The following is a 42,610-nucleotide window of genomic DNA, read 5'->3' as shown; positions in this document are numbered from 1 at the left end:
ATCGAACCGAGCGAGGCCATCAGCTTGTCGGCGATGTCGCGCGCGCCTGGCAGGTTGTGGTCGTCTTTCTCAGGCAATACGGTGCCGAGCACCGACACGCCGGTGCGCATCACGTCCATCGGGTGAGCGGCGGCCGGAATCCATTCCAGCGCGGCTTTGACGTTCGCGGGCAGGCCGCGCAGCGCCTTGAGTTTGGTCTTGTAGGCGGTCAGCTCGGCTTGCGTCGGCAGCTTTTCGTGGACCAGCAGATACGCGATTTCTTCGAATTCACACGCACCGGCGATGTCGAGAATGTCGTAGCCGCGGTAGTGCAGATCGTTGCCGGTCTTGCCGACCGTGCACAGCGCGGTGTTACCAGCCGTCACGCCGGACAGCGCGACGGATTTCTTCGGTTTGAAGCCGCTATTAGGTTCGTTCCCGCCTTGTGCACCGGCGGTTTGCGTCGTCTCGCTCATCTCCCGCAATCTCCTTTGTGCCTGCTTATTGCTTCTGGTTGAACCGTGGCTTGAAACGCACATTCTGCGCCCGCCTGACGCTGCCGCAGGTGCCGCCCGACGTCATTGCGCGGTGGCGCGTCTGAGGGCCGTCCAGCGCGACAACGCCGGCTGCTGCATTGACCATCGTGTTCATGATGCCGCTTGCCCGTTAGCATCCACTTTCGTGAAGAGCGGCGCGGCGTCTTGCGGGACGGCGCGGCCAGTGGATTGCGCGCGACGCAGCACCGACCAGTAATAGCGATAGCTCGCCCGGTCGTGCAGCGTGTCGTGATGGCGCGTCGGTCCCCATTGCGCGGACTGGGCGGCCAGTAGAATTTCGGTAGCGGTGACGATTTCTTCGTCGCGCGGTGCGAACGCGGCCACGATCGCTTCGATCTGCGCCGGATGGATGCTCCACATGCGCGTGTAGCCGAACTCGTTGCGGGCGCGGGCGGCGTCGCTCGCGACCACGCTCATGTCGCGCACTTCCGTGCTGACGTTATGTGACGGCACCTTGCCATACGCATGGCAGGCCGCCGAAATCTCGAGCTTCGCGCGCCGCACCAGCGGATGATCGAACTGACCGGGCGAACGCATGGCGGTATCGGGAATCGCGCCGTCGTGCGCGGAAACGAAGTCCATCAGGCCGAAGCTCAGCGCCTCGACGCCGGGGAGCGCGGCCAGATCGAACACGCGCGTCAACGCGCCATGGGTTTCGACCAGGAGTTGCACCGGCACTGGTTGCGCAATGCCGAGTTCGCGCCGCGTCGCCTCGATGAACGCGACCATTTCGGCGGCATCGGGGACGTTGCGGATCTTCGGGAGGGTGATGTAAGCAGGCGCTCGCTTTGCGGCGCGCAGAATGAGACGGACGTCGTCACGCCAGTGCGCGTGATCGAAGTCGTGAATCCGCACGCCGACGCGACCGAAGCGGTCATGCTCGCTGCCCAGCAGCGACGCGACCAGTTCCGCGTGTTCGGCTTCGCGGCCGACCTGCGCGCCGTCTTCACAATCGAGCGTGACGTCGAACACCGGGCCGAGCTGTTGCTGCAATGCCAGCGATTTCAGCATCAGCTTCTCGCTGCCGGCGTAGTGATCGCAGGCAGGCAGCACAGCGGGCGGCACTTCGCCGTCAAACAGCACTTCGGCGGGTGTGAGGGCGCGCATCTTCGGCGTCAGGATTCTGGATGGTCGGGTGGGTAAATCGGATTCGGACGCGTTCTGCTCGGCGATCAGCACGCCGTGATGCAAAGCGCGTTCGAATCAGAGGCGAATACTGGCACGACAAATTGCTGAATGAATCGCAAAGTGGAGCGCCGTGCCTGCATTCGCACGTAAAAAACCGGAACCCGCCGCGGTGACGCTTCGGAGTTCCGGTTCGTCTGCATCGGGGCTTAGCCGAGCAGGTGTTGAACGCCTTCGCGCTCTTCGAGCAACTCGTTCAGCGTGCCGTCCATCTTTTCGCGCGAGAACGCGTCGATTTCCAGACCTTCAACGCGCTTGTACTCGCCGTTTTCGCACGTAACCGGTACACCGTAGATGATGTCTTCCGGAATGCCATACGAACCGTCCGACGGGATACCCATCGTGACCCACTTGCCGTTCGTGCCGAGCACCCAGTCACGCACGTGGTCGATTGCAGCGTTAGCTGCCGACGCTGCCGACGACAGGCCGCGCGCTTCGATGATCGCCGCGCCGCGCTTGCCGACGGTCGGGATGAACGTGTTGCGGTTCCATTCTTCGTCGTTGATCAGCTTGGTCAGGTCTTGACCTTCTGCCGTTGCAACGCGGAAGTCCGGGTACATGGTCGGCGAGTGGTTGCCCCACACAGCCAGCTTTTCGATCGAAGCGACCGGCTTGCCCGACTTGGCGGCCAGTTGCGACAGCGCGCGGTTGTGGTCCAGACGCAGCATGGCGGTGAAGTTCTTCTTCGGCAGATCCGGCGCCGACTTCATGGCGATGTAGGCATTCGTGTTGGCCGGGTTGCCGACCACCAGCACCTTCACGTCGCGGCTGGCGACTTCGTTCAGCGCCTTGCCCTGAACCGTGAAGATTTCTGCGTTTGCCGACAGCAGGTCTTTACGCTCCATGCCTTTCGAACGCGGACGTGCGCCGACCAGCAGGGCAACGTCTGCATCCTTGAATGCAACCTTCGGGTCGTCAGTGATCACGACGCCCGACAGCAGCGGGAATGCGCAATCATCCAGTTCCATCACGACGCCTTTGACGGCGCCTTGAGCTTGCGGGAGGTCGAGCAGTTGCAGGATAACCGGCTGATCCTTGCCGAGCAGATCGCCATTGGCGATGCGGAACAGCAGGGAGTAAGCGATTTGACCTGCGGCGCCGGTGACGGCAACGCGCTTTGCGGGCTTAGCCATTGAGAAATCTCCAGGACGATGCGTTAGACGCTAGGGAAAACGCCATTCTATATGCGCGTTCAGCGAAGCGTTGTGAAACACGGCGGAATTCACTGTTCGCGTACGGCCTCGGAATGTACCGGGGCTGTGCGGCGCGCTGCGGCAAGACCGCCATGCCGGAAACTTGTACTGCTGGGCGGGGAGCGGGGCATGTTGGTACCGGGTCGCCGCTGCACGGTGCGGGCTCCTGCAAACAGCGCGTTTCGGCAAGCGTCTGACCAACGAATGGCGGCGGATCGAAACCTGGACTGCGTGGGAACAGCATGGTGCAGAGTGGCTGCCGGTGCGCTACGGCGTCGCATTGCACAGTGCAAAACAACTGCCGAAAAACCCGCAAACCCTTGCTCGACAGGGAGTGTAGGAGTCGTCAGGCACAAAGTCAACATTATCTTATGTCTTATATAAGACATATCTGTTGAGGGGAAAACCCTAGACGCGGCACGGCCCTTTATGATGAAATGCGCGGATGACTTCGAACCAGGTGAACACCGCGAATCCGAACGGCCATGGGGCCGCGGGCGAGGGTGTATCCGCTGCCACGCCCGCTACGTCGCCCACTTTCAGCCCCTTGTATCAGCAGATCAAGGGCTTGATTACGCAGAGCCTCGAAAGCGGCGAGTGGAAACCTGGCGAGATCATTCCTAGTGAAGTCGAATTGGCGGCCAGATTCAAGGTCAGTCAGGGAACAGTGCGCAAAGCGATCGACGAGCTTGCTGCCGACAACCTGCTGGTGCGCCGCCAGGGCAAGGGTACTTTTGTTGCAACGCACAATGAAGACCGCGCCCAGTTTCGCTTCCTCAGATTACTGGCTGATGACGGCGCGGAACACCCGCACGTCAGCCGCCTGCTTGAATGCCGGCGCTTGCGCGCTTCGGCGGACATCGCCCGGCAACTCGATCTCAAGCCCGCCGATCCGGTGGTGCTGATCAAGCGCTTGCTGCAGTTCGACGGCGAAGTCACCGTGCTCGACGAAATCTGGTTGCCCGGCGCGGTGTTCCGCGGGCTCACGCTCGAGCGGCTGTCGGAGTATAAAGGTCCCCTCTACGCGATGTTCGAGACTGAATTCGGCACACGCATGATCCGCGCAACGGAGAAGATCCGCGCGGTTGCGGCCGAGCCTTCAGTGGCTGATCTGCTGCATGTGCCGGCGGGTTTTCCGCTGCTTTCGGTCGAGCGCGTGTCCTATACATATGGTGACCGGCCGGTTGAGGTGCGCCGTGGTTGGTATGTCACAACCGGGTATTACTATCAGAACGATCTGAGCTGAATCGGGATGAAAAGGGCGCCGTGTCCCACGCGCGCGCCTGTTTGAAGGCGCCTTTATCGCGCACGCTGTAACGGACCTGTCGTGGTTTTCGCTGCAGCGCGATATAAAAAGGCGCTAAAATTGCGGATTAGTGTGACTACATAGTAGGGGTCTAGCATGGCTGAAGCCGTAAAAAAACCGAGGCCGGAATTCCGGAACATCGGTATCGGGCAGATTTTGACGGCATACCGTCTACCGCTAGCGGGGCGAGTGTCGATCTTGCACCGCTTGAGCGGTGGTCTGCTTTTTGTTTTTCTTCCGTTCCTGCTGTACCTCTTTGATCAGAGCCTGACTTCCGAACTCAGTTTCGAAGTGTTCAAGGGCTTCCTCTCCAACATCATCGTCAAGCTCATCACGCTCGTTCTCGCGTGGGCCTTCCTGTTTCACTTCTGCGCTGGTGTCCGTCACCTGTTCATGGACACAAGCCACGGCCTCACGACCAAAGAGAAGGGCAAGCAAACCTCCATCGTGGTGCTGGTCGTTTCGTCGCTTCTGACGATTGCTTTTGCGCTCAAACTTTTCGGAGCATTCTAAAAAAATGGCAGCTAATAACCGAATCGGTCCGAAGCGTCTCGTCGTCGGCGCACATTACGGTCTGCGCGACTGGCTCGCCCAGCGCATTACCGCCTGCATCATGGCCGTCTACACGGTGATCCTGCTCGCATGGTTCTTCGGCGCGCGCGATTTCTCGTATGACGGTTGGGCCTCGATCTTTGCAACGCAATGGATGAAGCTCGCCACGTTTGTCACGCTGCTGTCGCTGTTCTATCACGCGTGGGTTGGTATCCGCGACATCTGGATGGACTATGTGAAGCCCGTTGGCACGCGCCTGTTTCTTCAAGCGCTGACGATCGTCTGGCTGCTCGCATGTGCGGGCTACGCTGCGCAGATTCTCTGGAGAGTGTAAAAGAATGGCTGCAATCAAGAATTCTCTGCCGCGTCGCAAGTTTGACGTGGTTATCGTCGGCGCAGGCGGCTCGGGGATGCGCGCTTCGCTGCAACTCGCGCGCGCCGGCCTGTCGGTTTGCGTGCTGTCCAAGGTGTTCCCGACGCGTTCGCACACGGTCGCTGCCCAGGGCGGCATCGGCGCTTCGCTCGGCAACATGAGCGAAGACAATTGGCACTATCACTTCTACGACACGATCAAGGGTTCCGACTGGCTCGGCGACCAGGACGCGATCGAGTTCATGTGCCGTGAAGCACCGAACGCCGTGTATGAGCTCGAACACTTCGGCATGCCGTTCGACCGCAACGCTGACGGCACGATTTACCAACGCCCGTTCGGCGGCCATACCGCCAACTACGGCGAAAAGCCGGTGCAACGCGCTTGCGCGGCGGCTGACCGTACCGGTCACGCGCTGCTGCACACGCTGTACCAGCAAAACGTGGCTGCCAAGACGCAATTCTTCGTCGAATGGATGGCGCTGGATCTGATCCGCGACGCCGACGGCGACGTGCTCGGCGTGACCGCGCTGGAAATGGAGACCGGCGACGTTTATATCCTCGAAGGCAAGACCACGCTGTTCGCTACGGGCGGCGCGGGCCGGATCTTCGCAGCATCCACGAACGCGTTCATCAACACCGGTGACGGCCTCGGCATGGCTGCGCGTTCGGGCATCGCATTGCAAGACATGGAATTCTGGCAATTCCACCCCACCGGCGTGGCCGGCGCGGGCGTGCTGATTACCGAAGGCGTGCGTGGTGAAGGTGGCATTCTGCGTAACTCGAACGGCGAGCGTTTTATGGAACGCTATGCACCGACGCTGAAGGACTTGGCGCCGCGCGACTTCGTTTCGCGTTCGATGGACCAGGAAATCAAGGAAGGCCGTGGCGTGGGTCCGAACAAGGATCACGTGCTGCTCGACCTGTCGCACATCGGCGCCGAGACGATCATGAAGCGTCTGCCGTCGATCCGCGAAATCGCCATGAAGTTCGCGAACGTCGATTGTATTAAAGAGCCGATTCCGGTTGTGCCGACCATCCACTATCAGATGGGTGGTATCCCGACGAACATCAACGGCCAGGTCGTTGGTACGTCGAGGGATCATAAGGAAGTCGTCAACGGTTTCTACGCAGTGGGCGAATGCTCGTGCGTATCGGTGCACGGCGCAAACCGTCTCGGCACGAACTCGCTGCTCGACCTGGTGGTATTCGGCCGCGCGGCCGGCAACCACATTGTCAAGCACGTGAAGGACATCAAGGAGCACAAGCCGCTGCCGGCCGACGCTGCTGATTTCTCGCTGGCTCGTCTGAACAAGCTGGACAAATCCACGTCGGGCGAATACTCGCAAACCGTCGCTAACGACATCCGTGCCACGATGCAGGCGCACGCCGGCGTGTTCCGCACGTCGAAGCTGCTGGCCGAAGGCGTCGAGCGGATTCGCGAAGTAGCTGACCGTGTCGACAACATCTACCTGAAAGACAAGTCGAAGGTGTTCAACACGGCACGTATTGAAGCGCTGGAAGTGGAGAACCTGATTGAAGTGGCGCGCGCCACGATGGTTTCCGCCGAAGCGCGCAAGGAAAGCCGCGGCGCACACGCGCAAGACGACTTCGAACATCGCGACGACGAAAACTGGCTGCGCCATACGCTGTGGTTCAGCGAAGGCGATCGCCTCGACTACAAGCCGGTTCAGATGCAACCGCTGACCGTCGAATCCGTGCCGCCGAAAGCGCGTACCTTCTAAGGCACAAGTCAAAGGAATTCAGAAATGGCTAAGCGTACATTTGAAATTTACCGCTACGACCCGGATAAGGACGCGGCACCGCGCATGCAAACGTACGAGATCGAAATCGACTCGCACGAACGCATGCTGCTCGACGCGCTGCTCAAGCTGAAGGCGATGGACGAAACCTTGTCGTTCCGCCGTTCGTGCCGGGAAGGCGTGTGCGGTTCGGACGCGATGAACATCAACGGCAAGAACGGTCTGGCCTGCTTGCAGAACATGAACGACCTGCCGCAGAAGATAGTGCTGCGTCCGTTGCCGGGCCTGCCCGTCGTGCGCGACCTGATCTGCGACTTCACGCAGTTCTTCAACCAGTATCACTCGATCAAGCCGTACCTGATCAACGATACGCCGCCGCCGGAAAAGGAACGTCTGCAGTCGCCGGAAGAACGCGACGAGCTCGACGGCCTGTACGAATGTATTCTGTGTGCTAGCTGCTCCACGTCGTGCCCGAGCTTCTGGTGGAATCCGGACAAGTTCGTCGGCCCGGCTGGTTTGTTGCAAGCCTATCGTTTCATCGCGGATAGCCGCGACGAAGCGACGGGTGAACGCCTCGACAACCTGGAAGATCCGTACCGTCTGTTCCGTTGCCATACGATCATGAATTGCGTCGACGTCTGCCCGAAGGGCCTGAACCCGACCAAGGCGATTGGCAAGATCAAGGAATTGATGGTTCGCCGCGCAGTTTGATATGAACAGCCTCACGCTCCCTATCGTTCGCTGCCCCCCGAGGGGGCGGTCAGTACGCTTGGGGGCGGCCCGGCACGTACTGACATGAACACCGAAACATCGCATCAGTCCGACCCTCTTCGCCGCGCGCGCCTTCGCTGGCGCGCGCGGCGCGGCTTGCTGGAAAACGATCTGATCTTTGAACGTTTTTTCAGCCGATATGAGCATGACCTCAGCGATGCGGATGTAGGCGCTCTCACGCGCCTGCTCGAGCTGAGCGATAACGACCTGATGGACTTGCTGCTGGTCCGCAAGGAACCGGAAGGCGACCTTGCCGACCCGGATGTGATCCGGGTGCTGGAGTTGCTGCGCAACGCCTGAGCGCCGCTAATGTCTTGAGCGCCGCTTGTCCGTTGTTCCCAGGCGTGCAAATTATCGAAACCCTGTTTCCATACTTCGATTGAGGATGTGCTATGACCCCGTCAGATGTTAAAGCCACGCTATCGTTCAGCGACAATTCGCCGAGCGTTGAAATGCCGATTTACAAGGGCACTCTCGGCCCGGACGTGATCGACATCCGCAAACTGTACGGCCAGACTGGCAAGTTCACGTACGACCCTGGCTTCATGTCGACGGCGGCGTGCAATTCGGCGATCACCTACATCGACGGCGACAAGGGCGAGCTGCTGTACCGCGGCTACCCGATCGACAACCTCGCGGAAAACGCTGACTTCCTCGAAACCTGCTACCTGCTGCTGAAGGGTGAACTGCCGAACGAGCAGCAGAAGGACGAGTTCGTCAACACCGTCACGAAGCACACGATGGTGCATGAGCAAATGCACTTCTTCTTCCGCGGTTTCCGTCGCGACGCGCACCCGATGGCGATTCTGGTCGCTGCGGTCGGCGCACTGTCGGCGTTCTATCACGACTCGCTCGACATCAACAATCCGCGTCACCGTGAAGTGTCGGCCATTCGCATGATCGCGAAGCTTCCGACGCTGGTCGCCATGGCGTACAAGTACAGCATCGGCCAGCCGTTTGCGTACCCGAAGAACGACCTGTCGTACAGCGCGAACTTCATGCACATGATGTTCTCGAACCCGTGCGAAGAGTACAAGGTCAACGACGTGCTGGTGCGCGCGCTCGACCGTATCCTGATCCTGCACGCTGACCACGAACAGAATGCGTCGACCTCGACGGTTCGTCTGGCGGGTTCGTCGGGCGCTAACCCGTTCGCGTGTATCGCGGCCGGTATCGCTTGTCTGTGGGGCCCGGCGCACGGTGGTGCGAACGAAGCCGCACTGAACATGCTGGAAGAAATCGGCTCGGTCGACAACATTCCTGAGTTCATCAAGCAGGTGAAGGACAAGAACTCGGGCGTGAAGCTGATGGGCTTCGGTCACCGCGTCTACAAGAACTACGATCCGCGTGCGAAGCTGATGCGCGAAACCTGCCACGAAGTGCTGGAAGAGCTGGGCCTGCACGACGACCCGCTGTTCAAGCTGGCCATGGCGCTGGAAAAGATCGCGCTGGAAGACGAATACTTCGTGTCGCGCAAGCTGTACCCGAACGTCGACTTCTACTCGGGCATCGTGCAACGCGCGCTGGGCATCCCGACGTCGATGTTCACGTGTATCTTCGCAATGGCACGTACGGTCGGTTGGATCGCACAGTGGAACGAAATGATTGCCGATCCGGAACAGAAAATTGGCCGTCCGCGTCAGCTGTTCGTTGGCGATACGCCGCGTGAAGCGAAGCCGATTGCGCAACGTTGATCGGGTTTGAGTCTGCGTGGTTCGTAGTGTTGTGATTGCTGCGAACCGGTGCGGAATCAGCTGATAAGAAACGCCCCAACGGGTTCACCGTTGGGGCGTTTTGTTTTGTGGCGCGGTGTACCGGGCGGGACTTTGCGCCGTGCTTCGTGTCGTGGCGTGGCCCAGTTCGTGGCACGGGCCCCGGTTCCATGCCATATCGTGCCGTCAAGCCGGCGCGCGTGCCTGGCGTCGCCGGGTTCGATCGAGCGAAGGCGGACGTATTTCGAGGTTGGCCGGCGTCGCGCCGGCATCCTTCGGCGCGTGCCCGTTGGTTTCGAAAAAACGCCGATACGCGCTTGGCGTCATGCCGCGCGCCGACAGGAACTGTCGATTGAAATTGGCGAGATTCGGGAACCCGGATTTTGTGGCGATTAGCGCGATCGGCCAGTCTGTGCCGGTCAGTTGCCGCGTGGCATAGCCGATGCGCAGCCGGTTCAGATAGCGCCCGACACTTTCGCCCACATGCCGCACGAAGTAGCGGTGTAGTGAGCGTTCCGAGAGGTTTGCCACCTCGCATAGTTCGGCGATGCGCAACGGTTCGTGGAAACGCCGATCAAGCAGGTCGAGTACGCGATTCAACCGCTCCGCTTCCGACGCGCTACCGCCTGGCGCGGCAGTGGGCGCGACGCCGGCCTTATGCATGGCTTGCACCGTTTGCATCGCTTGCCCGCTTTGAGCGCCAGGAGCGCGTTCTTGCCGCGTGCCCCGTGCGTGAGCATGCGCAGCCGGCGACGCCAACGGCTCCGATTCCGCTTCAGACAGGCAAGCGAGCACTTCCAGCACCGCGCCCAGCCGCACACGCGGCGACTCATTCAGCAAGGCGCCCACCTGCCCGCGCATCAACGCCACGGCATCAGGCGCAAACCGCAGCCCCGGCGCACCGCGCCTCAACAGCGTCCGCAACGAAGCAAACTCCGGGCAGCAATCCGCCATCCGCCGCACCCAATCGCCGCTGAACCAGACCACGATCGCCACCTGCGGCTCGCGCGCATCGATCGGCTCTGTCGACGCCCACGTGTGCGGCATATCCGGCGGCACCAGCACGAGATCGTCGCCGCTGTAATCGGCGATATGGTCGCCGATGAAGCGCCGGCCACGGCTATTCATTGTCAGCGTGAGTTCATATTCAGGGTGGTGGTGCCACTCGAACGGGATCTGCGCGAGCTGCCGATGGTAGACGCGAATCGAGCAGCCGTCGGGGATGGTGACGCGTTCGTATTGGGGTTTCACGGTACGCAACCTGGCCGCGAGAAGGAACGGCGGCGAATGTCTGAATTGTATCGGTAATTGGCCGGACAGGATGCATGCCGGATGCCAAAGGTCCCTAATCTGGACGTACTGCAGCCCCACACAAAACCGATGTCAGGAGACAAACCATGCCGCTCGTGATCGACAATCTTCCGGAAGCGATCCGTACCACGAAACGCGCGCTGCGCGCCGCGTTGCCGAACTATGCGCAGGTGTTCAACGAAGTCGAAGGCGCGATCCGGCAGCAGGTCGACGCCATCCGCCGCGACCGTGAGCAGGGGCGCGAAGCGATTCCCGTGTTCGATTACGCGAGTATCGTTTCCGGCGACGTCGACCCCGCCACGATCGCCCGGATCAAGACGCGCGGCGCATGCGTGGTGCGCGGTGTTTTCACTCGCCAGCAAGCCAGCGACTGGAACGATGAAATCGCGCAATACGTCGAGCGCAATAACCTCGACGAGAAGCTCACGCACCGCGCAGAGGACAAATACTTCGGCAATCTCTCGTCGAGCAAACCGCAGATTTACGGCGTGTATTGGTCGAACCCGCAAACGGCGGCGCGGCAGTCCGAGCAGTTGACGAACACGCGCGTGTTCCTCAATCGTTTGTGGACGTCGGAGAGCGAAGGGAAGCAGCACTTCGATCCGGAGCGCGTGCCGGTCTACGCGGATCGTATCCGCCGCCGGCCGCCCGGCTCGGAATCGCTGGGTTTGTCACCGCACGTCGACGGCGGATCGGTCGAACGCTGGCTCGATCCGAATTTTCAGCAGGTCTACCGGCACGTGCTGTCAGGCAACTGGCGCGCGTACGACCCGTTTGACGCCGCCTTCCGTCCCGATGTGCAGGAGATCCCGTCGCCAGCCGTATGCTCGATGTTCCGCACCTTCCAGGGCTGGACCGCGCTGACGCCACAAGGACCGGGTGACGGTACGCTGCAATTGATCCCAATCGCCAACGCGATGGCGTACGTCGTCCTCCGTGCGCTGCAGGACGATGTTCCCGACGACGAACTCTGCGGCGCACAACCGGCGCGTGCACTCTCGATCAAACCTGAATGGCACAGCCTGCTGCTCGAAGCGGTCACGCCGATTCCGCACATGCAGGCTGGCGACGCTGTGTTCTGGCACAGCGACGTCGTGCATTCGGTCGAAGACGCGCATAAAGGCAGCGGCTACAGCAACGTGATGTACATCTCGTCCGCGCCATGGTGCGCGAAAAACGAGGCCTATCTGAAGCGCCAACTGCCGAGTTTCCTGCGCGGCGAGAGCCCACCGGATTTCCCCGCCGATCATTTCGAAACCGACTTTATCGGCCGTGTACAGGAAAGCGATTTGACGCCGTTGGGGCGCGCGCAACTGGGGTTCGATCTCGAGCGCTGAGCCAGAACGTGCGTAGCCGCGTGTGTTGGCGCATGAAGTGCCATGCCGCGCTAACCCCTGAGCTTGCGTGGCGTTGCATCGCGCACGCCACGCAATCCCGTGCCGGGTAACGCCCATACAGGTATCGTCACTACCACCCAACTCACTGTTTTTTATCGGTTTTTCCCTTGATTCATAGGCCCTAAGCGGGGTTCTGCGTGGCATAATCGACCGACACAGTCAGCCCGCAGTCATTACTACTCCGCATACCATGGCACAGACTCTCTACGACAAATTGTGGAACACACACGTGATCCACACGGAAGAAGACGGTACGACGATTCTCTATATCGACCGTCACCTGCTGCACGAAGTCACCAGCCCTCAGGCGTTCGAAGGCCTGAAGCTGGCTGAGCGTCCGGTGTGGCGTATCAGCGCGAACCTGGCGGTGTCGGACCACAACGTCCCCACCACGGATCGCAGCCACGGCATCGCTGATCCGGTCTCCAAGCTGCAAGTCGATACGCTCGATTCGAACTGCGACGCCTTCGGCATCACGCAGTTCAAGATGAACGACCTGCGCCAAGGCATCGTGCACATCATCGGGCCGGAGCAGGGCGCTACGCTGCCGGGCATGACGATCGTCTGCGGCGATTCGCACACGTCCACGCACGGCGCGTTCGGCGCGCTTGCGCACGGCATCGGCACCTCGGAAGTCGAACACGTGCTGGCCACGCAAACGCTCTTGCAAAAGAAGAGCAAGAACATGCTGGTGAAGGTCGAAGGCCCGTTGCCGCGCGGCTGCACCGCGAAAGACATCGTGCTCGCGATCATCGGCAAGATCGGCACGGCAGGCGGCACCGGCTACGCAATCGAATTCGGCGGTTCGACGATTCGCGCGCTGTCCATGGAAGGCCGTATGACGGTCTGCAACATGGCGATCGAAGCAGGCGCGCGCGCCGGCATGGTTGCTGTGGACGACACCACCATCGACTACCTGAAAGGCCGCCCGTTCTCGCCGGCAGGCGTCGAGTGGGATCACGCGGTTGAGTACTGGAAGCAGTTCAAGACGGATGACGGCGCGCAATTCGATCGCGTGGTCGAACTGAGCGCTGCGGAAATCGTGCCGCAAGTCACGTGGGGCACGTCGCCGGAAATGGTCACGGCTGTGGACGGCCGCGTGCCGGATCCGGAACGCGAAAAAGACCCGGTCAAGCGCGACGCAATGGAACGCGCGCTGAAGTACATGGCGCTCGAACCGAACGCGCCGATCGAATCCATCAAGCCGGATAAAATCTTCATCGGGTCGTGCACTAACGCGCGCATTGAAGACATTCGCGCCGCGGCTTATGTCGTGAAGAAGCTCGGCCGTCGCGTCGCGCCGAACATCCGTCTGGCCATGGTCGTGCCGGGTTCGGGTCTGGTGAAGGCGCAAGCGGAACGCGAAGGCCTCGACAAGGTCTTTACCGATGCCGGTTTCGAGTGGCGAGAGCCCGGTTGCTCGATGTGTCTCGCGATGAACGCCGACCGGTTGGATCCGGGCGAGCGTTGCGCATCCACGTCGAATCGTAATTTCGAAGGTCGTCAGGGCGCCGGTGGCCGTACCCACCTCGTGAGCCCCGCGATGGCTGCCGCTGCGGCTATCGAAGGGCATTTCGTCGATATTCGCAAGCTTGGATAAATCGCATGATGAAGAACATGAATCGCACCACTCTATTGCGCCGCTTCGCACTCGGTACCCTGGCCGGGCTATTGCTCGGTCTGGCCGGCTGCAACACGGTGCACGGATTCGGCGAGGACATGTCACACCTCGGCAATTCGATTAGCAACCACGCTAATTAATGAGCGGTTTTTGATTTTTGCCGGCGACGCGCCGGGCGGCTTTCCGGCCGCCACGCGCATCGCCCGGTCTTGAAACAGGCGCAAGCGTCATGGATAAATTCATCGTACACACCGGCGTCGTGGCGCCGCTCGATCGCGAGAACGTCGACACGGACGCGATCATTCCGAAGCAATTCCTGAAGTCGATCAAGCGCACGGGCTTCGGTCCGAACGCGTTCGACGAATGGCGTTATCTCGACCACGGCGAGCCGGGTCAGGACAACTCGAAGCGTCCGCTGAATCCGGACTTCGTGCTGAATCAGCCGCGCTATCAGGGCGCATCGGTGCTGTTGGCGCGCAAGAACTTCGGTTGCGGCAGTTCGCGTGAGCATGCTCCGTGGGCGCTGGAGCAGTATGGTTTCCGCGCGATCATTGCGCCGAGCTTCGCCGATATCTTCTACAACAACTGTTTCAAGAACGGCCTGCTGCCGATCGTGCTGACCGAACAGCAAGTCGATCACCTGTTCAACGAAACCTACGCGTTCAACGGCTTCAAGCTGACCGTCGACCTGGAAGCGCAAGTCGTGCGCACGTCGGACGGTGGCGCCGAATATCCGTTCGAAGTGGCTGCGTTCCGCAAGTACTGCCTGCTGAATGGCTTCGACGATATCGGCCTCACGCTGCGTCACGCTGACAAGATTCGCCAGTTCGAAGCCGAGCGGATCGCGAAGCAGCCTTGGCTAAATCACCGCATCGTCGGATAAACGAAAAAATCATCAAGGAAACTCGCATGAAGATCGCAGTCTTGCCGGGCGACGGCATCGGTCCCGAAATCGTTAAGGAGGCCGTCAAGGTCCTGAACGTGCTCGGCGAAAAGTTCGAACTCGAAGAAGCGCCGGTTGGCGGCGCGGGCTACGAAGCAAAGGGCCATCCGCTGCCCGATTCGACGCTGGCGCTGGCGAAAGAAGCTGACGCGATCCTGTTCGGCGCCGTTGGCGACTGGAAGTACGACTCGCTCGAACGCGCGCTGCGTCCGGAGCAGGCGATTCTCGGTCTGCGCAAGCACCTGCAGCTGTTCGCGAACTTCCGCCCGGCAATCTGCTATCCGCAACTCACGGGCGCTTCGTCGTTGAAGGAAGAAATCGTTTCGGGTCTGGACATCCTGATCGTGCGCGAACTGAATGGCGACATCTACTTCGGCGCGCCGCGCGGCGTGCGTTCGTCGCCGGATGGGCTGTTCGAAGGCTCGAAGGAAGGCTTCGACACGATGCGTTATTCGGAACCCGAAGTGCGCCGCATTGCGCACGTCGCGTTTCAGGCCGCGCAAAAGCGCCAGAAGAAGCTGACGAGCGTGGACAAGGCCAATGTGCTTGAAACGTCGCAGTTCTGGCGCGACGTGATGATCGACGTGTCGAAGGAATACGCGGATGTCGAACTGTCGCACATGTATGTCGACAACGCGGCCATGCAGTTGGTGAAGGCGCCCAAAGCGTTCGACGTGGTCGTCACAGGCAACATGTTTGGCGACATTCTCTCCGACGAAGCCGCGATGCTGACGGGTTCGATCGGCATGCTGCCGTCGGCCTCGCTCGACAAGAACAACAAGGGCTTGTACGAACCGTCGCACGGTTCGGCGCCGGATATCGCCGGCAAGGGCGTGGCGAATCCGCTGGCAACGATCCTGTCGGCCGCGATGATGCTGCGCTATTCGCTGAACAAGGCGGAACAGGCGGATCGCATCGAAACCGCGGTGAAGAAGGTGCTGGAACAGGGCTATCGCACGGGCGACATTTTGACGCCGGGTTGCAAGCAGGTCGGCACCGTGGCGATGGGCGATGCAGTGGTCGCCGCGCTGTAAGGTGCTTTGAAGTAGGTAGTAGGCGCAGGTAGTCATTAGGTCGCTAAACAGTCTTCAAAGCGGCCTTTAAAGCGCGAATTGGCCTCGAAACAGGTCGATTCGCGCGTAATACGGACGATAGCGGCGAATGACGTCGCCGGATTCCGGTTTTCGTGTATATTGTAGCGATGGCGCACACAGCTCAAATCTCCCTGATTTCGAAACTCCACGGCAAAACTGCCCGTGTGGTTGAGCTCGCCATTACCACCACCAAAACGATTACCCCGAAAACGATCACGAAACGCTGATCGTTTGTCGTGCCCGCTCATCTTCCCCGCGCGGTCACTGCGGGCAAAGATGCGGGGAAGTTTCCACTCGAAGGGTATGAAGTCATGAACGTAGGTCTCGTAGGTTGGCGCGGTATGGTCGGCAGCGTCCTGATGCAGCGTATGCAGCAGGAAGGCGATTTCGACTTGATCGAACCGGTGTTTTTCAGCACCAGCAACGCGGGCGGCAACGCGCCGTCGTTCGCCAAAAACGAGACCAAGCTCAAAGATGCGACAAGCATTGAAGACCTGAAGAAGTGCGAAGCGATCATCTCGTGCCAAGGCGGCGATTACACGAATGAAGTGTTCCCGAAGCTACGCGCAGCGGGCTGGAACGGCTACTGGATCGACGCGGCTTCGTCGCTGCGCATGAAGGATGACGCGGTCATCATTCTCGATCCGGTCAACCTCGACGTGATCAAGAACGCGCTGGTCAAGGGCCAGAAGAATTTCATCGGTGGCAACTGCACGGTCAGCCTGATGCTGATGGCGCTGGGCGGTCTGTTCCGCGAAAACCTCGTCGACTGGATGACGGCCATGACGTATCAGGCCGCTTCGGGCGCGGGCGCGCAAAACATGCGCGAACTGCTGCAACAAATGGGCACGCTGTATGGTGCGGCCAAGGAAGACCTGGCTGATCCGTCGTCGGCGATTCTCGACATCGACCGCCGCGTGCTGAGCGCGATGAACAGCGACCGTATGCCGACCGACAACTTCGGCGTGCCGCTCGCCGGCTCGTTGATTCCGTGGATCGACAAGGATCTCGGCAACGGCATGTCGAAGGAAGAGTGGAAGGGCGGCGCGGAAACCAACAAGATCCTCGGTAAGCCTGCCATGGGCACGCCGGGTTCGATCCCGGTGGATGGTCTCTGCGTGCGGATCGGCGCAATGCGCTGCCACTCGCAGGCGCTGACCATCAAGCTGAACAAGGATGTGCCGCTGGACGAAGTGAACAGCATCCTCGCGTCGGGCAATGACTGGGTCAAGGTCGTGCCGAACGAACGCGAGGCGTCGATACGCGATCTGTCCCCGGCGGTGGTGACGGGCACGTTGACCGTGCCGGTCGGCCGTGTGCGCAAGCTGGCGATGGGCGGCGAATATCTGTCGGCCTTCACGGTCGGCGACCAACTGCTGTGGGGCGCGGCAGAACCGCTGCGTCGCATGCTTCGCATTGTGCTCGACAAGTAAAGTAAACTACGCGCTCACGACGCGTAGAAAACTCAAGAAGCGTCGCGCTTGCGCGGCGCTTTTTTCATTGTGTGCTCCGATTATCTTGTCTCTTTCCAACCGCAAAAAAGGGCTGCGCGCTGACGCGCCAGGAGTCCCGATGAACCTTCGACTCTCATCCCTTCGGGCTATGTTTATGCATCAAGGTACGGGCCGACTGACGGCCGTGGCCGCTTTGGCGCTCGCGCTGGCTGGCGCCGGCGTGGGTAGCGCAGTGGCAGCGCCGGGCGACGCCGCGAGCGCGCCGGAGGGCGCCTCCGTTTCTTACGCCGCCGGGAGTCAATATACGGTGCGGCCCGGGCAGTCGTTGAACGACGTGGCGATTGCGGTCACGCAATCGCGCGACAAGGGGACGCTCGCACGCGCTTCGCGCGCGCTGTTCGATGCGAATCCGAATGCCTTCATGAGTCATGACCCGAGCCGGATGCGCGTAGGCGCGCAGTTGACGATTCCGGCACTGGATGCGTCCGGTGCTCCGGCGGCTTCTGCGCCGGTTGCGGGGGCCGCGTCTGCCGCACCATCGGCCGCTACGATTGCGCCTGCTGCCGCGCCGAACGCGGCGGCGGTCGGCGCCGCGAGCGGCGTGGCGCAGGTCAATGCCGCCGCTGCGAGCGCGGCAAGCGCCGCGGCTCGCGCGGCGGCGCCGGCCACGTCTGCGGTTTCAGGGGCGGCCAGCTCAACGGCTGAAGTAAGCCCGGCGGCGCCGGGTAGCTCAACAGCGGCCGGCGCGGTCTCGACGGCGCCCGTAGCGGGCTCACAGGCTGCAGGCGCGTTGCCGGGCAGCGGTGCACATGTTTGGACGGGCGCGATCCAGCCCTCGGCCAGCGAGGCCGCCGAAGGTGCGTCCGCGTCGGCCACAGCAGGCGCCCCAGCGACAGGCACGACCCAGCAGGCATCGCAACCGCGTGCGCAGGTGTCCAGCTTGCAGCAATTGCTTGCGCTGAAAAACCGCGTGCTGATGGAGTTGCAGAAACATGGCATCGGCGGTTCGCCGGTCGCGACGGTCACACCTTCGACGAACAGTGCGCAGCCGGCCGCTGGCGTTTCGTCGGCGGCGGCCGTTTCCGGTCATGGCGGCGCTGCGAACTCCACGTCGAACGACGCCGGCATCTCGCAGACGAATTTGAGCGTGGCGGCGGCGATCGGTGCGGCGTTGGTCGTGCTGCTGGCGGCTTTGCGTTCGCGTCGGCGTAAGCGCGCCGCTGTTGCCGCGGCTGAAGGCTCGCTGGCAGCGGACGCAGCGGCGGCTTCTGCGCGAGCGGCTGGGTCGCAGGATGTCGTTTCGACGCACGATGCGTCGGACGCGAGCGACGTAGCGGCAGCGGGGCATGCGGCGACCTTGGCGACGGCTGACCGTGAGGGCGCAGAAGGTAATGCGGCGGCACGGGAAGTGGCGCAACGCGTGGCAGCGGAGCGCGAAGCTGAAATTCGCGCGGCGGCTGCGCGGGAAGCGGCGCAGCGCGAGGCAGCGGAGAGAGAGATTGCAGAGCGCGCGGAAGCCGAACGCTTGGCGGCGGAACGTGCAGAAGCGGACCGTGCTGCGGCAGAAAACGCAGAAGCAGACAGCTCAGTTACGCCACATACTGCCGCGGAGGGTGCTGAAGCCGAACGCACCGAGGCAGAACAAGCGGCGGCCGAGCGTGCCGCAGCAGAACGGGCCGCAGCAGAGCAAGAGGCCGCTGCCCACCAACCGCTCACAGATTGGCGTGCACAAGATCCCAACGCGTCCCAGCACGCGTCGCAGGAAAGCCACCCGGCGCCCGCACCCATCGAACCTGCGGAACCGAACTCGGAAATTGAACCGGCCGCTCAAAGCGGTTCCACGTCCGAACCTCTTCCCGCAGCACATCACGAAAACCTTGATGGAGCGACCACGGCTGCGAGTCTCGCAGCCGCCGCGGAACTCGGCGCTGAAGCACTGCCGCTGACGCCGCTTGAACCGGTCAACGAGACTTTCCAGCAAGAGGCCCCTCCGCACCGTCTGCAATGGGACGACGAACCGGCATCGGCTGCGCCGGCTACGTCGTTGGCAGAGTCGGCGAACGAGCCGCTCGCTGAGACACAAAACCGTCTCGACACCCCGGCACCGGCCATCGACTTCACGCAGCAGCAGGTCGAGTCGCACACGACTTCGCCATTCGGCCAGCCGTACAGCGAGACGTCGGCGCATCCAGTGCCCGATACGTCCGTGCCGGCAGTGCCCACGGCTCAGGAGGATGCGGCTCACGTCGAACCGACGTACCAGCCGGCCGATGAGCCGCAATCGCAGCCACATCAGCAAGTCGAAACCGCGACGCCCGATGGCGCGCCGAATTTCGAGCCGGCACCCGTCGCGCAAATTCAGCCCGCGCTGTCTGTTCCGACCGAGTTCCCGCGCGACGCCGTCGATGCATTCAGCAGTCTGGATATGCCATTGCCGCCGCGCATCGAATCGACCGACGACGCAACGATAAGCGCACCCGGATCGCTGTCGACGCAGCCGGTTGCATCCCCGGAAACCACCGCGCGGCAAGCCGTGGCGCCGCACGATCCGGATGACGCTCCGCACATCGCCGATGAAATCTCCGTCGGCACCGCGGGCCATGCCGCCGTCGCGGGCCTGGGCGCGGCCGGCTTCGGCGCACTGAAGCTCGATTTCGACCTCGAGTTGCCGCCGAGTCCGGCTCAGCCGTTGCCCGCCTTCACGCGGGCCGATCTCAGCCGCATCGCCCGCAACAAGCTCGATCTGGCCGCCGAATATATCGACCTCGGCGATCTGTCCGGCGCGCGCGTGCTCATCAACGAAGTGATCGAAGCGAACGATCCGGCCACGCGCACCGAGGCCCGTGCGCTGCTCTCGACGCTCGCGCCGTTGTCGTGAAGCGTATTGCACTAGGCGTCCAGTACGACGGTTCGGCATTCTGCGGCTGGCAGTCGCAGCCGCACGGCAAGACCGTGCAGGACGAGCTCGAACGGGCGTTGCGCGAGTTCGCGCAAACGCCCGTGCAAACCGTCGTGGCCGGCCGCACGGATACGGGCGTGCACGGCCTCGGCCAGGTCGTGCATTTCGACACCGAACTCGATCGCACGGACTTTTCGTGGATTCGCGGCACCAACGCCTTCCTGCCGAAGACAATCGCCGTGCAATGGGCCAAGCCGATGCCCGACGCGTTCCACGCCCGCTTTTCGGCGTTCGAGCGGACTTATTACTACGTCCTGTACGTCCATCCGTTCCGCTCGCCGATGCAGGCTACGCGGGCCGGCTGGGTGCACACGCCGCTGGATGTCGACGCCATGCGGGCCGCCACCACCCACCTGATCGGCGAGCACGATTTTTCGGCGTTTCGTTCGTCGCAATGCCAGGCGAAGACGCCGATCAAGCATCTGTATCAGATCGATATGCGGCAACAGGGTGACTTCGTTCATTTCCGCTTTCGGGCGAACGCGTTCCTGCACCATATGGTGCGCAATCTGATGGGCTGCCTCGTCGATATCGGCCGGGGACGCCATCCGGCCGAATGGATGGCCGAGGTTCTCGCCAGCCACGATCGCGACTGTGCCGCGCCGACTTTCATGCCTGACGGCCTGTACCTGGCGCAGGTGGGCTATCCTGAGCAATTCGCCGTGCCCGCGCCGCAGACTGGCAGCGTGCCGTGGAGTACCGTATGGACCGAGCAAGCGCAAACATGAAATCAACCGAAAACCTGGCGGCCGAAGCTCACGTAGACGCGTCGCAGCACAACGCGCCGCATCGCACGCGTATCAAACTGTGCGGCCTGTCGAAGCCGGAAGACGTGACCCAGGCGATCGACCTCGGCGCCGACGCGATCGGCCTCGTGTTCTATCCGCCCAGCTCACGCTCAGTGAGCGTCGCGCAGGCCGTCGAACTGGTGCATGACGTGCCGCCGTTCGTGTCGGTAGTCGGCTTGTTCGTGAACGCGACGCAGGACTGGATTCGCGAAGTCGTCAGCAATGTCGGGCTCACGCTGCTGCAGTTCCACGGCGACGAAACCGCGGAGCAGTGCGAGTCCCTCGCCGGCATTGCGGGTTTGCCTTGGTTGCGCGCGTTGCGAGTTGCGGCGGATACTCAACCGGCAGATTTGGTAAAATCAGCGCTTAACTATTCAGCAGCCAGCGGCCTTCTGTTCGACACCCATGTCGAAGGCTATGGCGGCGGCGGGAAGGTTTTCGATTGGTCACTTATTCCAGCAGAGCTCGCGCGTCGGGCCGTTTTGAGTGGTGGGTTGAACGCGCAAAACGTCAGTGATGCGATCCATCGCGTGCGCCCGTACGCGGTCGATGTCTCGAGCGGCATCGAAGTGCCGGGCGCCAGGGGCGTGAAAGATCACGCCCGGATGGCGGCGTTCGTACGCGCAGTGCGCGCAGCGGACGCTGAATGATTCAAGCGGCGCGGTTTTCTCATATGAAAACCGTGCGCCACACTGAGAAGAGTGATCACCATGTATAACTTGCCTGACGAAAGAGGCCATTTCGGCCAATATGGCGGTGTGTTCGTCGCCGAAACGCTGGTTCACGCACTCGACGAGCTGCGTGCCGCATACGAGAAATATCAGAAAGACCCGGAATTCGTCGCCGAATACGAACGCGAACTGAAGTATTTCGTGGGTCGTCCGTCCCCGATTTATCACGCACAGCGCTGGAGCGAAATGCTCGGCGGCGCGCAGGTTTTCTTCAAGCGTGAAGACCTGAATCACACCGGCGCTCACAAGATCAATAACGTGATCGGCCAGGCGCTGCTCGCGAAGCGCATGGGCAAGCCGCGCGTGATCGCGGAAACCGGCGCGGGCCAGCACGGCGTGGCGACCGCGACCATCGCGGCGCGCTTCGGCATGGAATGCGTGGTCTACATGGGTGAGGAAGACGTGCGCCGCCAGGCTGCCAACGTGTACCGGATGAAGCTGCTCGGCGCGACCGTTGTGCCCGTGACGTCCGGCTCGCGCACGCTGAAAGACGCGCTCAATGAAGCAATGCGCGATTGGGTGACCAACGTCGAAAACACGTTCTACATCATCGGCACGGTGGCGGGACCGCATCCATATCCAATGATGGTGCGCGACTTCCAGCGCGTGATCGGCGACGAGTGCAGGGTGCAGATGCCCGAACTGGTTGGTCGTCAGCCGGACGCCGTGATTGCGTGCGTTGGCGGTGGTTCGAATGCAATGGGTATCTTTTACCCGTACATTGACGACGCTTCGGTGCAACTGATCGGCGTGGAAGCGACCGGCGACGGGATCGAATCCGGCCGTCACGCGGCCTCGCTGATTGCCGGCAGTCCCGGTGTGTTGCACGGTAACCGCACCTACCTCCTGCAAGACGAGAACGGTCAGATCATCGAGACGCATTCGGTCTCGGCAGGTTTGGATTACCCGGGCGTGGGTCCGGAGCATGCGTGGCTAAAAGACAGCAATCGCGCGCAATACGTCGGCATCACCGACGAAGAGGCGCTTAAGGCGTTCCACGATTGCTGCCGCATCGAAGGCATTATTCCGGCGCTGGAGTCCAGCCACGCGCTGGCCTATGCCGCGAAGCTCGCGCCGACGCTGCCCAAGGACAAGGTCCTTCTGGTCAATCTGTCGGGCCGCGGCGACAAGGACATGCACACGGTCGCTGAGCGATCGGGTATCCAGTTCTGAGCGCCGCGACGATGCGCGACGAGTTCGACGAGCCGCAGTCGGCGCTTGAAACCACCCCGGTCGCCGAGGTAGTGGCGGCCGAGGTGCCTGCAGCCTTATTACCGCAGGTGCCCGCCGGCATTCGGCTGTTGAACCGCGATTTTCTGACCGATGTGGCGAACATCCCCGACGGGTCGATCGACCTGATCCTTTGCGATCCGCCTTATGGGCTCGGCAAGGATTATGGCAACGACTCCGACATGCGCACCGGCGAGGATTTTCTCGCCTGGACGCGTGGCTGGCTCGAACTCGCTATTCCAAAGCTCAAGCCGTCGGGTTCGCTGTATATCTTCTGCACGTGGCAGTACGCGCCGGAAATCTTCAGCTTCCTGAAGACAAAACTCACGATGATCAACGAAATCATCTGGGACCGGCGCGTGCCAAGCATGGGCGGAACCGTGCGCCGTTTCACCTCGGTGCATGACAACATCGGCTTTTTCGCGGTGTCGAAAGATTATTTCTTCGATCTCGATCCCGTCCGCATCCCGTACGATGCCGTCACGAAGAAGGCGCGTTCGCGTAAATTGTTTGAAGGCAGTAAGTGGCTGGAGCTTGGCTATAATCCAAAGGATGTCTGGTCGGTATCGCGACTGCATCGGCAACACGCTGAACGAGTCGATCATCCGACCCAGAAGCCTCTGGAAATTGTCGAGCGGATGGTGCTGGCAAGTTGTCCAAAGGGCGGGCGCGTACTCGACCCGTTCATGGGCAGCGGCACCACCGCAGTCGCTTGCGCTCGGCAGCAGCGCGAATTCGTCGGCTATGAGATCAATGAAAGTTACTGCGCCATAGCGCGCGAACGCGTTAGCGCGGCCGCGTCGGCGCCCACTGTCGCCCGCAAAACCCGCAAGGTTGCGGCCAAAGCTGAGCGGCAAACCGAGGCGCAATAAGCGCGCAGTAGCTAAAAATTCCGAGAATATTCCATGTCCCGTATCAAGAACACGTTTGCCGCGTTGTCCGCCCAGGGTAAGAAAGGCCTGATTCCGTTCATGACGGCCGGCGACCCGGATCCGGCGCGCACAGTCGAATTCATGCACGCGCTCGCCGCCGGCGGCGCCGATGTGATCGAACTCGGTGTGCCGTTTTCCGACCCGATGGCCGACGGTCCGGTGATCCAGCAATCGTCCGAACGCGCGTTGGCTCATGGCGTGTCGCTGCGTCACGTGCTGGCCGACGTGAAGCGCTTCCGCGAAACCGACAACAAGACGCCGGTGGTGCTGATGGGCTACGCCAATCCGATTGAGCGCATGGGTACCGAAGCATTCGCCAAGGCCGCAAAGGAAGCGGGGGTAGACGGCGTGCTGGTCGTCGACTATCCGCCTGAAGAGTGCGTTAACTTCGCCGAACAGATGCGATCTGCCGGCATCGATCCGATCTTTTTGCTCGCGCCCACTTCCACGGATGAGCGCATTGCGGAAGTCGGCAAAATCGCCAGCGGCTACGTCTATTATGTGTCGTTGAAAGGCGTGACCGGCGCGGCAAATCTGGACGTTTCCAGCATCGCGAGTAAAATCCCGGCCATCAAGTCGCGCGTACCCCTGCCGGTGGGCGTCGGTTTCGGCATCCGTGACGCGCAAACGGCGCGTTCGGTAGCCGAAGTGTCCGATGCCGTCGTGATCGGCAGCCGTATCGTGCAATTGCTCGAACAAGCGGCCCCCGAAACCGCCGCCGAGACGCTCACGCGCTTCATCGCTGAAGTGCGCGAGGCGCTCGATAGCGTCGCGACTGCCCGATAACAGTTATTTTTGTCGTCTGTAGTGTGAGCGGCGGGTTCGTCCCGCCGTTTGCGCGACCGTTGACCCCAGAAGGATTCAATATGAGCTGGCTCGATAAGCTGCTGCCGCCGAAAATCAAACAAACCGACCCGAAGAACCGCAAGGGGATTCCGGAAGGCCTGTGGATCAAGTGCCCGTCGTGCGAAGCCGTGCTGTACCGCAATGACGTCGAGGCCAATCTGCATGTTTGCCCGAAGTGCGACCATCACATGCGCATCGGCGCGCGTGAGCGGCTCGACGGCCTGCTCGATCCGGAAGGCCGTTATGAAATCGGCCAGGAAATCGTCCCGGTCGACGCGCTCAAGTTCAAAGACAGCCGCAAATACCCGGATCGCCTGAAAGAGGCGATGGACGACACCGACGAAACCGACGCGATGGTCGTGATGGGCGGCGCCATCCACACGCTGCCGGTGGTGGTCGCGTGCTTCGAGTTCTCGTTCATGGGCGGCTCGATGGGTTCGGTGGTCGGCGAACGTTTCGTGCGCGGCGCGCAGAACGCGCTGGAACAGAAAGTGCCGTTTATCTGCTTCACCGCTTCGGGCGGCGCGCGGATGCAAGAAAGCTTGCTCTCGCTGATGCAAATGGCGAAAACTACGGCCATGCTGACCAAGCTCGCCGAAGCCAAGCTGCCCTTCATTTCCGTGCTGACCGATCCGACCATGGGCGGCGTGTCGGCGAGTTTCGCGTTCCTGGGCGACGTGGTGATCGCCGAGCCGAAGGCGCTGATCGGTTTCGCCGGTCCGCGCGTGATCGAACAAACCGTGCGTGAAAAGCTGCCGGAAGGCTTCCAGCGCGCCGAGTTCCTGCTGACGAAGGGTGCGGTCGACATGATCGTCGACCGTCGTAAGCTGCGTGAAGAGATTGCACAATTGATGGCGCTGTTGAGCCATCAGCCGGCTGACGCAGTCGCGTAAGCACTCGCTTCGATCCAGCCGCGCCGCGCCTTTTCAGGCGCGATTGCTGCCAGAAAAGCACTCAAAACTAGCGCGCCGCGAGAGTCATCAAGCGGCGCGCTGTCATTTCCGGGATAATCACGGTCTCGCAACGCAGCACAGCACGGCACAGATTCACTCGATGACCACATTCCCCACCCTCGACGCGTGGCTCACGCACCTTGAATCCGCGCATCCGGTCGGCATCGACATGGGTTTGGGCCGTATCACGCAGGTACGTGACGCGATGCAGTTGTCGTTCGCGTGCCCGATCATCACGGTCGGCGGCACGAACGGCAAGGGTTCGACCTGCGCGATCCTCGAATCGATTTTGCTGCGCGCCGGCTTCACGGTTGGCTGTCATACGTCGCCGCATCTGCTGTCGTTCAACGAGCGGGCGCGCGTGAACGGCGAAATGGCGAGTGACGCGGACCTGCTGCCGCATTTCGAAGCCGTCGAAGCCGCACGCCTGAGCCTCGCCGAACCGGTCACCCTGACCTACTTCGAATTCACGACGCTGGCGATCATGAGCCTGTTCGCCTCGCGCGGACTGGACGCGGTGATCTTCGAAGTCGGCCTGGGTGGCCGCCTCGACGCGGTCAACATCCTCGACGCGGACTGCGCGATCATCACCAGCATCGATATCGATCACACCGAGTATCTCGGCGACACGCGCGAGAAAATCGCCTTCGAAAAAGCCGGCATTTTCCGCCCGGGTAAGCCGGCGATCTGCGCCGATCCGGTGCCGCCGCAAACGCTGATCGACTACGCCGAGAAGATCGGTGCCGAACTGTGGCTATTCGGCCGCGATTTCCGTTACGAAGGGCAGGCCGGCAGCGAGCGCCAGCAATGGAGCTACGTGGGCCCGACGATGCGCCGTTCCGCGCTCGCCTATCCGGCGTTGCGCGGCGCAAATCAGTTGATCAACACGTCGGCGGCACTTGCCGGTCTTGAAGCGCTGCGCGACCGTTTGCCGGTGTCGGCGCAGGACATCCGGCTCGGCCTCGCTAACGTCGAACTGCCGGGGCGCTTCCAGGTGTTGCCCGGCAAGCCGGCTATCGTGCTCGACGTCGGACACAATCCGCACGCTGCGGCAGTGCTGACGCAAAACCTCGGCAATATGGGCTTTTTCCCGTACACGTACGCTGTATTCGGCGCGATGCGCGACAAGGACATTGCCGGTGTACTTTCGCACCTGAAGGGCGAAATCGACCACTGGTGCGTGACTGGTCTGCCGACCCCGCGTGCGGCTTCGGCGGAAGAACTCGAAGCGGCTTTGCGCGAGCAGGGCGTGAGCGACGGCAACGACAGCAGCGTGACGCGCTACGCAACACCGGCAGAGGCTTTCCAAGACGCGCTAAAACGAGCGTCAGAGAATGATAGAATCGTGGTTTTCGGCAGTTTCTATACGGTAGCAGGCGTAATGGCCTACCGTAAATCGCAGCAACACTGAACGGGCGCCAGGCTCGAACCAAGCGATTCATGGGAATTTTCTCGTTCGGCAAGAAAGACGACGCGTCCACCCGGCGCGGCGCAAACACCAGTTCCACTCGGGCCGCCCGTGGCGAGCGCGTGGAGCGGCGAACCCGCCGCACGGAGCGCACCGTGGATGCCGATGCGATGCTGCTCGACCCTACGTTGCCTGAAAAGCAGCGTGCGCGGCGCAGACTCGTCGGCGCGGTCGCGCTGGTCGTCGCAGCGGTGGTGATCCTGCCCATGGTGCTGGATTCCCATCCGAAGCCCGTCACGGACGACATCTCCATCGACATTCCAAGCCGTCCCGCGCCGAAGGTCGCCAAGACCGACGAAGACACGCAGGCTGGCGTCGCACCGGATAACCCAGCGCCTGACGCGGCACTTGCCGCTTCCGGCCTTGCGCCGACAACGGCAGCCACGCAAGGCCAGTCCGCCGCCGGTAAACCGCAGAGCACGGCGACGAACCCAGCGCCGGCAGTCAAGCAGGCTGCGAAACCGCAAGCGCCCGCCGCCGTCGCAAATACGGCACCTGCAGCGCCTGTAGCGCAAACACCTGCCAAACCGGCCAAAACACCCGCCACGCAAAGCGTGGCGAACGCTCCAGCACCGAGCGAAGACAACACGAATACTGCCGCCGCCAGTGCGGACGCGAATTCCGGCACGCCGGCATCGCCGCCGGGCAGCCGTTTCGCCGTCCAGCTAGGCGCATTTGCGAACGACGCCAACGCGCGTAGTTGGGCCGCCAAGTTGAAAACAGCCGGTGTGCCCGCATATACCGAACATCGGAAGCAGGCCGACGGCTCGACGCTCACGTTATTGCGCGCCGGCCCGTTCGCCGACCGTGCAGCGGCGACCGCCGCGATTGCGAAGGTTCGTGAGGCCGGCTTGACGTCGGGTGCGAACAGCGGCGCTGCACAGTAAGCGAGCGATGTTCACTGCCTTCGACTACGCTGTAATGGCGGTGATCGGTTTGTCGGCCTTGCGCGGCACATGGCGCGGCTTTTTGTCTGAGATATTCGGGCTGATCGGCTGGATCGCGGCGTTTTTCATTGCTTGCCACTTTGTCGGTTATGTTGTGCCGTTTATCCCTGCCACGTGGCCGGGCGGCGCGCTGACCCAGTGGCTCCTGGCGTTCGCGCTGGTGGTGATCGGCGTGGTGCTGGTGGCAAGCGTACTGAACGCGTTGCTAAGCCGCCTTGTGCAGGCAACCGGCTTGAGCGGCGTGGACCGCTCGCTCGGTTTGATGTTCGGCCTCGTACGCGGGGTCATTCTGGTGCTGATTCTGGTCGCCCTTGCAGGCTTGACCGAACTGCCCCAACAGGAATTCTGGCGCAACGCCTTGCTTCGACCCTATGCGGTTGAGGGCGTGCACGTAATGAAACCGCTGCTTCCCGAGACGCTCGCTGCCTACGTCCGCGTGTGACGATCAGGTGAACGGTTAAAGGAACGCAGCAGGACTCCGGCGCAATCCGGTTGCCTCTACGTAGTCGCGTACCCTCGCGCAGCATTGCAGGCACCGGCCGCCGTTACGAATTTCGTACCTTTGAAGGACATGCCATGTGCGGCATCGTAGGCGTAGTTTCCCACTCTCCGGTCAATCAGCTGATCTATGACAGCCTGCTGCTGCTGCAGCACCGCGGTCAGGACGCCGCCGGCATCGCGACAGCGAACGGCAGCAACTTCCACATGCACAAGGCTAACGGCATGGTGCGCGACGTGTTCCGCACGCGCAACATGCGTAGCCTGCCCGGCACCACCGGTATCGGCCAGGTCCGTTACCCGACCGCCGGTTCTGCATCGAGCGAAGAAGAAGCCCAGCCGTTCTACGTGAACGCGCCGTTCGGCATCATCCTCGCGCACAACGGCAATCTGACCAACTGGCAGCAGCTGAAAGATGAGATGTTCCGCATCGATCGCCGCCATATCAACACCAACTCCGACACCGAAGTGATGCTCAACGTGCTCGCGCACGAATTGCAGCTGTCCAGTTCGAGCCTGCAACTCGATCCGGCCGCGCTGTTCAAGGCGGTGTCGGGCGTGCATCGGCGGGTGCGGGGTTCGTACGCAATCGTGTCGCTGATTGCCGGCTACGGTTTGCTCGGTTTTCGCGACCCGTTCGGCATTCGCCCGCTGTGCCTCGGCAAGCAGGAAACGCCCGAAGGCGTCGAGTGGATCCTGGCGTCGGAATCCGTCGCGATTGAAGGTATCGGTTTCGAATTTGTGCGCGACATTGCGCCGGGCGAAGCCATTTTCATCGACCTCGAAGGCAATTTGCACTCGCAGCAATGCGCGACGAATCCGAGCCTGAACCCGTGTATTTTCGAACTCGTGTACCTCGCGCGTCCGGACTCGGTGCTCGACGGCGTGCCGGTCTACAACGTGCGTCTGCGCATGGGCGACTACCTCGCCGAGAAGATCAAGCGCGAATTGCCCGACGTCCCAATCGACGTCGTGATGCCGATTCCCGATTCGTCCCGTCCGGCCGCGATGCAAGTTGCGAAGAAACTGGGCGTTGAGTATCGCGAAGGCTTCTTCAAGAACCGTTATGTCGGCCGCACCTTCATCATGCCGGGCCAGGCGATGCGCAAGAAGTCCGTGCGCCAGAAGCTGAACGCAATGGGCATCGAGTTCAAGGGCAAGAACGTGCTGATCGTCGACGATTCGATCGTGCGCGGCACCACCTCGCACGAAATCGTGCAGATGGCACGCGATGCCGGCGCGAACAAGGTGATCTTCGCTTCGGCGGCGCCGCCGGTGAAGTACCCGAACGTCTACGGTATCGATATGCCCACGCGCGGTGAACTCGTCGCACATGGCCGCACGGACGATGAAGTCGCGCGCATGATCGGCGCGGACTATCTCGTTTATCAGGACGTCGACGCCCTGAAGCAGGCCGTGCGCGATATCAACCCGGCGCTGAAGGAATTCGAAGCCTCCTGCTTCGACGGCAACTACGTGACGGGCGATGTGACCACCGAGTACCTCGACCGCATTGAAACCGCGCGTCTCGCACCGTCCTCGCAATCGGACCGCGACGCCGCGAGCGAAGCGGCCGACGGCGGCCCGGCGCGTTCGCAGTTGCATCTGCAGTTGTCGGTGGGTTGATGAGCAACCCCGCGACCGGCGTGGCCCGCTGCACGCCACGCCGCGAGCGTGTTAGCATGATGGCTTGCGTCGATTTGATCTCAGCTTGCGGACGCGGGGCAACCCAAAACAGCTAAAGCGAATGGTGGAAAAGCCGCAGTCATCCGCCTCCGCTCCAGCTTTCCCCCGCACATGAAGCCCGCTTATGCCGACGCAAAAGCGGGCTTTTTTGTTGCTGCCGTTTGGCGTGATGCGCTCCTTTCCCGTGAGCCGTTGACGTTGAACCCAGCCATGGAACATTGGAAACCAGAACTAACATGGACGACTCCCTGAACTTCGATACGCTGGCAGTCCGCTCGGGCACAGTGCGCAGCGACTTCAACGAACATTCGGAAGCGATTTTCCTGACCTCGAGCTTCGTCTTCGCGAGTGCCGCGGACGCCGCCGAAAAATTCAAGAATTCCGAAGACAACTACACCTACTCGCGCTTCACGAACCCGACTGTCTCGATGTTCCAGGACCGTCTGGCCGCGCTCGAAGGCGGCGAAGCGTGCATGGCCACGGCTTCGGGGATGGCCGCGATCATGTCGGTGGTGATGTCGACATTGCAGGCCGGCGACCATCTGGTCAGCTCGCAGGCGCTGTTCGGTTCGACGCTCGGCATGTTCTCGCAGATCTTCAGCAAGTTCGGCATCACGACGACCTTCGTCGATCCGACCGATCTGGACGCATGGAAAAACGCCGTGCGCCCGGAGACTAAGATGTTCTTCCTCGAAACGCCTTCGAATCCGCTGACCGAAGTCGCCGATATCGCAGCGATCAGCAAGATCGCGAAGGCGGCCAATGCGATATTCGTGGTCGACAATTGCTTCTGTAGCCCGGCGTTGCAACAGCCGCTGAAGCTCGGCGCGGACGTCGTGATGCATTCGGCCACCAAGTTCCTCGACGGCCAGGGCCGCGTGCTCGGCGGCGCGCTGGTCGGCTCGAAGCAGTTCATCATGGAAAAGGTGTTCCCGTTCGTGCGTAGTGCCGGGCCGACGCTGTCCGCGTTCAATGCGTGGGTGCTGCTCAAGGGCATGGAAACGCTGTCGCTGCGTGTCGAAAAACAGTCGGCGAATGCCCTCGAAATCGCGCGCTGGCTGGAAACGCATCCGGCGGTGAACCGCGTGTTCTATCCGGGGCTCGAATCGCATCCGCAGCACGCGCTGGCCATGCGTCAGCAAAAGGCGGGCGGCGCGATCCTGTCGTTTGAGCTGAAGGGCGATACGCCTGAGCAGATGCGCGCGAATGCCTGGCGCGTGATCGACAGCACGAAGATCTGCTCGATCACCGGCAACCTCGGCGATACGCGTACCACCATCACGCATCCGGCTACGACCACGCACGGTCGCGTGACGCCGGAGGCGCGTGCGGCGGCGGGTATCAGCGAAGGCTTGATCCGTTTGGCCGTGGGTCTGGAAAACGCCGGCGATATCCGCGGCGATCTGGAGCGCGGTCTGGCGGATTAAACCGTAGAGAGGTGGCGGCCGGTCCGAGGACCACGCCGCCGCCCGACCGCTTATTCCGCTGGCAGCGAGCGCGGGCGGCGCATCGTGACAAGCACGATGAGTAGCGCTAGTACGAAGAACGCCGCAGACGTGGCAGCCGAAACCGACAGAGCATGGGTGAGTTCGGTTTTGGCCTTCAGTTCCAAAGTCGAACCGGTGGACCCACGTGCTAAAGCGGCACGGCCAAGCGTCAGATCGACAACGAAGACGACAACCGCCGTCCCCATCGCACCGCCGATATAGTGCGTCGCGTTGATCAAACCGGAAGCTGCACCGGCATCGCGCGGTGCCACGCCGGCGATGCCGGCCGTTGTAAGCGGCACGAGCGCCGCGCCGGTGCCGATCCCCAACATCACGATGGGCAACGCCAGGTCGGCAAAAAACTCGGTGTCGGCACTGACCCTGCTCAGGCACACCATGCCGCTCGCTGCGATCAGCAGTCCTCCCGTCAGCAGACCTTTCCCGCCTAGCCGCGGCATAAGCCGTGGCACGCCAACCATCACCATCAGAAATTGCGTAACCGATAGCGGCAGGAAGGCGAGGCCCGCGCGGAACGCGCTGAACTTGAGAACCTCCTGCACATACTGGATCAGGAAAAAGAAGGTCCCCAGCATGCCGCCAATCAGCAGCATCCTGCCGGCATAGGCGCCTAAGCGTTGCGCGTTCACGAAGAGCGAGAGCGGTGTAATCGGTTGCCGAGCCCGCTTCTCGATGTGAACGAAGGCCGTGAGCAGTAGGCCCGCTGCGATGAGCGGCGCCACGACGCCCGGGTGTTCAGCACCGTCAGGCACACAACGTACGAGCCCGTACACCAGAAGGCTTGTGCCAAGGGTAATGGTCAACGCGCCCATGACGTCGAAGTGACCGCCGTTGCGCGGCGCTTCAGGCAGGCATCGCGGCCCGAGCATCAGCAAGAGTGCGCCGATGGGCACATTGATGAACAGTACCCAGCGCCATGAGCCGACATCGGTCAGTATGCCGCCGAGTACCAGCCCCGCTGCGCTACCGCCGCCGGATACCGCTGTGTAGAGGCTGATGGCACGCACACGCGCCACGCCTTCCGGAAAGAGCAACATGAGCAGCGCGAGCGCGGAAGGCGCGGCAAAGGCGGCGGCGATGCCTTGCAAGCCACGCGCGACGAGCAGCCCCTGGATGGATTGAGTCAGCCCGCCAGCAGACGACGCCAGGACAAACGCCGCACTGGCGGCCAGAAAGACGCGGCGGTGTCCCAGAATGTCGCCGGTGCGAGCGCCCAGCAGCATGAAACCGCCGAAAGTCAGCATATAGGCGTTCTGCACCCAGGACAGATCCGCACGCGCAAGCCCAAGGTCTGCCCGAAGTTTCGGCAGTGCCGCGTATGTCACGGTCCCGTCGAGGACCACCATCAACTGGCAGGCCAGGATGACGGCAAGGGCAAGCGGGCTTGTGGACAATCGATCACGCCCGCTCCCCAGGCACTCAGAGTCTCGGTAGCCTGTCATGGCGTCAGCTCTCAGGCAGCCTCGGGATCTTCGAGCTGCGCGATGTCCGACAACGAGAGGCCCATTTCGTCGCGGAGAAAACGAGGCATGGTCCAGTGCGGCAGCGCGCCTTCGTCGAACGGACCGAAGGATTCCCGATACAAGGGCAGCCAGCGCAGCGATTGCTCGATCAGTTGCTCACGGCTCGGCTCCTGCTGATAGGTCGCGTAAGGGCAGCTGCGGTGCTCGATAAAGAAGCCTCCGGGCAAACGTTCTTCACAGAGCGTCCGATATTCGCGTGTCTGGAGAATGAGGTAATGCCAGATTTCGTCGATCTGTTGCTCGACGGGCAGGAAAAGGCCACTCAGTCGATCCCGGTGCTTCGAGACCAGATAAAGATAGCGCAGGCATTCCGTGAGTTGTCGCTCCACGTAGTCCGACGACGACCCGGTGCATTTGATGAAATATAGGATTACTTCCGAATGGAGATCGTGGCCGAGCAATATCTTTGCATCGACGGCGGGAGCAGAAAGCGTGGAATGCATGCGTTTTCCTCGTTGCGGGGAATGGGTTGGAACTTGTTGGGGGGCCCTTAAGTTCTCGCGAGCCAGGCGTATTTACCCGACTTGCCGATGGCGATATGCGTGCGGTGCGAGAGCGCGCAATCCAGCCCCGTCGCTTCCTGAATGCGCCTTTGCAAATCAGCGGCTTCCTGCGGCAGGAGTGGGGCGCCATCGAACGTCGTGTAATGCAGGCCGGCTTGCCATTTCTCCTCCGGGCGCAACTGATAGACGAAGATATTGGGCGAAGCGGCGCTGATGAGATCGTCGAAATCGGCTTGCGAAACAATGCGCTGCGAAGCGCGCAGCATTTCCTTTTCGCGGCCGCAAAACCGGACGATTTTCTCGGGGTTCGCCGAGCCGTCGGCGGTCTGGACGCAATCGCCGGAACGGTAGCGGATCAGTGGCATGTACGGATTGCGCACGCTCGACACGATCAGGCTGTAGATGGAGTCGCTCGTGGCAAGCGGCACGAGTTCCAGGCTCATTTTGTCGAGGTACGGCGAGTAGCGTCCGTGCCGATCGTTGTAGTAGAGATAGCCGAGCTCGGTGCTGCCGAAGAGATCGATGAGCGGGCAACTGAAATTTTCCAGCAGGAACCGTCTGACGTTTGCCGGAGTGTACTCGTAAGCGTGGATGATGCTGGCGGGGTGGGAGAAGCGTTTTTCAAGTCCGTATAACGAGACCTTCATGACGAAATGCGCCAGGTGGTAGCTGGAACAATCCAGATGATAAAACCCATGGGGATGGAAATGCTGGGCAGCTTCGATGTCGTCAAGCATGCGCTCGATATCTGCGCGTTCCCAACATGCCGGATCGAGCTTCTGATTGAGATACGAAGTGCGCGCGTCGAGTCGCCGCATGGCAGGTGAGACCATTTCAGCCGTGCGTCTGCCATATTTGCGCGCGTTCACTCGCGCCACATGCTCGGTTGCCAGCACCGTAGTAAGCGATACACGCTGACACTGTTGCTGCCACGTGAACCGGATGTCGGGATGTTCGCTCCAAAGCTGGTAGTACGAGTTCAGTAGAAAGTAAGGAGGGCGGATGATCTGCATCCTTGCGTGATGAGTGCCGGTCGAAAGAACGAACTCGGCTTTGCCTGTCTCAAGCGCGGCGGCGAGGCGCGGCGTCATCCAGTTGTCAGGGAAGTCCAGCGCGATTGCTGGTTTTTCCAGAATAGGGAAAAATCTTTCCGCTATCGATTGTTGATAAATGGGGATATCTTTGACCTGCTCGATTACATCGGCTGTTGGCTGGTTTTTCATGCGCACTCCATAGCCTGGTTGCGATGTCGAGGGAAGCTGGTCCTTGCGCCTTGCAAGGACCAGCTTGATGAGCGCGCCAGGCGGGCATGTTTCGCCTTACCTGTCGCTCAACTTTGACGTAGGGCGATTAACTGATGCAGCCTGTCTTCGGAAGCGGCGTTGCTCTGGCGATCGAAATACAGCCTGCCTTCGCAGCGGAAATGCAACCTTCCTTGGTGCCCGATATGCAGCCGTCTGTTTCAGCTGAGTTGGCGGCGACCCACTTGTTCCATACGGAGTTCTGAGCAATTTGATGAGCTAACTTTTCCATCGAATACCTCCAGAGGCATAAAAAGTTGGGATGGAGTGCGTCATAAAACATCAAAAATATTACGCACCCCGTAGTTCTGTCTTTCGTTTCGAAGCTGAGTTCAATTTTTTTTTGTGACCTTCGACGATGCGATCGAGTCGTCGCACATCTGCGCGCGGACTCGACGTCTACGGTGAGATTGGGGCGTCGTTTGCCAAAGGCCTTGATGCAGAGGGCGGCCAGCGGGAGCAGAGAGGCTGAAGTGATGACTGACAGTCGCGAAGACACTTCGCGCTTTTGTTTGACGCGTGTGACGCAATGACGCATCTAATTCGTACTGCTTTGTATGCCGGATTTAACTATTGGTAACAGTGCGCGAGTCGAGGTTCAAGCGTGACTTCGATTCCGTGTCGCGCGCCATTGACCGGGCGCCAGCCCGAAACGCCGCGTGAATGCGTGTGTGTAAGCGCTCTGATCGCCGAAGCCGATTTCCAACGCGATATCGCTGAGCGATAGACGTGGATCGGACAGCAAGCCAAGAGACGTATCGAGCCGCAGACGCTGCAAATAGCGATGCGGTGTTTCACCGAAGGCGTCGATAAAAAGCTGATGAAAGCGCCGCATGCCGAAGCCGCAGTGTGCGGCAAGGTCGGCGATACGCAGCGACTCCGACAGATGCGCGCGCAGCCAGCGGTCGATGCGTGCGAAATCGAGACCAGGCGCTTGCGTCCCGGTCATTGTGCCGGTGTCCGCCACCAACGCAGCGCCTAATCGTGCGGCTGCGTCCCAATGAAATCGCCGCGCATCCAGATCGTCGGCTTGCGCGCCGCCTGTGGCGTGCGCCGCAATCCGATGCACGAGTTGCGTGAGCGAGACATCCACTGTCACGGCCCGCGCGCGGTCGAACAGACGTTCCGGCACGGCCAGCGAGGTGGCAGGCAGATCCAGCACCAATTGCCGGTTCTCGCCGATGCCGGCGTACTCGTGCCGCGCCCCGGCCGGGATGAGCCAAGCGGAGCGGGCGTCGATCTGATGTGCGACGCCGTCCACCGCCATCACCATCGCGCCGTCGAGTCCGAGCACGACCTGGTGAAAGTCATGCACGTCCGACGCTTCGATCGCGCCGTAGCGGCGCAACGAAACGCTAGGTGCGGTGACGGCGGGGTGACTCATTGGCGAAGCCCGTTTACAAAATACAAAACAACGCAGGGAAAAACTTAGACGTCGAGCAGTTCCACTTCGAACACGAGCGTTGCATTCGGCGGAATCACGCCGCCTGCGCCACGCACGCCGTAGCCGAGTTGCGGCGGAATCGTCAGCTTGCGCGTGCCGCCCACCTTCATGCCTTGCACGCCTTCGTCCCAGCCCTTGATGACCATGCCGCCGCCCAGCACGAAAGCGAACGGGTCGTTGCGGTCTTTGCTCGAGTCGAACTTCTGGCCATCGGTCAGCCAGCCGGTGTAGTGCACGCTGACGGTTTTGCCGGCAACCGCTTCGGCGCCGGTGCCTTCAACGATGTCTTCGTACTTCAGGCCGGATTCAGTAGTCACAGTCGACATGTGTCGCTCCTCAGGTCAAATTATAAAAACCGATATTGTAGGCGTGTTGGCGGCGCATCGCCGAGGATTGCAGCGTGGCATGCGGTTTGCGTCCATGTTAGCCGTCCGGCCAGGCTGGTTGCGCCGGGCGGCATGCCTATAATGGGGCTTCGTTTAACATTCATGCACCGCCTGAGAGGGCTCGATCGTGACAACGTCTTCCACCGGGACCGCCGGCGCGCAGTCGGTTCCTTCCGGCTTCGCCGTATCCGAACGCACCGCACGTCTGCGCGCGGAGACCGCCCTGTTCATGCGCGACCACGTGCTGTCGCTCGTGTCGCATGACCTGCGTGGTCCGCTGAACGCCATCCATAGCTGGGCGTACGTGCTCGAGCGCAAGCTCGATGCAAACGACCCCAATTCGCAGCGCGCCGTCACCGGGATTCGTAACGGCGTGGATCAGCAGGTGAAGTTGCTGGAGACGATTGTCGACGCCACCCGCGCCGAGACCAAATCGCTGGCGCTTGCTTCGGCGCCGTTTTCGCTGCATCCGCTACTCGATGAAACCGTCGACGAAGTCCGCTCCGGCTTGGCGCGCGCGCGCGGCGTCGAGGTCATCGTCGAGTCGCAACTCGCAACCGAGCAGCTCAACGGCGACCGTGAGCGCCTGGCGGCCGCGCTGTGGCTGATGCTCACGTTTGCCGTCGAAGCGAGCACGGAGGGCGCCGCCGTCACGCTGGCCGCACGCGCGGACGCCACCAGGTGGTACGCCACCGTCACCTTCAATCAGAGTGCCGCTGCGCTGGACGATCCTTCGGTGCCGCATTTGCTGGAGGCTTTTGCCCTCAAACAGGCGCGCGAACCGCGCGAAGCCAAACGGATTGCGTGGGTGTTCGCGCTGTGCAAGCGCGTCGCTGAAGCGCACGGCGGTAGTTTCGAGCAAAGCGACGCACCTGAGAGCGAAATGGCAACTCTCGCGCTGCATGTGCCGCTGAGTGCGACGACGGCAACGTGAGCGGCAGGTGTCGGCACGCGTCCCTGTACGTGATTAACTTTCAGCTTGCTTTCGCCCTCTATACTGACAACTTTTGTTGCCGGAGCCCTTCGCTTTGATCCAGGTTGTCGCCCTTATTGGTGCGTTGTTTCTCGTTGCCCTCAACGGTTTTTTTGTCGCCGCCGAATTCGGTCTGGTAAAGCTGCGGCAGACGCGCGTGCAGAGTCTCGCGGCCAGGCATGGCATGCGCGGGCGTTTGCTGGCGAAGGTGCACGGTCGGCTCGACGCGTATCTGTCCGCCTGTCAGCTTGGCATTACGCTGGCGTCGCTCGGGCTCGGCTGGATCGGCGAGCCGGCGTTCGCGGCACTGCTCACGCCTGTCTTTAGCCTGCTTGGCGTGGAATCGGAGAAGCTGATTCACGGCATCTCGTTGTTCTTCGCGTTCTCGTGTATTTCGTTTCTGCATATCGTGGTGGGCGAACTGGCGCCGAAGTCGCTGGCGATTCGTGAAGCGGAGAAGGTTTCACTGTGGGCCGCCACGCCGCTGTACGGTTTCTACTGGGCGATGTATCCGGCGATCTGGGTGCTCAACTCGAGCGCCAACGCGGTCTTGAAGCTCGCGGGCCTCGACGCGGACCACGGCCACGATTCGCATTACTCGACCGACGAACTCAAGCTGATCCTGCGTGGCCGCCGCGCCAACGTCGCGACTGAGCTCGGTTCGCCGGATGGCGCCTATAGCCAGGACGAATGGAACACGATTGCGCATTCGCTGGATTTTTCGCGCATGACCGTCTCGGATCTGATGCGCCCGTCCTATGAAATGATCGGCCTGCGGCGTGATTTGCCGTTGCGCGAAAACATGCAGGTGGTGGCGCAGCACCGCTTCAGCCGCTATCCGTTGTTCGAAGACGCGTCCGGCGAGCGCGTGGCCGGCATGATCCATTTGAAGGATTTGCTGCTGGCGCGGCATGCGGGCAGCACGCTCGAGGACCTCTCCAAATATGCGCGGCCCGTGCAGTATGTAAAGCCAGACCTGCCGGCGCTCGAACTGTTTCGCCGCTTCCGCAAGGGCGCGCCGCATTTCGCGCTGGTTGGCCATAAGAACTCGAAGCCGATCGGCTTTCTGACGCTGGACAATCTGCTCGGCGCACTGGTTGGACAGATCCACGACGAATTCCGCCAGGGCGACGCCGACTGGACGCGCATGGACGACGGCACGTTGATGGGCAAGGGCAGCTTGCCGGTGGTGTCGTTGGAGCGCGCGCTCGGGATCGACATCGACGAAGGCAAGGCTGAATCGGTCGGCGGCCTCGTGATTCAGGCGCTCAACGATCTGCCTGCCGAAGGGCAGCGCATTGAGTTCGATCGCTTCGACGTGGTGGTCAAGAAGATGAAAGGGCCGCGGATTGTGCTCGTGCGCGTTTATCCGAAAATCTTCGACGATGAAGGCGGTTGAGTGGCCTAGTTGAGCGGCTTCTGTGCTGAGCCCATTCCAAGCCCGCTGAAACGTTGCTCGAGTAAAATCGTCGTCGATACCACCGGGGGCGACATGGGATATTTGCTGGTGCTGTGCGTCGGTTTGTTGGCTGGCACGTTGAGCGGCGTGATCGGCACGGGCTCTTCGATGATGCTGATGCCCGTTCTCGTGATGCTGTTCGGTCCGCAGCAGGCGGTGCCGATCATGGCGATCGCAGCGATCATGGGCAACTTCGGAAAGATCGTCGCGTGGTGGCGCGAGATTGACTGGCGGGCCTGCGGCGCTTATTGCGCGACTGCGGTTCCGGGGGCGGCGCTGGGCGTGCGGACGCTTCTTGCGTTGCCGCCACATGCGGTCGAACTGGCGTTGGGATTGTTCTTTGTGGCGATGGTGCCGACGCGGCGCTGGCTGGCGCGACGCGCGATCAAATTCACCTTGTGGCAGCTTTCGCTGATCGGCGGCGTGGTGGGTTTTCTCACCGGCATCGTCGTGTCTACCGGGCCGATCACGGTGCCCGTGTTTATGTCGTATGGGCTGGTTAAGGGCGCTTTTCTTGCGACCGAAGCGGCTGGATCATTGGCTGTCTACGGCACCAAAGTCGCGGTTTTCAATCATTTCGGTGCATTGCCATTGCATGTGGTGGTCGACGGTTTGATCACCGGCTCGGCACTCATGATCGGGTCCTTTTCCGCGCGGCTAATTGTGGTCCGGATGAGTCCTGCGGTTTTCAAACTGGTTGTTGATGGGTTGATGCTGTCGTCGGGGGTTTCGTTGCTATGGGCGGCAGGGCGGTAGGGTCTCCTCCGCGAGACGCATGAAGCCTCACCCCACCGACGCGTCAAACACCCGCCGGTAGTTGCCCCCAAGAATCGCCCCAACTTCGGCTTGCGAGAATCCAGCCAGCAACAGTGCGCTGGCCAGATCGGGCAACTGCTTGTAGCTCCTGAACACCGGGGGTGAAATAAACCCGAGCATGTCTGTCCCCAACCCGACGTGCTCCACGCCCACAACATCCGCCATGCGCTTGACGCCCTCGGCCATCGCGTGCAAATCCCGAAACGTCCCTGAGCTCGGCCAAACGCCAATCACGCCACCCGTGCCGGCGATTACCCGCGCATGGTCCGGCGTGATGAGGCGGCTTCGCGCACCCGGACGCGTGGCCAATGCCGAATGCGACAGCACCAACGGTTTGGTCGACGTATCTGCCGCGCGCTTCACCAGATCGTATGTGCCGTGTGCAACGTCGACCACGATCCCCAAGGCGTTGCAGCGCCGCACCACCTGTACGCCGGTATCCGTCAGGCCACTATGCACCGGCGGCTCGGTCTGGATATCGCCGAGTTCGTTCACGCGATAGTGCGTCAGTTGCAGATGCCGCAATTGATGCTTCGTGTACGCCTCATCGACACGGTCCACCTGGCCTTCGAGAAAATCCGCGCCCTCGGCGGAGATAATCGCGCATGGTCCGAGCGGACCCAGGGCCGACAGCGACGCGGTGTCCGTCACTACCTGCAACTGCTCGCGTTCGATCAACTGACGCGCACGCTGGAACTCGACCTGGCCGAGCGCATAGAGCTCGCCGAGCTGTGGCTCGCGCCACGCTTCGAAACGCTTGCGGTTGTCCGCCACGCGCGTGACGGTCGTGTCAGTAACGATCGCGAGGCAGATGACGTTCATGCCGCCGGCGCGCATTGGCGCGGCTAGCGGGATGAACGGGCGGCGTGCGCCGATCGCCGGATCGCGCGACACGATCACGCGGCCGCCGTGGCTGTGCATGTCGATGGTGAGTGTGCCGGGAGGCGCTTGCCATCTCGGCGCGGTCTCGGGTTGCGCGGATTGTGCCGTTTGTGCCGTTTGTGCCGTTTGTGCCGTTTGTGCCGTTTCGTCGTGCGATTCGGTATAGCCGGCAAAGTGCCCGGGCGCACAAGCCGTCAACCCCAGCGCCGCGCCTGATGCCAGAAACGCGCGCCGGCTAAACCGACGCTGTGGCGCTTGTGGACCCTCGATCGGCAGTGCATCGACCAGGCGATACCGCCAACCCGCGGGATCGTCCAGCAGACGCAACAAGCGGCCGCGCAAAGCCAGCGCCTCTGCCTGTGGCGCAAGCGGCGCGGCCATCTGCACCTCGATCGACGTCAGCGGATTGCGCGGCACGCAACCCCCGCAGCACGGCTCGTCAGCGCTCAGCAAGAAGTAATCGACCGTGTCTGCCTGCGGGTCCAGCGGAATCATCCAGCCCGATATGTCGACAGTCGTGCCGTGCAAGGTGTCGGCACTCCCGCTTTGGATACTCGGCCAGTCGATCTGCATCGGTGTTCCTCTCGAGTACGGCTTATTTGCGGGCGGCTGTTTCCCGGCTCTTATCGGTAGTCAGCGCGCCGACCATGCTTTCAACGAGCTTCAACGCCTCGGCCTTCAGGGCGACGGGATCGTCTGCGCCATCGAGCAATTGCGCCGCTTCGCACACCATGCTGCCGATCAAGCGCGCGGCGAGGTACGCCTTGGCTTTTTCATGGCCGGTGGTCTGGTTCGTCAGCGCGCCGATCAACAGGCCGTAGACGTGCGCTTCTTCGATCTCGCGGCACCGTGCCGGGCCGAGCACGGCGGGCGCAGTTTCAATGACAAGTTGCCGATAGGCGGGTTCGGTGCAGACCTCCAGGAATTCGCGAATGCCTGCGCTCATCCGTTTTGCTTGTGGAGCAGCTTCAGCGGCGGATCGGACTTTAGATGCGGCGCCCGCCTGGAGAGACTCGACCAAGGCATCGAACAGTTCGGCCTTGTCAGCGAAGTGGTGATAGAAGGCGCCGCGGGTCACGCGTGCGCTGCGTGCGATGGCTTCGATCCCGACTTGCTGGTACCCCTGTGACGTGAATAGCTCGCCCGCAGCGGTGATGAGCGCCTGTCGGGTTGCGTCCGCATATTCCTCGCGACGGGATTTTGGGGTTGGACCTGCGCTCGGCATGAGGTTCGTTTTTATCCCTTGATTTTTCACATTCTGATTGTAGTATACATACACGGTGTATGTGAAAATCTCGTTGTATGTTGAATCAGCCTTTGGCTGCGGCCTGGATACACGGACAACAACACCGTAGGTAAGCAACCCATTCAGGAGCAAACCCACATGACGTCAGCAGAAAAATACCTTCCCCCGACGGCGGAGCAGTTAGCCAATGCGCGGATAGCAGTGCAACGCTTCGCCTCGGAGTGGCAACACCCCGTCGCCGATAACCTAGAAGATCTCATGCATGAGGACACACAAAACCTGATCCCACCCATGACTGAACCGGCCAACAGGGCAGGCGTCATCGAA

General features: G+C 61.6%; 43 protein-coding genes (1 of these 43 running past the window's edge). 29 read left to right on the top strand and 14 right to left on the bottom strand.

The genetic code is table 11. The annotated features are described in order from the left end of the window. The 4 genes from HHL24_RS20620 to HHL24_RS20605 form a co-directional block, all read right to left on the bottom strand. The coding region (locus HHL24_RS20620; RefSeq protein WP_329606715.1) for a citrate/2-methylcitrate synthase at positions 1-455 on the bottom strand (455 nt) is incomplete at its 3' end. A 25-nt stretch (positions 456-480) separates the two neighbouring features. Beyond that, positions 481-630, bottom strand: a complete 150-nt coding sequence (locus tag HHL24_RS20615; protein WP_169487261.1) for a hypothetical protein — start codon at positions 628-630, stop codon at positions 481-483. Next, a complete protein-coding gene (locus HHL24_RS20610; protein ID WP_169487268.1) occupies positions 627-1,643 on the bottom strand; it encodes an HpcH/HpaI aldolase/citrate lyase family protein in 1,017 nt (338 codons plus the stop codon). The genes HHL24_RS20615 and HHL24_RS20610 overlap by 4 nt, the downstream gene beginning before the upstream one ends. A gap of 227 nt (positions 1,644-1,870) precedes the next feature. Next, complete coding sequence (locus HHL24_RS20605; protein ID WP_169487260.1) at positions 1,871-2,854, bottom strand: malate dehydrogenase; 984 nt, start codon at positions 2,852-2,854, stop codon at positions 1,871-1,873. Between the two features lie 505 nt (positions 2,855-3,359). Between HHL24_RS20605 and HHL24_RS20600 the strand changes: the two genes are divergently transcribed. The 7 genes from HHL24_RS20600 to gltA all read left to right on the top strand — a co-directional run bounded on the left by HHL24_RS20600 (position 3,360) and on the right by gltA (position 9,369). Further along, positions 3,360-4,160: a GntR family transcriptional regulator gene (locus tag HHL24_RS20600; RefSeq protein WP_169487259.1), complete on the top strand. Its 801-nt coding sequence runs from the start codon at positions 3,360-3,362 to the stop codon at positions 4,158-4,160. A gap of 156 nt (positions 4,161-4,316) precedes the next feature. Continuing rightward, on the top strand, positions 4,317-4,733 hold the full coding sequence (sdhC, locus tag HHL24_RS20595; protein WP_054034790.1) for a succinate dehydrogenase, cytochrome b556 subunit: 417 nt from the start codon (positions 4,317-4,319) through the stop codon (positions 4,731-4,733). A 4-nt stretch (positions 4,734-4,737) separates the two neighbouring features. Next, positions 4,738-5,106: a succinate dehydrogenase, hydrophobic membrane anchor protein gene (gene sdhD / locus HHL24_RS20590; RefSeq protein ID WP_054034791.1), complete on the top strand. Its 369-nt coding sequence runs from the start codon at positions 4,738-4,740 to the stop codon at positions 5,104-5,106. A gap of 4 nt (positions 5,107-5,110) precedes the next feature. After that, positions 5,111-6,886: a succinate dehydrogenase flavoprotein subunit gene (sdhA, locus tag HHL24_RS20585; RefSeq protein ID WP_169487258.1), complete on the top strand. Its 1,776-nt coding sequence runs from the start codon at positions 5,111-5,113 to the stop codon at positions 6,884-6,886. Positions 6,887-6,910: 24 nt separating this feature from the next. Beyond that, positions 6,911-7,615 (top strand): succinate dehydrogenase iron-sulfur subunit, encoded by a 705-nt coding sequence (locus HHL24_RS20580; RefSeq protein ID WP_054034792.1) that lies wholly within the window; start codon positions 6,911-6,913, stop codon positions 7,613-7,615. A gap of 84 nt (positions 7,616-7,699) precedes the next feature. After that, a complete protein-coding gene (locus HHL24_RS20575; RefSeq protein ID WP_169487257.1) occupies positions 7,700-7,975 on the top strand; it encodes an FAD assembly factor SdhE in 276 nt (91 codons plus the stop codon). A 92-nt stretch (positions 7,976-8,067) separates the two neighbouring features. Next, positions 8,068-9,369 carry a citrate synthase gene (gltA, locus tag HHL24_RS20570; protein WP_169487256.1) on the top strand — a complete coding sequence of 434 codons (1,302 nt, stop codon included), beginning with the start codon at positions 8,068-8,070 and terminating at the stop codon, positions 9,367-9,369. Between the two features lie 204 nt (positions 9,370-9,573). Here gltA and HHL24_RS20565 read toward each other — a convergent pair whose 3' ends face one another. After that, complete coding sequence (locus HHL24_RS20565; RefSeq protein ID WP_169487255.1) at positions 9,574-10,638, bottom strand: helix-turn-helix domain-containing protein; 1,065 nt, start codon at positions 10,636-10,638, stop codon at positions 9,574-9,576. Positions 10,639-10,784: 146 nt separating this feature from the next. On the opposite strand from HHL24_RS20565, the gene HHL24_RS20560 reads away from it, so the two are divergent. From HHL24_RS20560 to leuB, 5 genes are all read left to right on the top strand, one after another. Continuing rightward, entirely contained in the window at positions 10,785-12,035 is a 1,251-nt protein-coding gene (locus tag HHL24_RS20560; protein ID WP_169487254.1) for a DUF1479 domain-containing protein, read from the top strand. A 250-nt stretch (positions 12,036-12,285) separates the two neighbouring features. Next, complete coding sequence (gene leuC, locus HHL24_RS20555) at positions 12,286-13,695, top strand: 3-isopropylmalate dehydratase large subunit (protein WP_169487253.1); 1,410 nt, start codon at positions 12,286-12,288, stop codon at positions 13,693-13,695. A gap of 5 nt (positions 13,696-13,700) precedes the next feature. Next, entirely contained in the window at positions 13,701-13,856 is a 156-nt protein-coding gene (locus HHL24_RS20550; protein ID WP_169487252.1) for an entericidin A/B family lipoprotein, read from the top strand. An 89-nt stretch (positions 13,857-13,945) separates the two neighbouring features. Continuing rightward, entirely contained in the window at positions 13,946-14,599 is a 654-nt protein-coding gene (gene leuD / locus HHL24_RS20545) for a 3-isopropylmalate dehydratase small subunit (protein ID WP_169487251.1), read from the top strand. A 26-nt stretch (positions 14,600-14,625) separates the two neighbouring features. After that, complete coding sequence (gene leuB, locus HHL24_RS20540; protein WP_169487250.1) at positions 14,626-15,693, top strand: 3-isopropylmalate dehydrogenase; 1,068 nt, start codon at positions 14,626-14,628, stop codon at positions 15,691-15,693. A 35-nt stretch (positions 15,694-15,728) separates the two neighbouring features. On the opposite strand, the gene HHL24_RS20535 is transcribed toward leuB, so the two are convergent. Next, positions 15,729-16,001, bottom strand: coding sequence for a hypothetical protein (locus HHL24_RS20535; RefSeq protein ID WP_169487249.1), 273 nt, complete (start codon positions 15,999-16,001; stop codon positions 15,729-15,731). Between the two features lie 63 nt (positions 16,002-16,064). Between HHL24_RS20535 and asd the strand changes: the two genes are divergently transcribed. From asd to HHL24_RS20470, 13 genes are all read left to right on the top strand, one after another. Beyond that, the gene (asd, locus tag HHL24_RS20530) at positions 16,065-17,186 is read left to right on the top strand and encodes an aspartate-semialdehyde dehydrogenase (RefSeq protein WP_169487248.1); all 1,122 of its coding nucleotides are present in this window, start codon (positions 16,065-16,067) and stop codon (positions 17,184-17,186) included. Between the two features lie 169 nt (positions 17,187-17,355). Further along, positions 17,356-20,085 carry a FimV/HubP family polar landmark protein gene (locus HHL24_RS20525; RefSeq protein ID WP_407947516.1) on the top strand — a complete coding sequence of 910 codons (2,730 nt, stop codon included), beginning with the start codon at positions 17,356-17,358 and terminating at the stop codon, positions 20,083-20,085. Further along, positions 20,082-20,894, top strand: coding sequence for a tRNA pseudouridine(38-40) synthase TruA (truA, locus tag HHL24_RS20520; protein ID WP_169487246.1), 813 nt, complete (start codon positions 20,082-20,084; stop codon positions 20,892-20,894). Before HHL24_RS20525 ends, truA begins: the two co-directional genes overlap by 4 nt. Then, a complete protein-coding gene (locus HHL24_RS20515) occupies positions 20,891-21,604 on the top strand; it encodes a phosphoribosylanthranilate isomerase (RefSeq protein WP_169487245.1) in 714 nt (237 codons plus the stop codon). Before truA ends, HHL24_RS20515 begins: the two co-directional genes overlap by 4 nt. A 60-nt stretch (positions 21,605-21,664) precedes the next feature. After that, a complete protein-coding gene (gene trpB, locus HHL24_RS20510) occupies positions 21,665-22,858 on the top strand; it encodes a tryptophan synthase subunit beta (protein ID WP_169487244.1) in 1,194 nt (397 codons plus the stop codon). A gap of 11 nt (positions 22,859-22,869) precedes the next feature. Next, positions 22,870-23,787 (top strand): DNA-methyltransferase, encoded by a 918-nt coding sequence (locus HHL24_RS20505; protein WP_169487243.1) that lies wholly within the window; start codon positions 22,870-22,872, stop codon positions 23,785-23,787. 33 nt (positions 23,788-23,820) lie between these two features. Beyond that, positions 23,821-24,633 carry a tryptophan synthase subunit alpha gene (gene trpA / locus HHL24_RS20500; RefSeq protein ID WP_169487242.1) on the top strand — a complete coding sequence of 271 codons (813 nt, stop codon included), beginning with the start codon at positions 23,821-23,823 and terminating at the stop codon, positions 24,631-24,633. A gap of 80 nt (positions 24,634-24,713) precedes the next feature. Then, the gene (gene accD, locus HHL24_RS20495) at positions 24,714-25,586 is read left to right on the top strand and encodes an acetyl-CoA carboxylase, carboxyltransferase subunit beta (RefSeq protein ID WP_093634944.1); all 873 of its coding nucleotides are present in this window, start codon (positions 24,714-24,716) and stop codon (positions 25,584-25,586) included. A 160-nt stretch (positions 25,587-25,746) separates the two neighbouring features. Further along, entirely contained in the window at positions 25,747-27,057 is a 1,311-nt protein-coding gene (gene folC, locus HHL24_RS20490) for a bifunctional tetrahydrofolate synthase/dihydrofolate synthase (RefSeq protein WP_169487241.1), read from the top strand. A gap of 29 nt (positions 27,058-27,086) precedes the next feature. Further along, positions 27,087-28,001 carry an SPOR domain-containing protein gene (locus HHL24_RS20485; protein WP_169487240.1) on the top strand — a complete coding sequence of 305 codons (915 nt, stop codon included), beginning with the start codon at positions 27,087-27,089 and terminating at the stop codon, positions 27,999-28,001. 7 nt (positions 28,002-28,008) lie between these two features. After that, positions 28,009-28,503: a CvpA family protein gene (locus tag HHL24_RS20480; protein WP_169487239.1), complete on the top strand. Its 495-nt coding sequence runs from the start codon at positions 28,009-28,011 to the stop codon at positions 28,501-28,503. A gap of 134 nt (positions 28,504-28,637) precedes the next feature. Beyond that, positions 28,638-30,185, top strand: coding sequence for an amidophosphoribosyltransferase (gene purF, locus HHL24_RS20475; RefSeq protein ID WP_074290132.1), 1,548 nt, complete (start codon positions 28,638-28,640; stop codon positions 30,183-30,185). 296 nt (positions 30,186-30,481) lie between these two features. Next, positions 30,482-31,672, top strand: a complete 1,191-nt coding sequence (locus tag HHL24_RS20470) for an O-succinylhomoserine sulfhydrylase (RefSeq protein ID WP_169487238.1) — start codon at positions 30,482-30,484, stop codon at positions 31,670-31,672. Positions 31,673-31,722: 50 nt separating this feature from the next. Here the strand turns inward: HHL24_RS20470 and HHL24_RS20465 are convergent, their stop codons facing one another. From HHL24_RS20465 to HHL24_RS20440, 6 genes are all read right to left on the bottom strand, one after another. Then, positions 31,723-33,144, bottom strand: coding sequence for an MFS transporter (locus tag HHL24_RS20465; RefSeq protein WP_169487237.1), 1,422 nt, complete (start codon positions 33,142-33,144; stop codon positions 31,723-31,725). Positions 33,145-33,203: 59 nt separating this feature from the next. After that, on the bottom strand, positions 33,204-33,716 hold the full coding sequence (locus HHL24_RS20460) for a glycine-rich domain-containing protein (RefSeq protein WP_169487236.1): 513 nt from the start codon (positions 33,714-33,716) through the stop codon (positions 33,204-33,206). Positions 33,717-33,763: 47 nt separating this feature from the next. Further along, positions 33,764-35,005, bottom strand: coding sequence for a hypothetical protein (locus tag HHL24_RS20455; RefSeq protein ID WP_206002949.1), 1,242 nt, complete (start codon positions 35,003-35,005; stop codon positions 33,764-33,766). Positions 35,006-35,126: 121 nt separating this feature from the next. Further along, entirely contained in the window at positions 35,127-35,309 is a 183-nt protein-coding gene (locus HHL24_RS20450) for a hypothetical protein (RefSeq protein ID WP_169487235.1), read from the bottom strand. A gap of 366 nt (positions 35,310-35,675) precedes the next feature. Further along, positions 35,676-36,461, bottom strand: coding sequence for an AraC family transcriptional regulator (locus HHL24_RS20445; RefSeq protein WP_169487234.1), 786 nt, complete (start codon positions 36,459-36,461; stop codon positions 35,676-35,678). A gap of 44 nt (positions 36,462-36,505) precedes the next feature. Continuing rightward, positions 36,506-36,847 carry an FKBP-type peptidyl-prolyl cis-trans isomerase gene (locus HHL24_RS20440; RefSeq protein ID WP_006047612.1) on the bottom strand — a complete coding sequence of 114 codons (342 nt, stop codon included), beginning with the start codon at positions 36,845-36,847 and terminating at the stop codon, positions 36,506-36,508. A gap of 187 nt (positions 36,848-37,034) precedes the next feature. Here HHL24_RS20440 and HHL24_RS20435 point away from each other — a divergent pair, with 187 nt between their 5' ends. The 3 genes from HHL24_RS20435 (at position 37,035) to HHL24_RS20425 (ending at position 40,095) form a co-directional block, all read left to right on the top strand. Next, positions 37,035-37,841, top strand: a complete 807-nt coding sequence (locus HHL24_RS20435) for a sensor histidine kinase (protein ID WP_169487233.1) — start codon at positions 37,035-37,037, stop codon at positions 37,839-37,841. A gap of 94 nt (positions 37,842-37,935) precedes the next feature. Further along, positions 37,936-39,279: a hemolysin family protein gene (locus HHL24_RS20430; protein WP_169487232.1), complete on the top strand. Its 1,344-nt coding sequence runs from the start codon at positions 37,936-37,938 to the stop codon at positions 39,277-39,279. Between the two features lie 93 nt (positions 39,280-39,372). Further along, the gene (locus tag HHL24_RS20425; protein ID WP_169487231.1) at positions 39,373-40,095 is read left to right on the top strand and encodes a sulfite exporter TauE/SafE family protein; all 723 of its coding nucleotides are present in this window, start codon (positions 39,373-39,375) and stop codon (positions 40,093-40,095) included. 27 nt (positions 40,096-40,122) lie between these two features. On the opposite strand, the gene HHL24_RS20420 is transcribed toward HHL24_RS20425, so the two are convergent. After that, positions 40,123-41,610 (bottom strand): dipeptidase, encoded by a 1,488-nt coding sequence (locus HHL24_RS20420; protein ID WP_169487230.1) that lies wholly within the window; start codon positions 41,608-41,610, stop codon positions 40,123-40,125. 22 nt (positions 41,611-41,632) lie between these two features. Next, on the bottom strand, positions 41,633-42,316 hold the full coding sequence (locus HHL24_RS20415; protein ID WP_169487229.1) for a TetR/AcrR family transcriptional regulator: 684 nt from the start codon (positions 42,314-42,316) through the stop codon (positions 41,633-41,635). Positions 42,317-42,421: 105 nt separating this feature from the next. Between HHL24_RS20415 and HHL24_RS20410 the strand changes: the two genes are divergently transcribed. After that, positions 42,422-42,610 carry the start of a nuclear transport factor 2 family protein gene (locus HHL24_RS20410; RefSeq protein ID WP_169487228.1) on the top strand. Its footprint extends 261 nt past the window's final position, so the window shows 189 of its 450 coding nt (coding positions 1-189); the start codon lies at positions 42,422-42,424; the stop codon falls past the right edge of the window.

It is taken from the genome of Paraburkholderia polaris (assembly GCF_012927345.1).
Classification (GTDB): Bacteria; Pseudomonadota; Gammaproteobacteria; order Burkholderiales; family Burkholderiaceae; genus Paraburkholderia; species Paraburkholderia polaris.
This window is presented reverse-complemented; position numbering and strand designations above follow the sequence as displayed.

Excerpts from the sequence above, each read along its gene's own strand:
- leuD (WP_169487251.1), top strand. The coding sequence starts at position 13,946 with ATGGATAAATTCATCGTACACACCGGCGTCGTGGCGCCGCTCGATCGC.
- HHL24_RS20420 (WP_169487230.1), bottom strand. The coding sequence starts at position 41,610 with ATGCAGATCGACTGGCCGAGTATCCAAAGCGGGAGTGCCGACACCTTG.
- trpA (WP_169487242.1), top strand. The coding sequence starts at position 23,821 with ATGTCCCGTATCAAGAACACGTTTGCCGCGTTGTCCGCCCAGGGTAAG.
- gltA (WP_169487256.1), top strand. The coding sequence starts at position 8,068 with ATGACCCCGTCAGATGTTAAAGCCACGCTATCGTTCAGCGACAATTCG.
- HHL24_RS20605 (WP_169487260.1), bottom strand. The coding sequence starts at position 2,854 with ATGGCTAAGCCCGCAAAGCGCGTTGCCGTCACCGGCGCCGCAGGTCAA.
- sdhD (WP_054034791.1), top strand. The coding sequence starts at position 4,738 with ATGGCAGCTAATAACCGAATCGGTCCGAAGCGTCTCGTCGTCGGCGCA.
- HHL24_RS20425 (WP_169487231.1), top strand. The coding sequence starts at position 39,373 with ATGGGATATTTGCTGGTGCTGTGCGTCGGTTTGTTGGCTGGCACGTTG.
- HHL24_RS20485 (WP_169487240.1), top strand. The coding sequence starts at position 27,087 with ATGGGAATTTTCTCGTTCGGCAAGAAAGACGACGCGTCCACCCGGCGC.
- HHL24_RS20525 (WP_407947516.1), top strand. The coding sequence starts at position 17,356 with ATGTTTATGCATCAAGGTACGGGCCGACTGACGGCCGTGGCCGCTTTG.
- leuC (WP_169487253.1), top strand. The coding sequence starts at position 12,286 with ATGGCACAGACTCTCTACGACAAATTGTGGAACACACACGTGATCCAC.
- HHL24_RS20575 (WP_169487257.1), top strand. The coding sequence starts at position 7,700 with ATGAACACCGAAACATCGCATCAGTCCGACCCTCTTCGCCGCGCGCGC.
- accD (WP_093634944.1), top strand. The coding sequence starts at position 24,714 with ATGAGCTGGCTCGATAAGCTGCTGCCGCCGAAAATCAAACAAACCGAC.
- HHL24_RS20480 (WP_169487239.1), top strand. The coding sequence starts at position 28,009 with ATGTTCACTGCCTTCGACTACGCTGTAATGGCGGTGATCGGTTTGTCG.
- HHL24_RS20445 (WP_169487234.1), bottom strand. The coding sequence starts at position 36,461 with ATGAGTCACCCCGCCGTCACCGCACCTAGCGTTTCGTTGCGCCGCTAC.
- HHL24_RS20580 (WP_054034792.1), top strand. The coding sequence starts at position 6,911 with ATGGCTAAGCGTACATTTGAAATTTACCGCTACGACCCGGATAAGGAC.
- sdhC (WP_054034790.1), top strand. The coding sequence starts at position 4,317 with ATGGCTGAAGCCGTAAAAAAACCGAGGCCGGAATTCCGGAACATCGGT.
- leuB (WP_169487250.1), top strand. The coding sequence starts at position 14,626 with ATGAAGATCGCAGTCTTGCCGGGCGACGGCATCGGTCCCGAAATCGTT.
- HHL24_RS20450 (WP_169487235.1), bottom strand. The coding sequence starts at position 35,309 with ATGGAAAAGTTAGCTCATCAAATTGCTCAGAACTCCGTATGGAACAAG.
- HHL24_RS20470 (WP_169487238.1), top strand. The coding sequence starts at position 30,482 with ATGGACGACTCCCTGAACTTCGATACGCTGGCAGTCCGCTCGGGCACA.
- folC (WP_169487241.1), top strand. The coding sequence starts at position 25,747 with ATGACCACATTCCCCACCCTCGACGCGTGGCTCACGCACCTTGAATCC.
- HHL24_RS20560 (WP_169487254.1), top strand. The coding sequence starts at position 10,785 with ATGCCGCTCGTGATCGACAATCTTCCGGAAGCGATCCGTACCACGAAA.
- HHL24_RS20460 (WP_169487236.1), bottom strand. The coding sequence starts at position 33,716 with ATGCATTCCACGCTTTCTGCTCCCGCCGTCGATGCAAAGATATTGCTC.
- HHL24_RS20600 (WP_169487259.1), top strand. The coding sequence starts at position 3,360 with ATGACTTCGAACCAGGTGAACACCGCGAATCCGAACGGCCATGGGGCC.
- HHL24_RS20505 (WP_169487243.1), top strand. The coding sequence starts at position 22,870 with ATGCGCGACGAGTTCGACGAGCCGCAGTCGGCGCTTGAAACCACCCCG.
- HHL24_RS20535 (WP_169487249.1), bottom strand. The coding sequence starts at position 16,001 with ATGAGCGGGCACGACAAACGATCAGCGTTTCGTGATCGTTTTCGGGGT.
- sdhA (WP_169487258.1), top strand. The coding sequence starts at position 5,111 with ATGGCTGCAATCAAGAATTCTCTGCCGCGTCGCAAGTTTGACGTGGTT.
- HHL24_RS20550 (WP_169487252.1), top strand. The coding sequence starts at position 13,701 with ATGATGAAGAACATGAATCGCACCACTCTATTGCGCCGCTTCGCACTC.
- HHL24_RS20440 (WP_006047612.1), bottom strand. The coding sequence starts at position 36,847 with ATGTCGACTGTGACTACTGAATCCGGCCTGAAGTACGAAGACATCGTT.
- HHL24_RS20615 (WP_169487261.1), bottom strand. The coding sequence starts at position 630 with ATGAACACGATGGTCAATGCAGCAGCCGGCGTTGTCGCGCTGGACGGC.
- purF (WP_074290132.1), top strand. The coding sequence starts at position 28,638 with ATGTGCGGCATCGTAGGCGTAGTTTCCCACTCTCCGGTCAATCAGCTG.
- asd (WP_169487248.1), top strand. The coding sequence starts at position 16,065 with ATGAACGTAGGTCTCGTAGGTTGGCGCGGTATGGTCGGCAGCGTCCTG.
- trpB (WP_169487244.1), top strand. The coding sequence starts at position 21,665 with ATGTATAACTTGCCTGACGAAAGAGGCCATTTCGGCCAATATGGCGGT.
- HHL24_RS20515 (WP_169487245.1), top strand. The coding sequence starts at position 20,891 with ATGAAATCAACCGAAAACCTGGCGGCCGAAGCTCACGTAGACGCGTCG.
- HHL24_RS20610 (WP_169487268.1), bottom strand. The coding sequence starts at position 1,643 with ATGCGCGCCCTCACACCCGCCGAAGTGCTGTTTGACGGCGAAGTGCCG.